At 73.2% G+C, this 56,725-nt stretch carries 48 protein-coding genes, 1 rRNA gene and 3 pseudogenes (1 of these 52 cut by a window edge); 35 read left to right on the forward strand and 17 right to left on the reverse strand.

Annotation, left to right across the window (positions count from 1 at the left end):
- Positions 1–187 precede the first annotated feature (187 nt).
- From rrf to ACFVT2_RS19210, 3 genes are all read left to right on the forward strand, one after another.
- Positions 188–304 (forward strand): 5S ribosomal RNA (gene rrf / locus ACFVT2_RS19200).
- Positions 305–604: 300 nt separating this feature from the next.
- Positions 605–1,591 (forward strand): hypothetical protein, encoded by a 987-nt coding sequence (locus ACFVT2_RS19205; RefSeq protein ID WP_390019110.1) that lies wholly within the window; start codon positions 605–607, stop codon positions 1,589–1,591.
- Positions 1,588–2,334 carry a hypothetical protein gene (locus ACFVT2_RS19210; protein ID WP_390019113.1) on the forward strand — a complete coding sequence of 249 codons (747 nt, stop codon included), beginning with the start codon at positions 1,588–1,590 and terminating at the stop codon, positions 2,332–2,334. Before ACFVT2_RS19205 ends, ACFVT2_RS19210 begins: the two co-directional genes overlap by 4 nt.
- On the opposite strand, the gene ACFVT2_RS19215 is transcribed toward ACFVT2_RS19210, so the two are convergent.
- From ACFVT2_RS19215 to ACFVT2_RS19235, 5 genes are all read right to left on the reverse strand, one after another.
- Positions 2,231–4,222 carry an IucA/IucC family protein gene (locus tag ACFVT2_RS19215; protein WP_390019115.1) on the reverse strand — a complete coding sequence of 664 codons (1,992 nt, stop codon included), beginning with the start codon at positions 4,220–4,222 and terminating at the stop codon, positions 2,231–2,233. The two genes, ACFVT2_RS19210 and ACFVT2_RS19215, sit on opposite strands and share 104 nt — an antisense overlap.
- The gene (locus ACFVT2_RS19220; RefSeq protein ID WP_390019118.1) at positions 4,222–4,788 is read right to left on the reverse strand and encodes a GNAT family N-acetyltransferase; all 567 of its coding nucleotides are present in this window, start codon (positions 4,786–4,788) and stop codon (positions 4,222–4,224) included. The genes ACFVT2_RS19215 and ACFVT2_RS19220 overlap by 1 nt, the downstream gene beginning before the upstream one ends.
- A complete protein-coding gene (locus tag ACFVT2_RS19225) occupies positions 4,785–6,110 on the reverse strand; it encodes a lysine N(6)-hydroxylase/L-ornithine N(5)-oxygenase family protein (protein ID WP_390019120.1) in 1,326 nt (441 codons plus the stop codon). Before ACFVT2_RS19225 ends, ACFVT2_RS19220 begins: the two co-directional genes overlap by 4 nt.
- A gap of 36 nt (positions 6,111–6,146) precedes the next feature.
- Positions 6,147–7,694 (reverse strand): pyridoxal phosphate-dependent decarboxylase family protein, encoded by a 1,548-nt coding sequence (locus ACFVT2_RS19230; protein WP_390019122.1) that lies wholly within the window; start codon positions 7,692–7,694, stop codon positions 6,147–6,149.
- Between the two features lie 193 nt (positions 7,695–7,887).
- On the reverse strand, positions 7,888–9,153 hold the full coding sequence (locus ACFVT2_RS19235; RefSeq protein WP_390019125.1) for a DUF1015 family protein: 1,266 nt from the start codon (positions 9,151–9,153) through the stop codon (positions 7,888–7,890).
- Positions 9,154–9,331: 178 nt separating this feature from the next.
- On the opposite strand from ACFVT2_RS19235, the gene ACFVT2_RS19240 reads away from it, so the two are divergent.
- Positions 9,332–10,477, forward strand: a complete 1,146-nt coding sequence (locus tag ACFVT2_RS19240; protein ID WP_390019127.1) for an HAD-IIA family hydrolase — start codon at positions 9,332–9,334, stop codon at positions 10,475–10,477.
- A gap of 90 nt (positions 10,478–10,567) precedes the next feature.
- Here ACFVT2_RS19240 and ACFVT2_RS19245 read toward each other — a convergent pair whose 3' ends face one another.
- The gene (locus ACFVT2_RS19245) at positions 10,568–11,491 is read right to left on the reverse strand and encodes a siderophore-interacting protein (protein ID WP_390019129.1); all 924 of its coding nucleotides are present in this window, start codon (positions 11,489–11,491) and stop codon (positions 10,568–10,570) included.
- Between the two features lie 71 nt (positions 11,492–11,562).
- Positions 11,563–11,817 (reverse strand): annotated as a pseudogene (locus tag ACFVT2_RS19250) (ABC transporter substrate-binding protein); the annotation flags it as partial.
- A 394-nt stretch (positions 11,818–12,211) separates the two neighbouring features.
- Here ACFVT2_RS19250 and ACFVT2_RS19255 point away from each other — a divergent pair.
- The 3 genes and pseudogenes from ACFVT2_RS19255 to ACFVT2_RS19265 all read left to right on the forward strand — a co-directional run.
- A pseudogene (locus ACFVT2_RS19255) lies at positions 12,212–12,259 on the forward strand (hypothetical protein); the annotation flags it as partial.
- An 87-nt stretch (positions 12,260–12,346) separates the two neighbouring features.
- Positions 12,347–12,586 (forward strand): annotated as a pseudogene (locus ACFVT2_RS19260) (iron chelate uptake ABC transporter family permease subunit); the annotation flags it as partial.
- 89 nt (positions 12,587–12,675) lie between these two features.
- Positions 12,676–13,512: an ABC transporter ATP-binding protein gene (locus ACFVT2_RS19265; RefSeq protein ID WP_390019132.1), complete on the forward strand. Its 837-nt coding sequence runs from the start codon at positions 12,676–12,678 to the stop codon at positions 13,510–13,512.
- Here the strand turns inward: ACFVT2_RS19265 and ACFVT2_RS19270 are convergent.
- Positions 13,496–13,843 carry an SCP2 sterol-binding domain-containing protein gene (locus tag ACFVT2_RS19270; RefSeq protein WP_390019134.1) on the reverse strand — a complete coding sequence of 116 codons (348 nt, stop codon included), beginning with the start codon at positions 13,841–13,843 and terminating at the stop codon, positions 13,496–13,498. The genes ACFVT2_RS19265 and ACFVT2_RS19270 overlap by 17 nt on opposite strands.
- A gap of 64 nt (positions 13,844–13,907) precedes the next feature.
- On the opposite strand from ACFVT2_RS19270, the gene ACFVT2_RS19275 reads away from it, so the two are divergent.
- Genes ACFVT2_RS19275 through ACFVT2_RS19285 form a run of 3 tightly spaced genes read left to right on the forward strand, consistent with a single transcriptional unit; the run spans position 13,908 to position 16,038 of the window.
- The gene (locus tag ACFVT2_RS19275) at positions 13,908–14,270 is read left to right on the forward strand and encodes a hypothetical protein (protein WP_390019136.1); all 363 of its coding nucleotides are present in this window, start codon (positions 13,908–13,910) and stop codon (positions 14,268–14,270) included.
- Between the two features lie 14 nt (positions 14,271–14,284).
- Entirely contained in the window at positions 14,285–15,100 is an 816-nt protein-coding gene (locus tag ACFVT2_RS19280) for a TlyA family RNA methyltransferase (RefSeq protein ID WP_390019138.1), read from the forward strand.
- A 59-nt stretch (positions 15,101–15,159) separates the two neighbouring features.
- Positions 15,160–16,038 carry an NAD kinase gene (locus tag ACFVT2_RS19285; RefSeq protein WP_100607054.1) on the forward strand — a complete coding sequence of 293 codons (879 nt, stop codon included), beginning with the start codon at positions 15,160–15,162 and terminating at the stop codon, positions 16,036–16,038.
- A 71-nt stretch (positions 16,039–16,109) separates the two neighbouring features.
- Here the strand turns inward: ACFVT2_RS19285 and ACFVT2_RS19290 are convergent, their stop codons facing one another.
- Positions 16,110–17,603, reverse strand: coding sequence for a S41 family peptidase (locus ACFVT2_RS19290; protein ID WP_390019140.1), 1,494 nt, complete (start codon positions 17,601–17,603; stop codon positions 16,110–16,112).
- A gap of 283 nt (positions 17,604–17,886) precedes the next feature.
- Between ACFVT2_RS19290 and recN the strand changes: the two genes are divergently transcribed.
- The 3 genes from recN to ACFVT2_RS19305 all read left to right on the forward strand — a co-directional run bounded on the left by recN (position 17,887) and on the right by ACFVT2_RS19305 (position 22,093).
- Positions 17,887–19,632: a DNA repair protein RecN gene (recN, locus tag ACFVT2_RS19295; protein ID WP_390019389.1), complete on the forward strand. Its 1,746-nt coding sequence runs from the start codon at positions 17,887–17,889 to the stop codon at positions 19,630–19,632.
- A 29-nt stretch (positions 19,633–19,661) separates the two neighbouring features.
- The gene (locus ACFVT2_RS19300; protein WP_390019141.1) at positions 19,662–20,495 is read left to right on the forward strand and encodes a hypothetical protein; all 834 of its coding nucleotides are present in this window, start codon (positions 19,662–19,664) and stop codon (positions 20,493–20,495) included.
- A 407-nt stretch (positions 20,496–20,902) separates the two neighbouring features.
- A complete protein-coding gene (locus ACFVT2_RS19305) occupies positions 20,903–22,093 on the forward strand; it encodes a glycosyltransferase family 4 protein (protein WP_390019144.1) in 1,191 nt (396 codons plus the stop codon).
- 36 nt (positions 22,094–22,129) lie between these two features.
- On the opposite strand, the gene ACFVT2_RS19310 is transcribed toward ACFVT2_RS19305, so the two are convergent.
- Positions 22,130–23,758, reverse strand: coding sequence for a PucR family transcriptional regulator (locus ACFVT2_RS19310; protein ID WP_390019146.1), 1,629 nt, complete (start codon positions 23,756–23,758; stop codon positions 22,130–22,132).
- 209 nt (positions 23,759–23,967) lie between these two features.
- Here ACFVT2_RS19310 and ACFVT2_RS19315 point away from each other — a divergent pair, with 209 nt between their 5' ends.
- The gene (locus tag ACFVT2_RS19315) at positions 23,968–25,149 is read left to right on the forward strand and encodes a beta-1,3-glucanase family protein (protein ID WP_390019148.1); all 1,182 of its coding nucleotides are present in this window, start codon (positions 23,968–23,970) and stop codon (positions 25,147–25,149) included.
- 75 nt (positions 25,150–25,224) lie between these two features.
- On the opposite strand, the gene ACFVT2_RS19320 is transcribed toward ACFVT2_RS19315, so the two are convergent.
- The gene (locus ACFVT2_RS19320) at positions 25,225–27,027 is read right to left on the reverse strand and encodes a glycoside hydrolase family 15 protein (RefSeq protein WP_390019391.1); all 1,803 of its coding nucleotides are present in this window, start codon (positions 27,025–27,027) and stop codon (positions 25,225–25,227) included.
- Positions 27,028–27,437: 410 nt separating this feature from the next.
- Here ACFVT2_RS19320 and ACFVT2_RS19325 point away from each other — a divergent pair, with 410 nt between their 5' ends.
- From ACFVT2_RS19325 to ACFVT2_RS19375, 11 genes are all read left to right on the forward strand, one after another.
- On the forward strand, positions 27,438–29,108 hold the full coding sequence (locus tag ACFVT2_RS19325) for a CTP synthase (RefSeq protein WP_390019151.1): 1,671 nt from the start codon (positions 27,438–27,440) through the stop codon (positions 29,106–29,108).
- Between the two features lie 98 nt (positions 29,109–29,206).
- A complete protein-coding gene (locus ACFVT2_RS19330; protein WP_390019153.1) occupies positions 29,207–29,833 on the forward strand; it encodes an NUDIX domain-containing protein in 627 nt (208 codons plus the stop codon).
- A 192-nt stretch (positions 29,834–30,025) separates the two neighbouring features.
- Complete coding sequence (locus ACFVT2_RS19335) at positions 30,026–32,137, forward strand: tetratricopeptide repeat protein (protein WP_390019156.1); 2,112 nt, start codon at positions 30,026–30,028, stop codon at positions 32,135–32,137.
- A gap of 167 nt (positions 32,138–32,304) precedes the next feature.
- A complete protein-coding gene (gene ald / locus ACFVT2_RS19340; protein WP_390019393.1) occupies positions 32,305–33,420 on the forward strand; it encodes an alanine dehydrogenase in 1,116 nt (371 codons plus the stop codon).
- Positions 33,421–33,910: 490 nt separating this feature from the next.
- Positions 33,911–34,927: a ParA family protein gene (locus ACFVT2_RS19345; RefSeq protein WP_390019158.1), complete on the forward strand. Its 1,017-nt coding sequence runs from the start codon at positions 33,911–33,913 to the stop codon at positions 34,925–34,927.
- Complete coding sequence (locus ACFVT2_RS19350; RefSeq protein ID WP_390019160.1) at positions 34,924–35,553, forward strand: hypothetical protein; 630 nt, start codon at positions 34,924–34,926, stop codon at positions 35,551–35,553. The genes ACFVT2_RS19345 and ACFVT2_RS19350 overlap by 4 nt, the downstream gene beginning before the upstream one ends.
- Before the next feature lie 125 nt (positions 35,554–35,678).
- Positions 35,679–36,812, forward strand: coding sequence for a segregation and condensation protein A (locus ACFVT2_RS19355; RefSeq protein WP_390019163.1), 1,134 nt, complete (start codon positions 35,679–35,681; stop codon positions 36,810–36,812).
- Positions 36,809–37,492 carry an SMC-Scp complex subunit ScpB gene (gene scpB / locus ACFVT2_RS19360; RefSeq protein WP_390019165.1) on the forward strand — a complete coding sequence of 228 codons (684 nt, stop codon included), beginning with the start codon at positions 36,809–36,811 and terminating at the stop codon, positions 37,490–37,492. Before ACFVT2_RS19355 ends, scpB begins: the two co-directional genes overlap by 4 nt.
- Positions 37,492–38,604, forward strand: coding sequence for a pseudouridine synthase (locus ACFVT2_RS19365; RefSeq protein ID WP_390019168.1), 1,113 nt, complete (start codon positions 37,492–37,494; stop codon positions 38,602–38,604). The genes scpB and ACFVT2_RS19365 overlap by 1 nt, the downstream gene beginning before the upstream one ends.
- Before the next feature lie 170 nt (positions 38,605–38,774).
- Complete coding sequence (locus ACFVT2_RS19370) at positions 38,775–39,785, forward strand: ADP-ribosylglycohydrolase family protein (RefSeq protein ID WP_390019170.1); 1,011 nt, start codon at positions 38,775–38,777, stop codon at positions 39,783–39,785.
- Positions 39,778–40,596: a DNA polymerase beta superfamily protein gene (locus ACFVT2_RS19375; RefSeq protein ID WP_390019172.1), complete on the forward strand. Its 819-nt coding sequence runs from the start codon at positions 39,778–39,780 to the stop codon at positions 40,594–40,596. The genes ACFVT2_RS19370 and ACFVT2_RS19375 overlap by 8 nt, the downstream gene beginning before the upstream one ends.
- 4 nt (positions 40,597–40,600) lie before the next feature.
- Here ACFVT2_RS19375 and ACFVT2_RS19380 read toward each other — a convergent pair whose 3' ends face one another.
- On the reverse strand, positions 40,601–41,308 hold the full coding sequence (locus ACFVT2_RS19380) for a DNA polymerase beta superfamily protein (protein ID WP_390019175.1): 708 nt from the start codon (positions 41,306–41,308) through the stop codon (positions 40,601–40,603).
- A gap of 138 nt (positions 41,309–41,446) precedes the next feature.
- Here ACFVT2_RS19380 and aroH point away from each other — a divergent pair, with 138 nt between their 5' ends.
- The 5 genes from aroH to der all read left to right on the forward strand — a co-directional run bounded on the left by aroH (position 41,447) and on the right by der (position 45,959).
- Positions 41,447–41,809, forward strand: coding sequence for a chorismate mutase (aroH, locus tag ACFVT2_RS19385; protein WP_390019395.1), 363 nt, complete (start codon positions 41,447–41,449; stop codon positions 41,807–41,809).
- The gene (locus tag ACFVT2_RS19390; RefSeq protein ID WP_390019177.1) at positions 41,806–42,891 is read left to right on the forward strand and encodes a prephenate dehydrogenase; all 1,086 of its coding nucleotides are present in this window, start codon (positions 41,806–41,808) and stop codon (positions 42,889–42,891) included. The genes aroH and ACFVT2_RS19390 overlap by 4 nt, the downstream gene beginning before the upstream one ends.
- A 131-nt stretch (positions 42,892–43,022) precedes the next feature.
- Positions 43,023–43,766: a (d)CMP kinase gene (gene cmk, locus ACFVT2_RS19395; RefSeq protein ID WP_390019180.1), complete on the forward strand. Its 744-nt coding sequence runs from the start codon at positions 43,023–43,025 to the stop codon at positions 43,764–43,766.
- Entirely contained in the window at positions 43,763–44,419 is a 657-nt protein-coding gene (locus ACFVT2_RS19400) for a lysophospholipid acyltransferase family protein (RefSeq protein ID WP_390019182.1), read from the forward strand. The genes cmk and ACFVT2_RS19400 overlap by 4 nt, the downstream gene beginning before the upstream one ends.
- A 70-nt stretch (positions 44,420–44,489) precedes the next feature.
- Entirely contained in the window at positions 44,490–45,959 is a 1,470-nt protein-coding gene (gene der / locus ACFVT2_RS19405; protein WP_390019185.1) for a ribosome biogenesis GTPase Der, read from the forward strand.
- A 55-nt stretch (positions 45,960–46,014) separates the two neighbouring features.
- Here the strand turns inward: der and ACFVT2_RS19410 are convergent, their stop codons facing one another.
- Together ACFVT2_RS19410 and ACFVT2_RS19415 are read right to left on the reverse strand one after the other, a co-directional pair.
- A complete protein-coding gene (locus ACFVT2_RS19410) occupies positions 46,015–46,308 on the reverse strand; it encodes a hypothetical protein (protein WP_390019187.1) in 294 nt (97 codons plus the stop codon).
- A gap of 169 nt (positions 46,309–46,477) precedes the next feature.
- Positions 46,478–47,275, reverse strand: a complete 798-nt coding sequence (locus tag ACFVT2_RS19415; protein ID WP_390019189.1) for a hypothetical protein — start codon at positions 47,273–47,275, stop codon at positions 46,478–46,480.
- A 286-nt stretch (positions 47,276–47,561) separates the two neighbouring features.
- Between ACFVT2_RS19415 and ACFVT2_RS19420 the strand changes: the two genes are divergently transcribed.
- The 3 genes from ACFVT2_RS19420 to ACFVT2_RS19430 all read left to right on the forward strand — a co-directional run bounded on the left by ACFVT2_RS19420 (position 47,562) and on the right by ACFVT2_RS19430 (position 50,591).
- On the forward strand, positions 47,562–48,146 hold the full coding sequence (locus tag ACFVT2_RS19420) for a transglycosylase family protein (protein WP_390019192.1): 585 nt from the start codon (positions 47,562–47,564) through the stop codon (positions 48,144–48,146).
- Between the two features lie 226 nt (positions 48,147–48,372).
- Positions 48,373–49,644 carry a glycosyltransferase gene (locus ACFVT2_RS19425; RefSeq protein ID WP_390019195.1) on the forward strand — a complete coding sequence of 424 codons (1,272 nt, stop codon included), beginning with the start codon at positions 48,373–48,375 and terminating at the stop codon, positions 49,642–49,644.
- Positions 49,645–49,727: 83 nt separating this feature from the next.
- Positions 49,728–50,591, forward strand: coding sequence for a hypothetical protein (locus tag ACFVT2_RS19430; protein ID WP_390019197.1), 864 nt, complete (start codon positions 49,728–49,730; stop codon positions 50,589–50,591).
- Positions 50,592–50,639: 48 nt separating this feature from the next.
- Here ACFVT2_RS19430 and ctaD read toward each other — a convergent pair whose 3' ends face one another.
- A complete protein-coding gene (gene ctaD, locus ACFVT2_RS19435; RefSeq protein ID WP_390019397.1) occupies positions 50,640–52,319 on the reverse strand; it encodes a cytochrome c oxidase subunit I in 1,680 nt (559 codons plus the stop codon).
- Positions 52,320–52,796: 477 nt separating this feature from the next.
- Between ctaD and ACFVT2_RS19440 the strand changes: the two genes are divergently transcribed.
- Positions 52,797–53,015 carry an I78 family peptidase inhibitor gene (locus tag ACFVT2_RS19440; protein WP_390019199.1) on the forward strand — a complete coding sequence of 73 codons (219 nt, stop codon included), beginning with the start codon at positions 52,797–52,799 and terminating at the stop codon, positions 53,013–53,015.
- Between the two features lie 120 nt (positions 53,016–53,135).
- Here the strand turns inward: ACFVT2_RS19440 and ACFVT2_RS19445 are convergent, their stop codons facing one another.
- Together ACFVT2_RS19445 and ACFVT2_RS19450 are read right to left on the reverse strand one after the other, a co-directional pair.
- On the reverse strand, positions 53,136–54,173 hold the full coding sequence (locus ACFVT2_RS19445; RefSeq protein ID WP_390019201.1) for a phosphatase PAP2 family protein: 1,038 nt from the start codon (positions 54,171–54,173) through the stop codon (positions 53,136–53,138).
- A gap of 265 nt (positions 54,174–54,438) precedes the next feature.
- Positions 54,439–55,632, reverse strand: coding sequence for a hypothetical protein (locus ACFVT2_RS19450; protein ID WP_390019203.1), 1,194 nt, complete (start codon positions 55,630–55,632; stop codon positions 54,439–54,441).
- Positions 55,633–55,856: 224 nt separating this feature from the next.
- Between ACFVT2_RS19450 and ACFVT2_RS19455 the strand changes: the two genes are divergently transcribed.
- Positions 55,857–56,725: the 5' portion of an MFS transporter gene (locus ACFVT2_RS19455; RefSeq protein ID WP_390019205.1), read on the forward strand. It continues 799 nt past the right edge of the window; only the first 869 of its 1,668 coding nucleotides appear in the window; its start codon is at positions 55,857–55,859; the stop codon falls past the right edge of the window.

Consider the following 56,725-nt stretch of genomic DNA (forward strand, 5'->3'; position numbering starts at 1 on the left):
GGTTGATAGGCCAGATATGGAAGCGCCGTAAGGTGTGGAGTTGACTGGTACTAATAGGCCGAGGGCTTGTCCTCAGTTGCTCGCGTCCACTGTGTGGTTCCCGGGTTGCGAACAGTCGCAGCGTCGGTTGAACCAGTTCAACTTCTTTAATTGAAGAGTGTGCTTGTTCGCTAGAACCCGAATGGGTTTCGGTGGTTATAGCGTTAGGGAAACGCCCGGTTACATTTCGAACCCGGAAGCTAAGCCTTTCAGCGCCGATGGTACTGCAGGGGGGACCCTGTGGGAGAGTAGGACGCCGCCGAACAATCTTTCAAGGACCCTTGGTCCCAGCGTTCAGCTGGGACCAAGGGTCCTTTTTGCTTTGCCGGAGCGCGCCGAACGGATCGGTGCGTGAGAATGAATGCAGTAACGAAGACAGGAGTCACGTCGATGTCCACCAACTCTTCCGACGATCGTTCGGAGCGCCGGCCGAGGCGCGACGACGGCGACCGTGGTGGTTTCCGGCGGGATGACCGGGGGCCGCGGCGGGACAGCCGCGACAGCCGCGACAGCCGCGACAGCCGCGACAGCCGCGACAGCCGGGACGGCCGGGATAGCCGTGGCGGTGAGCGCGGTGGTTTCCGGCGCGATGACCGTGGCGAGCGCGGCGGTGACCGTGGTGGTTTCCGCCGGGATGACCGCGGTGGTGAGCGTGGTGACCGTGGGGGTTTCCGGCGCGAGGAGCGGCGGGACGACCGGGGCGGTGTCCGGCGAGACGACGACCGGGGCGGCTTCCGTAAGGACGGTGACCGCGGTGGGTTCCGTAGGGACGATGACCGTGGAGGTTTCCGGCGGGATGAGCGTGGGGGCGAGCGCGGTGGGTTCCGGCGGGATGACCGGCCCGAGCGGCGGGATGACCGTGGTGGGTTCCGGCGTGACGATCGGCCCGAGCGGCGGGACGACCGGGGCGGGTTCCGGCGGGATGACAACCGGGGCGGCTTCCGTAAGGACGATGACCGCGGGGGCTTCCGGCGGGATGAGCGTGGGGGCGAGCGCGGTGGGTTCCGGCGTGACGATCGGCCCGAGCGGCGGGACGACCGCGGTGGGTTCCGGCGGGATGACAACCGGGGCGGCTTCCGTAGGGACGATGACCGCGGGGGCTTCCGGCGGGATGACCGCGGTGGAGAGCGTGGTGACCGTGGGGGGTTCCGGCCCGAGCGGCGTGATGACCGTGGTGGGTTCCGGCGTGACGACCGGCCCGAGCGGCGGGACGACCGGGGCGGGTTCCGGCGGGATGACAACCGGGGCGGCTTCCGTAGGGATGACGACCGTGGTGGGTTCCGTAGGGACGATGACCGTGGTGGGTTCCGTAGGGATGACCGGTCGCGGGCGCCGCGGCGGGACGATGAGCGCGGTGGCGGTTTCCGGCGGGACGACGACCGCGGGGGCTTCCGTAGGGATGACGAGCGTGGCGCGCGGCGGCCGTACGGCGGTGGGCGTGGCCGGGATGACCGTCGGGACGGGCCGCGGCGGGATGACCGTCGGGACGAGCGGCGGGACCGGGACCGGGACCGGGAGCCGATCAAGCGGCTGCCGATTCCGGAGGACGTGACCGGCGAGGAGATCGACAAGGCGGTGCGGCAGGAGCTGCTGAGCCTGCCGAAGACGCTGGCCGAGGACGTCGCCAAGAACCTGGTGATGGTCGCGCGGCTGCTCGACGAGGAACCGGAGACGGCGTACGAGTACTCGCGGGTGGCGCTGCGGCTGGCGTCGCGGGTCGCGGCCGTGCGGGAGGCCGCCGGCTTCGCGGCGTACGGGGCCGGGAAGTACGGCGAGGCGCTGAAGGAGTTCCGGGCCGCGCGGCGGATGACCGGCAGTGCGGAGCTGTGGCCGGTCATGGCGGACTGCGAGCGTGGGCTCGGGCGGCCGGAGAAGGCGCTGGCGATGGCCGGTGAGCCCGAGGTGCAGAAGCTGGACCGGGCCGGGCAGGTCGAGATGCGGCTGGTCGCGGCCGGGGCCCGGCGGGACATGGGCCAGACGGACGCGGCGGTGGTGACGCTGCAGAGCCCCGAGCTGGCGTCGAGTGCGGTGCACCCGTGGACGGCGCGGCTGCGGTACGCGTATGCGGATGCGCTGCTGGAGGTCGGGCGCGAGGGCGAGGCGCGGGACTGGTTCGCCAGGGCGCTGGAGGCCGATCAGGCCGGGACCACGGATGCCTCGGACCGGCTGGCCGAGCTGGACGGGGTGCAGTTCACCGACGCGCTGGACGAGGAAGCGGACGCGGAAGCGGGCGCAGACGCGGGCGAGGCCGCGGGGGACGCGGAGTCCGGTAAGGGGTCCGAGAAGGCCGAGTAGTCGTTGCGGCCGATAGCGGAGTAACAGAGAAGGGGCGGGCCCGGGGGGCCCCCCCCGGGGTGGGGGGGGGGGGGGGGGGGGGTGAGGGGGCGGACCGGGGGCAGGGGTTGTGGAGGGTGCCGATGAGTTGGAGGGCGCCGGCCGGGTCCTGGAGGTCGACCATCTGCTCGTTGTTGCGCAGCTGGAGGCGGTTGAGGCAGGACAGGGCGAACTCGGGGACGAAGATGTCGTACTCGGCGAACTTGTCGGCGAGGTGGGGGTGGGCCGCCTGGTAGTCGGCGACGGTGGCGGCGACGGTGCGCCAGAAGGTGTCCTCGTCGAGGACGTCGAGGTCGGCGAGGGTGGCGCTGAGGAAGCGGAGGAAGCAGTCGAAGACGTCGGTGAAGACGGAGAGCAGCTTCTTGTCCTCGGGGACGTCGGCGCGGATGCGTTCGACGGTGGGGGGCAGGACCGCGTCGGCGGACATCACGGCGATTTCCTCGGCGATGTCCTTGAAGATCACGCGGGCCACCGCGCCGTCCTCGACGACCAGGATGGCGTTCTCGCCGTGCGGCATGAAGACCAGGTCGTAGGCGTAGAAGGAGTGCAGGACCGGGGTGAGGTAGGCGTCGAGGTAGCGGCGCAGCCACACCTCGGGGGCCAGGCCGGACTCCGCGATGAGGGCGGCGGCGAAGGAGTCGCCGGCGCGGTCCACGTGGAGGAGGGAGGCCATGGTGGCCAGCTGCTGGCCCGGTGCGAGGGTGGGGACCGGGCTCTCCCGCCAGAGGGCGGCGAGCATCTTGCGGTACGGGGAGCCCTTGTCGGTGGCGGCCTCGTACTGGCGGTGGTGGTAGCCGATGGCGGCGCGCTCGCGGATGATCGAGAAGCGGGCGGCCCGGAAGGTGTCGTCGGCGTCGATCAGGCGGGCCAGCCAGTCGTTGATGGCCGGGGTGGCTTCCATGTAGGAGGAGGAGAGGCCGCGCATGAAGCCCATGTTGAGGACCGAGAGGGCGGTCTTGACGTAGTGCTTCTCGGGGCTGGTGGTGTTGAAGAAGGTGCGGATGGACTGCTGGGCGAGGTACTGGTCGTCGCCGGGGCCCAGGCAGACCAGGCGGCGCTGGGCGACCTCGGCGGCGAAGGTGACGGAGAGCTTGTTCCACCACTGCCAGGGGTGGGTGGGGAAGAAGTAGTAGGCGTCCGGGTCGAGGCCGAGTTCGGTGAGGGTGGTGGTGAAGCGGCTGCGGGTCTCGGCCGGCAGTTCGGCGCCGATGAGGGTGTCGTAGTCGAGGTCGGCGCCGGCGGTGAAGGTGCTGTGGTCGCGGTGGGCGGCCAGCCAGATCAGCGTCAGCGGGGCGGCGGCCTCGGGGGCGTAGGCGTGGTACTCGTGGACGCCGAAGCCGAGGCGGCCGTTGTTGGCGACGAAGCAGGGGTGGCCCTCGGTCATGCCGGTCTCGACGGCCTGGAAGCCGGCGGTGGCGAGTTCGGCGGCGGTGGGGGCCTTGCCGGCGAGCTTGTACGCGGTGCCGGAGAGGGTGGAGCTGATCTCCTCCAGGTAGACCGGGAGGACGGTCGGGGACAGGCCCAGGGACGTGTGGAATTCGGTGATGAAGTCCAGGGCGTCCAGGGGGAGTTGGGTGCCGTCGCGGTGGCGGGTGATGCTGTCCGGGGCGATCTGCCAGTGGTCGAGGGCCTGTCTGCGGGCGGTGAAGCGGTAGGTGGTGGTGGCGTCGTCGCTGCGTACGGCGTAGCGGTCCGGGTCGTCCAGCGGCTCGGGGGTCAGCAGCCGTTCGTGGGCGAACTCGGCGAGTGCCTTGCGGACCAGGGCGCGGTTGGCGCGCGCCCACAGGTCGGGGGTGAGGTGGGCGACGGCGTCCTGGGCGGGCTGGTGCGGGGCGGTGGGGGCGGACATCAGCGGTCTCCTCGGGTGGCCAGGAACTGGTCGCGGGTGCAGGTACTGAGGTAGGCGTCTTTGGAGGGGAGCGAGACGGTGCGGACCACCTCGAAGCCGACGGCCTCGTTGAGGGCGTGGACCGCGGTGTTGCGGGTGTCCGGTTCGACCACCACGCGCTGGACGGCGGGGTCGGCGAAGAGCATGTCCATGACGGTGGTGAGGACGGCGTGGGTGAAGCCGTGGACGGGGGTGTCCGTGGGGGCCGTCAGGAAGTGCATGCCGATGTCGCCGGGGCGGGCGGCGTGGATGCCGACCAGTTCGCGGTGGGCGGGGTCGTAGCGCTCCATGAGGAAGGCCGGGGTGCCGTTGCGCAGGCCGAGGAAGGCGTCGTGGTACGGGTCGGCGTCGATCCGGGTGAACTCCTTCTCGACGGCGGCCAGGTCGCAGTCCTGCATCAGCCAGAAGACGGCTTTGGGGTGGGTGACCCAGGAGTGGAGGACGGGGGCGTCGGCGAGGGGGTCGACGGGCCGCAGGGTGAACTCCCCCAGCGCGGGGTCGGTGCGGGCGAAGGCGGGGGTGTTCATGCGGATATCTCCATCGGGTGGTGCGGACCGGCCGGGGCGGCGAACTCCTGGAAGGCGATGGCCTTTTCGACCGGGTAGTACTCGCGGCCGAGCAGCTCGCGGATGATGCAGGAGTTGCGGTAGGCGGCCATGCCGAGGTCGGGGGTGACGAAGCCGTGGGTGTGCAGTTCGGCGTTCTGCACGTAGATGCCCCGGCCGGCGGTGTCGATGCTGTAGTTGCGGGCGACGTCGTAGCGGCCGGCGGCGTCCCAGGCGATGCGGTCGCGGACCGGGTCCAGGAAGTCGGGGACGCGGTAGCGGTAGCCGGTGGCGAGGATCAGGCCCTGGGTGGTGAGGGTGAAGTCCCGCCCCTGCTCCTCCTGCCGCAGGCCGAGGGTGTACGTGCTGGTGGCCTCGTCGTAACGGGCCTGCTGGAGGCCGGAGTTGGTGAGCAGGCGGGTGCGGACCGGGCCGGCCAGCCGCTTCTGGTAGAGCAGGTCGAAGATGTCGTTGATCAGCTCCGAGTCGATGCCCTTGTAGAGGTGCTTCTGGGAGGCGTTGAGGTGGTCGCGGGTGGCCGGGGGGAGGGCGTGGAAGTAGTCCACGTACTCCGGGGAGGTCATCTCCAGGGTGAGCTTGGTGTATTCGAGGGGGAAGAAGCGGGGGGAGCGGGTGGCCCAGGTCAGGTGGTAGTCGTGGGCGTCGATGTCCTGGAGGAGGTCGTAGTAGATCTCGGCGGCGCTCTGGCCGCTGCCGACGATGGTGATGCTGTCCTTGGCCTGGAGGGCGGGCTTGGCGTCCAGGTAGCCGGCGTTGTGCAGCGCGTCGCCGCCCAGGTCGCGGCAGGCGTCGGGGAGGTGCGGCGGGGTGCCGGTGCCCAGGACGAGCTTGCGGGCCCGGAAGGTGTGCTTCTCGCCCTGGTGGTCGGCGTGGACGACGTAGACCTCGGCGGTCTCGTCGTACTCGACGGTGGTGACCTTGTGGGAGAAGCGGACCGTGTCGAGTTTTCCGGTGGCCCAGCGGCAGTAGTCGTTGAACTCGGCGCGCAGCGGATAGAAGTTCTCGCGGATGTAGAAGGAGTACATCCGGCCCGATTCCTTCAGGTAGTTGAGGAAGGAGAAGGGCGAGGTGGGGTCGGCGAGGGTGACCAGGTCGGCCAGGAACGGGACCTGGAGGTGGCTGCTCTCCAGCATCATGCCGGGGTGCCAGTCGAAGCCCGGCCGGTCGTCGAGGAAGAGGCCGTTGAGCTCCTCGATGGGCGCGGTCAGGCAGGCCAGGCCGAGGTTGAAGGGGCCGAGTCCGATGGCGAGGAAGTCATAGGGGGCGTCGTGGGGGACGGTCACGGGGGTCTCTCCGGAGATGGTCGGTCGGTGGGGAGGTCAGCGGGCGCTGAGGGCCGGTGCGGGCGGGCCGGCCTGGGGCTGCTCGGCCAGGTGGCGGCCGGCGTGCTCGGCGATCAGGTCGAGGACGGTGGCGATGTCGTCGAGCGTGGTCTCCGGGTTGAGCAGGGTGAACTTGAGGTAGTGCCGGCCGTCGACCTTGGTGCCGGCGACGATCGCGGCACCGGAGGCGAAGAGGGCTTCCCGGGCGTGCAGATTGACCCGGTCGGTGAGCTCGGGGTCCTGGGTGCCGCCGGGGAGGTAGCGGAAGACCAGGGTGCTCAGCTGGGGTTCCACCACGACTTCGAAGCGCGGGTCGTCGTGCAGCAGTTTCCAGGCGTCGGCGGCCCGGTCGATGACCTCGTCGAAGAGTTCGCCGATGCCCTGGGCGCCCATGGTGCGCAGGGTCAGCCAGAGTTTGAGGGCGTCGAAGCGGCGGGTGGTCTGGAGCGATTTGTCGACCTGGTTGGGGATGCGCTGCTCGACCATCCGGCGCGGGTTGAGGTAGTCCGCGTGGTAGGTGACGTGTCGGAGCGTGCTGCGGTCGCGGACCAGGACGGCGCTGGAACTGACCGGCTGGAAGAAGGACTTGTGGTAGTCCACGGTCACCGAGTCGGCGCGCTCGATGCCGGCGAGCAGGTCGCGGCGGCGGGAGACCAGCAGGCCGCAGCCATAGGCGGCGTCCACGTGCATCCAGGCGCCGTACCGGGCGGCCAGGTCGGCGATCGCCGGGAGCGGGTCGATGGAGCCGAAGTCGGTGGTGCCGGAGGTGGCGACGATCGCCATGGGTATCAGGCCGTCGCGGCGGCAGCGCTCCAGTTCGGTGGCGAGCGCGTCGGTGCGCATCCGCTTGGTGTCGTCGGCCGGTACGGCGATGACGGCCTCCGCGCCCAGGCCGAGCAGGGTGGCGGACTTGCGGATGCTGAAGTGGCTGCAGGCGGAGGTGAGGATGCGCAGCCGGGGGAGGAGGTCGGTGAGTTGGGCGTCCTCGGGGGAGCCCTGGCGGGCCAGTTCGCGGCGGCAGGTCTCGTCCCGGGCGAGGAGCATGGCCTGGAGGTTGGACTGGCTGCCGCCGCTGGTGAAGATGCCGTCGGCGGCTGCGCCGAGGCCGATCCGGGCGGCCGTCCAGTCGATCAGGCGGCGTTCGATGAGGGTGCCGCCGGCGCTCTGGTCCCAGGTGTCGAGGGAGGAGTTGACGGCGGACAGCACCGCCTCGCCGACCAGGGCGGGGATCACCACGGGGCAGTTGAGGTGGGCGAGGTAGCGCGGGTGGTGGAAGTAGATCGCGTCGCGGAGGTAGACCTGCTCCAGTTCGTCCAGGGCGGCGGCCGGGTCGTGGAGCGGGGTGTCGAGGTCCACGGCGTCGACGGTGGGCGCCAGTTCGTCGACCGAGACGCCGGTGAAGGGGCGGTCGGTGGTGGCGATCCGGTCGCTGATCCGCGTGACGCTCTCGCTTACGGCGGCGCGGTAGCGGTCGGCGGTGTGGTTGTTGAGGAGATAGGTACGGCTGTCGGCCGGATCCTCGGCGGAGTGCGCGAGGCGACTCATGAAGTGCCCTCCCTGGAGCGGGGTCAACCGCGTCCTGTGCAGGGTGCGGACGTGTGCACAGGGGCAGGAGAGCCCGCCCGGTGACGCAGTGAGGTAAGCCTAACCTAACTGGATCACCGGTTGGGTGCGGGGCCCCCGGCCCGGGCCGGACCTGGGGGTACTTCCCGCGCCTCCCGGGCGGCAGGGGGGAGGATCAGCTCCCTTCGTCGTCCAGCGTGCGCAGCACCAGACCGGTCGCCGGCTTGGGGCCGAACGAGGTGGACTTGCGGGGCATCGTCACGCCCTGCTCGGCGAGTTGACGGACCGTTTCCTCCGAGGTGGCGCGCATCAGGACGGCCGTCCCGCCGTGCCGGGCGGCCTGCGCCACCGCCGCCTCGGCGTGGTGGAGGTAGCCGATGTCCGACGGGTGGTCGGGGATCCGCCAGACCTCGTCCAGCAGGACGGAGTGCAGCACCGTCGCGTCCAGTTGACGCCACGCCTCGGGCCGGTCGGTGCGGACCGCCCGGTCGAGCAGCCCGGGGTCGGGGCGGTCCAGGAGGTGGAAGGAGTCCGGGCCGCCGGAGAGTACGAAGGCGTTGCCCGGGGTCTCCGCCAGTGCCTCCAGCGCGGCGGACATCTCGCCCGGCAGCCGGCGGGCCCGGAACGCGCCGGCCAGGTCCGCCAGTGCCTTGGCCGGCGGCAGGTGCGGCAGCACCCGGTGGATCGCCCGGACCTGGAGCGGATAGCGGGCGGTGTCGACCAGCAGCACCAGCCCGGATGCCCAGGGGGAGTCCGGCCCGGCGTCCGGCCGCTGTTCGTGGAGCCGCTGGTAGGTCGCCCAGCGGTGGTGGCCGTCGGCGATCAGGGCCCGGCGGTGGGCCAGGTCCGCGTCCACGGCGGCCAGCTCCGCCGGGTCGGTGACCGCCCACAGGCGGTGCGCGAAGCCGTCCTCGGTGGTGGTGGCGAGCAGTGGGGTGCGCAGGACGGTGCGTTCGATGACCGCGGTGGCGCCGTTCGCGGTGTTCTGACCGCGGTACGACAGCAGCAGCGGCTCGAAGTTGGCGGCGGCGGCACCCATCAGGGCGGCCCGGTCCTCGACCACCTCCGGGATGACGTCCTCGTGCGGCAGTACCGGGCCGTCGAGTCGGAGCGCGCCGATCAGGCCGCGCTGGAGGACGTCGCCGCCGCGCTGCTCGTAGACGTACAGCGCGGGTTCCGGATCCGGGGTGAGGATGCCTTCCGCGCGCCAGCGCCGCAGGGTCTCGGCGGCCTGGCGGTGGCGGGTGGCCGGTTCCACGGCGTGCGGCAGGATCAGCCGGACGATGTTGTACGGGTCGGAGGTCTCCAACTCGCGGACCCCGTCCGGGCGGACCACGACGTCGTAGGGCGGGGAGGTGACCGCGGTGAGGCTGCTGACCCGGTCCGGGGCGTAGCGCAGGCCGCGGAACGGGAGGAGGCGGAGGCCGTCGGAACTGGTCATTGAAGAATGCTATGCCTGGAGGGGGTGCGGGATGATCGGGGGAGCGGCCGTGAATCGGCCGGAAACATCGAGAGCCGCGCGGCGGCGGACGGACCGACCCGGTGGGGCCGGGCGAAGGTCCGTCCCGGCGGGCGGGCGGACCTTCCGTACGGCACGGAGGAGCGAGGAGCGGGACGGCATGGAAGAGCAGATCGCCGGGTGGGCGGGCGGGAGCGAGCAGCGTTGGGCGGGCGGGAGCGAGCAGCGTTGGGCGGGCGGGAGCGAGCAGCGTTGGGCGGGCGGGAGCGAGCGGCGTCGGGCGGGCGGGAGCGAGCGGCGCGGGCCCGACGGGTGCCGGCGCGCGTTGAGTGAGGCGTACGACACGGCGCTGCTGGATCTGGACGGGGTGGTCTACGCCGGCGGACGGGCCATCGGGCATGCCGTGGAGTCGCTGACCACGGCGCGCGAGGGCGGCATGCACCTCGCGTACGTGACCAACAACGCGGCCCGGACTCCGCAGGCGGTCGCCGACCAGCTGTCCGGATTCGGTCTGCCGACGACCGCGGAGGATGTGATCACCTCGGCGCAGGCGGTGGCCCGGTTGATCTCCGAGCAGGTGCCGGCCGGTTCCCGGGTGCTGGCCATCGGGGGCGAGGGGCTGCGGGTGGCGTTGCGTGAGCGCGGGCTGGTGCCGGTGGGGTCGGCGGACGACGATCCGGCGGCGGTGGTCCAGGGCTACGACCCGACGCTGGACTGGGAGCGGCTGGCCGAGGCCGCGTACGCGGTGCAGCGCGGGGTGCCGTGGTTCGCGTCCAACACCGACCTGACCATCCCCAAGGAGCGGGGGATCGCGCCGGGCAACGGCGCGCTGGTGGAGGTGGTGCGGATCGCCGCCGGCGGGGCGCCGCAGGTCGCGGGGAAGCCGCAGCCGCCGATGCACCGGGAGACGGTGCTGCGGACCGGTGCGCGGCGGCCGCTGGTGGTCGGGGACCGGCTCGACACCGACATCGAGGGCGCGTGGAACGGTGGGGTGGACTCCCTGCTGGTGCTCACCGGCGTCACCACCCCGGCCGCGCTGCTGGCCGCGCCGCCCGAGCACCGGCCGACGTATGTGGACGCGGACCTGCGCGGGCTGCTGCGGCCGCAGCCGGAGGTGACCGCGGACGGCACCGGTTTCGGCTGCGGCGGCTGGCGGGCCGAGGCGGCGGGGGACGAACTGGTTCTGGACGGCGAGGGGGAGCCGCTGGACGGGCTGCGGGCGCTGTGCGCGGCGGCCTGGACCGCGGCGGGCGCCGGGAGTTGCCGGGCGGACGCGACCAAGGCGCTGCACCGGCTCGGTATGTGACGGGGCGTTAGGAGAGGGTGTCGGGGCCGTCGGGCGGTCCCTGCCGCGTGGAGCGGCAGGGCCGCGCGTCGGGGCGGTGGGCGGGGTGGCTCACTCCTGGCCGGCGGCGGCCGCCGCCGCGGTCAGCTCCGCGATCAGGTCCTCCTCGGTGGCGCCGCGCCGCCAGTAGCCGGTGAACTTCACCGCGCGGCGGTGGAAGCCGCGCTCCCCGACGAGGTGGCGGCGCACCGCCTTGACGGAGCCGGCCTCGCCGGCGATCCAGGCGTACGGGGTGCCCTCGGGCAGGTCGGCGGCGCGCAGCGCGTCCAGGACGGGTGCGCCGTGGCCGGCCGCCGCCGGGTCCCGGACGAGCCAGGTGACCTCGGCGTCGGCGAAGGTCGGCAGCGCCTGCCGGTCGCCCTCGTGCCCGACCTCGATCCACACCTTGGCCACGGTGCCGGGGGAGAGCCAGGCCAGGATCCCGGAGATGGCAGGGAGGGCGGTCTCGTCGCCGGTCAGCAGGATCCAGTCGGTGCCGGGCGGTGGCCGGAAGTCCACCCCGCCGTTGTCCTCGACGGCCGGGGCGAGGACGGTCAGCCGGTCGCCCGGCCGGGCCCGGACCGCCCAGCGGCTGGCCGGGCCGCTGCTGGACGGGGGTCCCCCCGCTCGAACGGAGTTGAGAGTGGGGGAGGCCGGGTCGTCGGCCCCGTGCAGCGCGAAGTCCACGTCGAACTCGCACGGGTCGGGGCGCTGTTCGCGGATCGTGTAGGAGCGCATCACGGGGCGCTCGGCCGGGTCCTGGGCCCGCCAGGCGGTGTACCAGCCGTCCCCCGTGTCCTCGAAGACCGGTGCGGTCTGGTGAGGCTGCGGGAGGAACAGTTTGAAGCGCTGGTCCCGGCCGCCGGACGCCAGTTCGTCCAGCCGTTCGCCGGTGAAGGTGATCCGGACCATGGACGGGCCGAGCCGCCGGGTGCGGACGACCTGGACGTCGAAGAAGCGGAACGGCGCGGTGGTGGGGGCGGCGGTCGCGGTCATGAGGGATCCTCCCGGGTCGGTACGGGCTGGTGGGCGGTCCGGGCCGGCAGCGGGGTCGGCCCGGTGGTGCGTCAGGTGACCTTCTTCGCGTGCTCGATGGCCCGGGCGAGCGATTCGATGAGCGGTGCGGCGCCGGCGTAGGAGAAGCGCGGCTCGCTGGACCAGGGGGCGATCTGGCCGGCCTTGACGGCGGGGAGTCTGTTCCAGGACGGCTTGGCGGCCAGGTCCTTGGGCTGGAGGGTGGCGGTCCGGTTGTCCAGCGGGAGCCCGTCGACCTGGTACTTGTCGGCGTTCTCCCGGCTCAGGTTCTCGAAGTAGCCGCCCTTGCCGCCGCCGCTCACGGAGCCCTCCGACTCCTTGCCGCCCCCGCAGGCGGCGAGCGGGGCGCCGATGCCGACGGCGCCGCCCGCGGTCAGGATGCCGCGTCGGGACCGGGATACGCTTCGGAGGGTCTGCATGGTGGTGGTGCTTCTCTCCGGAGGCGGCGGGCCTCCAACGGGCAGGGTGGACGCGTCGAACCGGTCGGGCCGGTAGATCGACTGCTTGTGAGGGTAGGCTAACCTAACTCGCGTGTTGGTAGACAGTCCCCCCGTTGGCAGTCCCCCCGACGCGGCGACGACCCCCACCGCACCGGGGCGGCGGCCCGCCGTCCGCGCCGCGGGGTGGGGCGCATCCGTCGTCCTCCTCGCCGGCGCCGCCCTCGGCCTCGCCGGCACCGTCATGCAGGCGCTCACCCGCAACCCGCTCGCCGACCCCGGTGTCCTCGGCATCAACGCCGGCGCCTCGGCCGCGGTGGTCTCCGCCATCGGCTTCCTCGGCGTCACCTCGCTCTCGGGCTACGTGGGGTTCGCCTTCGGCGGCGCCGCCTTCGTCGCCCTCACCGCGCCCCAACTCGCCCGCCGACTCACCGGTTCGCCCGGCCCCGACCTCCGGCCCGCCGCCCTGATGGGCGCCACCCTGCTGGTCGCCGCCGACTGGGCCGCCCAGCGGCTCTTCGCCGCCGACCAACTGCCGGTCGGCGTGCCGACCGGCGCCCTCGGCGGCGGCTACCTGCTGTGGCTGCTGGTCATCGAGCGGAAGGCGGGACGCGTATGAGCGAGCGGCCGGGCACCCCTCAACGCGACCCCCGGCGCCCCCGGCAGCCTCAGCGAACCGACCACCCCCACCACCCCAGGAGCCCTGTAGTGAGCCGTCTCGCGGCCGAGAACGTCACCCTCGCCTACGACCAGCGGACCATCGCCGAGAACCTCTCGGTCACCATCCCCGACCACTCCTTCACCGTCATCGTCGGCCCCAACGCCTGCGGCAAGTCCACGTTGCTGCGCGCGCTGTCGCGGATGCTCAAGCCGACCGCCGGCGCGGTGCTGCTCGACGGGCAGAAGATCTCCGCCCTGCCGGCCAAGCAGGTCGCCCGGACGCTGGGGCTGCTGCCGCAGTCCTCGATCGCCCCGGACGGCATCACCGTCTCCGACCTGGTGGCCCGCGGCCGCTACCCGCACCAGGGACTGCTGCGCCAGTGGTCGGCCGAGGACGAGCGGATCGTCGGGGAGTCGATGGCCGCGACGGGTGTGGCCGAACTGGCCGACCGGTACGTCGACGAGCTCTCCGGCGGACAGCGGCAGCGGGTCTGGATCGCCATGGCGCTGGCCCAGCAGACGCCGCTGTTCCTCCTCGACGAGCCGACCACCTTCCTCGACATCCAGCACCAGATCGAGGTCCTGGATCTGTGCGCCGGCCTCCACGAGGAACAGGGCCGCACCCTGGTCGCGGTGTTGCACGACCTCAACCAGGCGGCCCGCTACGCCACCCACCTGATCGCCCTCAAGGACGGCGAGGTGATCGCCGAGGGCGCGCCGTCGGACATCGTCACCGCCGACCTGGTGAGCCGGGTCTTCGGCATCGACTGCCGGATCATCGACGACCCCGAGACCGGTACCCCGCTGGTCGTCCCGGCCGCCCGCCGGCCCCGGGAGGCCGCCGCGTCGGCGTCGGCCCCGGTGTCGGCTACAGCAGGGTCCTGAGCCGCAGCAGATCGCGCAGCCCGGCCTCCAGCTTCACCCGGCCGCTGCTCCACGCCCGGGCGAAGTTCAGCCGGCCGTCCACCAGCGCGACCAGGTCGTCCCCGGTCATGGTCAGCCGGATCTCGGCCTTGTCCGGCGGCGGCCCGGCGACGCAGGTCACGTCCCGCAGACCGCCCTCGGCCAGCCGGCCGACGAAGGTGGTGTCGAGGTCGGTGATGCGGCAGCTGACGGAGCGGTCGAGCGCCGCGGCGCCGCGCACCTCGCCGTCCGCCGAGGACAGGTTGTGGGCCAGCCGGTCGAGCGCGGCGCGGCACTGGTCGAGAGTTGCCATCGCGCCCGACGATACGCCAGGCCACGGACGGCCGGGGGCGCACGGCCGGGGTAGCGTCGGGGGCATGGCAGACCCGATGAACGGCCCGGAGCCGGCGGCACCCGGCCCCCCGGGCGCAGCGGCGGCGACCGGGCCGGGCTCCCCCGATCCGGAGCCGGCGCCCCAGGAGGCCCCCGAGGCCCCGCCGCCCGCCGAACCGGCCGGTCCGCGGCCGCTCGGGGTGGCGGTGACCCCCACCGGCCGGGCCGCGGTCGACGCCGGCCTGCAACGCCTGGCCGAAGCCGACCACCTCCCGGTGAGCGGCCACCTGGACATGTACGAGGATGTCCACCGTGGGCTGCGCGACGTGCTGGCCTCCCTCGACCAGCACCCCGGGCCGCCCGCACCGTCCCCGACGCACGACCATCACGGCCGTCCCGATCAATAGGAGCTGAACCACAGGTGGCAGGAGTGGCACGACGCCGTCTCGACGCGGAGCTGGTGCGCCGCAAGCTGGCCCGCTCGCGGGAGCACGCGAGCCAGCTGATCGCCGCGGGCCGGGTGACCGTCGGCGGGGCGACCGCGACCAAGCCGGCCACCCAGGTGGAGACCAGCGCGGCCGTGGTCGTCCGGGACGACGAGAACGACCCCGACTACGTCTCGCGCGGCGGCCACAAGCTCGCCGGCGCGCTCGCCGCCTTCGTCCCGCGCGGTCTGCGCGTCGAAGGCCGGCGGGCGTTGGACGCCGGCGCCTCCACCGGCGGTTTCACCGACGTGCTGCTGCGGGCCGGCGCCGGCCACGTGGTCGCCGTCGACGTCGGCTACGGGCAGCTCGCCTGGCAGTTGCAGAGCGACGAGCGGGTCACCGTCAAGGACCGCACCAACGTCCGCGAGCTGACCCTGGATCAGATCGACGCGCACCCCGTCGACCTCGTCGTCGGCGACCTGTCCTTCATCCCGCTGGGCCTGGTCCTGCCCGCGCTGGTCCGCTGCGCGGCGCCCGACGCCGACCTGGTACTGATGGTCAAGCCGCAGTTCGAGGTCGGCAAGGAGCGGCTGGGCACCGGCGGGGTGGTACGCAGCGCCGCGCTGCGGGCCGAGGCGGTGCGCGGCGTCGCGGACCGCGCGGCCGGGCTGGGGCTGGGCGTCCTCGGCGTGACCGCGAGCCCCTTGCCCGGACCCTCGGGCAATGTCGAGTACTTTCTGTGGCTGCGCGCCGGGGCGCCTGCACTCGACCCGGCGGATGTCGACCGTGCAGTGGCGGAGGGGCCCAGTTGACCACTACCCAGGCAGTTGAAGACAGCGCAGCACCGGACACCGGCCGCGCCGAGCGGACGGTGTTCCTCCTCGCGCACACCGGCCGCCCGGCGGCCATCCGCAGTGCCGAGCTCGTGGTCCAGGGGCTGCTGCGCAGCGGGATCGGGGTGCGGGTACTGGACGAGGAGGCCGCGGACCTGCCGCTGCCGGACTCGGTCGAACGCGTGGCGACCGAACCGTGCGCGGCCGAGGGCTGCGAACTCCTGGTCGTCCTCGGCGGGGACGGCACGCTGCTGCGCGGCGCGGACTTCGCCCGGACGTCCGGGGTGCCGATGCTGGGCGTCAACCTCGGCCGGGTCGGCTTCCTCGCCGAGGCCGAGCGCGACGACCTCGACAAGGTCGTCGACCGTGTCGTCACCCGCTCCTACGAGGTCGAGGAGCGGATGACCCTCGACGTCCTGGTCCGCAACAACGGCGCCGTGGTGCACACCGACTGGGCGCTCAACGAGGCGTCCGTGGAGAAGGCCGCCCGCGAGCGGATGCTGGAAGTGGTCACCGAGGTCGACGGCCGGCCGGTCTCCCGCTTCGGCGGCGACGGGGTGGTCTGCGCGACCCCGACCGGCTCGACCGCGTACGCCTTCTCGGCCGGCGGCCCGGTCGTCTGGCCGGAGGTCGAGGCGCTGCTGATGGTTCCGATCAGCGCCCACGCCCTGTTCGCCAAGCCGCTGGTCACCTCGCCGCGGTCGGTGCTGGCCGTCGAGGTCCAGCCCAAGACCCCGCACGGCGTGCTGTGGTGCGACGGCCGGCGCACCGTCGAACTCCCCGCCGGCGCCCGCGTCGAGGTCCGCCGCGGCGCCGTCCCGGTCCGCCTGGCCCGGCTGCACCACGCCTCCTTCACCGACCGCCTGGTGGCCAAGTTCGCCCTCCCGGTGGCCGGCTGGCGGGGCGCGCCGCACTAGGACGACGGCAGCGGGCTGCCGGACCGCGCGACGCCGCACGTTCCGGCAGCCCGCCGCGACCCGCTCTCCGGCTACGCGCCGCCGCGCCCCAGCAGCTCCCGGGCCCGGGTCAGGGCCGTATCGCGCCGGGCGGACAGCTCCGCGTCGGTGAAGACCGGGGCGCGGACCGCGGGCGGGATCCCGGGTCCGTCGAAGGTACGGCCGTCGGCCGTCAGGAACTCTTCATTGGGCAGGCCGAAGCTCCAGCCGTTCGGCAGCGCCCGCTCCAGAATGTCGGAGAAGACGCCCTGGGTGTTCTCGCCGATCCTGGTCAGTGCGGGGGAGCGGCCCGTCAGGGACTGGGTGAAGGTCTCGCCCGCGCTGATCGTCAGCCGACTGGTGAGGACGGCGAGCGGGCCGGTGTAGACCGGTCCCCGGTGCGGACGGACCGACACCGGCTCGGGCGTGGTGAACTTCCGCGCGTCGGCGGGGTCGTTGCGGGCCCGCTTGCGGTACGCGAGGTAGGGCCGGTCGGTGAGCCGGGAGGCGATCCGCAGGCCGAGGGCGTCCGAGCCGCCGCCGTTGACCCGCAGGTCGAGGACGAGGCCGCGCAGCGCGGTCGGGCCCTGGGTGCGGGCCTTGGTGAAGATCGCGTCCAGGGCGCGGTCGAGTTCGGCGACCTCGCCCGCGTAGCCGCCCTGCTTGGTGTACCTGGCGAACTGGGTGACCCGGAAGTAGCCGATCCGGCCGGGCAGATCGGCGTAGGAGAGCTTGCCCTGGGCCCAGTGCCGCTGGACGGTGTGCGGGCCGAGGTTCGCGGCGATCGCCGCGTCGACGCGGGTGGTGAACTCGGGCGTGGGCAGCACGGTGCCGGGGCGCTTACCGGCGAACCACCGGTCGGGCCCGGCGATGACCCGGGTGTGCGCGTCGTTCAGCGGCTCGATCATCGCGTGCAGCACCGCCAGGAGTTCGGCGTCGGTGGTCTTCGCGGTGATCCGGGGACGGTAGCGGTCCCGGACCGCGTTCCAGTCGATTCCCCTGGCCCGGAAGAAGGGGTAGTTCTCCGCGTACGTCTGCCAGAAGACGTCGAAGACCGCCCGTGGGTCGCCGGCCGGCCGGGCACCGCAGCGCCCCGGCAGCGCCCCGGCGCGGTGCAGGGTGTGGTGGCCGGCCTTGTCGGCGAAGGCCATCCGGGCGCCGTCGGCGCCCACCGGGGCCACGGTGAGCGGCGCCGAGTCCGGCACCGTGAAGCGGAGCGAGCCGTCCGCGCCGGGGGCGCCGGCCCGGACGCCGGTGACCTGGCCCGACAGGCAGCTGACGGCGGTGGTCTCGTACGTCTTCAGGGCGCTGCCCTTGATGGTGACGAGGGTGCCGTAGCCGTCCGTCCGCCAGACGCCGTCCAGGGAGGGCGCCGCCGCCCGCGCCCCGGCCGCGTGGGCGGGGGCCGCCGGGGCGGCGCAGGCCGGCAGTGCGATCACCGCGGTCAGGGCGGCGGCCAGCAGGGCCGTGGTGCGCGGGCGGCGGGGTGCCCGGGGCCCGGCCTGGTGGCGGCCGGTCGCCGGTCGGAGCGTTGCCGGATCACTCATGGGAGTACCTCGTGGGGTCGGGGCGGGAGCGGATACGACGGCCGGGACGACGGCCGAGCCGGGTTCGGGACGGCGCCGAGGCGGTGCGCTGTCAGCGTGCCGGCCGGGCCCGGCCGGGCACCATGCGGCGGCCACCCGCTTCCTTGGTGGGGTTTTCCGCAGGTCCCGGGCGTGCGACCGGGCAGGTCCGGGCGGTCCGGGGGCCCGGTCCGGGGGCCGGTGTGGGGGAGGCCGTCGCGGGGTGGCCCCCGGACCTCGTAAGGTCGTACCCGTGTTGGAGGAGATGCGGATCCGGTCCCTGGGTGTCATCGACGACGCGGTCGTCGAGTTGTCCCCGGGCTTCACGGCGGTGACCGGCGAGACCGGCGCGGGCAAGACCATGGTCGTCACCAGCCTCGGCCTGCTGCTCGGCGGGCGCGCCGACCCTGCCCTGGTGCGGATCGGTGCCAGGGCGGCGGTGGTCGAGGGCAGGATCGCCCTCAAGTCCTCGTCGCCCGCTGCCGTACGGGCCGAGGAGGCCGGTGCGGAGCTGGACGACGGCGCGCTGTTGATCAGCCGCACGGTCTCCGCCGAGGGCCGCTCGCGGGCCCATGTGGGCGGCCGGTCGGTACCGGTCGGGGTGTTGGGCGACCTCGCCGACGACCTGGTCGCGGTGCACGGCCAGACCGACCAGCAGGGCCTGCTGCGGCCGGCCCGCCAGCGCCAGGCACTGGACCGCTACGCCGGGGACGCGGTCGCCGTCCCGCTCGCCAAGTACACCGCCGCGCACCGCCGGCTGCGCACCGTCGCCACCGAACTGGACGAGCTGACCACCCGGGCCCGGGAACGCGCGCAGGAAGCCGATCTGCTCCGCTTCGGCCTGGACGAGATCGCCGCCACCGAACCGCTGCCCGGCGAGGACGTCGAACTCGCGGCGGAGGCCGAACGGCTCGGCCACGCCGAGGCGCTGGCCTCCGCCGCGACCGTCGCGCACGCCGCACTGGCCGGCAACCCCGAGGACCCGGAAGCCATCGACGCCACCACCCTGGTCGCCGGCGCCCACCGCGCCCTGGAGACGGTCCGCGGCCACGACCGGGATCTGGCCGCCCTGGCCGACCGGCTCGGCGAACTCGGCATCCTGATGGCCGACGTCGCCACCGAACTGGCCGGCTACGCCGACGGCCTGGACTCCGATCCGCGGCGGCTGGCCGCCGTGGAGGAGCGCCGCGCCGCCCTGAACCACCTCACCCGCAAGTACGGCGAGGACATCACGGCGGTGCTGGCGTGGTCCGAGCAGAGCGCCGCCCGGCTCGCCGAACTCGACGGCGACGACGACCGGATCGCCGAGCTGGCCGCCGAGTGCGATGCGCTCCGCGCCGAACTCGGCGAACTGGCCCAGCAGTTGACCGACGCCCGGACCGCGTCCGCGGAGCACTTCGCGGCCGCGGTCACCGCCGAACTCGGCGAACTCGCCATGCCGCACGCCCGGGTGAGCGTCGCCATCCACCAGACCGAGCTCCCCGAGGACACCGCGGACGCCGGGAACGCCGCCGGCATCGAGGTCAACGGCCGCACCGTGGCGTACGGCCCGGCCGGCGCCGACGAGGTCGAGATCCTGCTGGCCCCGCACCCGGGCGCCCCGCCCCGGCCGATCGCCAAGGGGGCCTCCGGCGGTGAACTGTCCCGGGTGATGCTCGCCGTGGAGGTGGTCTTCGCCGGCTCGGACCCCGTACCGACCTACCTCTTCGACGAGGTGGACGCGGGCGTCGGCGGAAAGGCGGCCGTCGAGGTCGGCCGGCGACTGGCCCGGCTCGCCAAGTCGGCGCAGGTCGTGGTGGTCACCCACCTCCCGCAGGTCGCCGCGTTCGCCGATCGGCAGCTGCTGGTGGAGAAGACCAACGACGGCTCGGTGACCCGCAGCGGCGTCACCGTCCTGGAGGGCGAGGACCGGATCCGCGAGCTGTCCCGGATGCTGGCCGGCCAGGAGGACTCCGAAACGGCCCGCGCGCACGCCGAGGAATTGTTGGAGACCGCCCGCACGGGCGGGTAGCGGTAACTGGTCCGGCGAGGGGGAGCGATATGACGGTGGGGCGCGACATAGCGGTGGGGATCGGCGGCAGGAGCGCGGCACTGCTCGCGGCGGCGGGCGCGACCCGGGCGGCCTACGGGGCGCTGCGGCGCTGGCCGCCGGGCGGCGCGGCCCGTTGGGAGCGGAAGAACTACGCGGGCCGGACGGTCACCCTGCACGCCGGTCCGGCGGCCGCGCTCGGCACCGCGCTGGTCGCGGCCGGCGCGCCGGGGCTGTCCGCCCGGGCCCGCGGTGCGGCGGCGCTGGCCGTACTGGCCGCCGGCGGCTGCGGGGGCTACGACGACCTCGCCGGTGCCGGGGACCCGCGGCGCGGTTTCCGGGCCCACCTGTCCGCGCTGCGGCACGGCGAGGTCACCAGCGGGGCGGTCAAGCTCTTCGGGATCGGCGCCGCCGGGCTCGCCGCCGGCGCCCTGCTCAAGGACCGTCCGGCCGACAAGCTGCTGGCGGGAGTGGTGATCGCAGGCTCGGCCCACCTGGTCAACCTCCTGGACGTCCGGCCGGGCCGGGCGGCCGGCGCCGTCGTGGCCCTGGCCGCACCGGGGCTGTTGCGCCGCGGGCCGGCCGGGCCGCTGTTCGCCGTCCCGCTGGGCGCCGCGGCCGCGGTCGCCGGGGACGATCTCGGGGAGCGCACGATGCTCGGGGACGCCGGGGCGCACGCCCTCGGCGCCGCCCTCGGGCTGGCCGCCGTCGTCGGATGGGGGTCCCCCCGTTCGAGCGGAGCCGAGAGTGGGGGAGGCCGGGCGGGGCTGGCCGTGCACGCCGCCGCACTGGTCGCCGCGGCGGCCGCCGGGGACCGGGTCAGCCGCCTGGCCGGGGCGCTCTGACGGGGCCCGCCGCTCGCGCCGGCACCCCGCGCGACCGGGGCGGTGAGGAGATCCGGAGCGACCCGATCCGGACAGTGAAGGACGGGTTCCGGACAGCGGTGGCGACGGACCGGACGGGTGGGTTCACCCCGTTCGGGCGGTCATCCCCGCACGCGCCAAGTCGCCCATGTGGGTGAATCCGTGGATCCGGGGGTGAGACTTCCCACCGGAACGGCGTCCGCACGGTGCCGAATTGACGCCGCCGGACTGGCATCCTGGGCGCGGTGCGCAGTGCCAGGGCGTGCCCGCCCCGTCCTGCCCGCAGGCCGGGCGCGTTTCCGCGCCCCGACACATCGCAGCACCTCGCAGTGCCAAACCGCCCCGCCGGTACGGTCCGTACCGCCCCCCCGACCCAGGAGCCCGACCTCGTGACCAGCCCCCCGACCCCGCCGCACGGGCAGTTGCCGCTGCGCACGGTCCAGGTGCTGGGCCGCGGCGGCGCCGGCAGCGCAGCGCACGTCCGTTCGCTGGCCGAAGGACTGGTCGCCCGCGGGGTCCGGGTGACCGTGTGCGCCCCGCCGGAGGCCGAGAAGGCGTACGGCTTCACCGCGGCCGGCGCCCGGTTCGTACCGGTCGCACCGCGGATGGATCCGGCGGGCATGACCGTCCTGCGCGGCGCCTGCTGGGACGCCGACCTGGTCCATGCGCACGGCCTGCGGGCCGGTCTCCGCGCGTCGATGGCGCTGCGCGGACTGTGCGGCCCGCGCGCCGGGGGTTCCCCCGGTGGTAGCTGGGGGCCGGTCCCCCTCGTCATCACCTGGCACACCAAGGCGCACACCGAGGGCGCCCGCGCCGGGATGGTGCACCTGATGGAGCGGCGGGTGGCCCGGGCCGCGGCGGTCGTCCTGGGCGTCTGCTCCGACCTCGTGGACCGGGCGCGTGAGCGCGGCGCCCGGGACGCCCGCCTCGCGCCGGTCGCGGTCCCGCGTGCCCGGCCCGGTCGCGCGGGACACCCCGCCGACGCCGACCGCAGCCGCGACAAGGAGCGCGCCGAACTGGGCGCGGTGGACCGGCCGTTGCTGCTCGCGGTCGGCCGGCTCGACCCGTCCCAGGGCCATGACCTGCTGCTGGACGCCGCGCACGCCTGGTGCGGGCTCGACCCCCAGCCGCTGCTCGCCATCGCGGGCGAGGGCGGACAGCGGGCCGCGCTCCAGCGCCGGATCGACAGCGAGCGGCTGCCCGTCCAACTGCTCGGCCGCCGCGACGACGTACCCGAACTCCTCGCCGCCGCCGACCTGGTGGTGCTGCCCAGCAGGTGGGAGGCGCGTTCCCTGATCGCCCAGGAGGCACTGCGCGCCGGCGTCCCCCTGGTGGCCACCGACACCGGCGGCACCCGTGAACTGGTCGGCCGGGCCGCCGCACTGGTCCGCTACGGCGACGCCACCGCGCTGGCCCACACGGTCCTCGACCTGCTCGCCGACCCGGCGCGCCGCGATGCGCTCGCCGCGGCCGGCCGCGCCCAGGCCGCCGGCTGGCCCAGCGAGAACGACACGGTCGCCCAGGTACTCAGCGTCTACGACGAACTGACCCAGCCGCCGCAGCCGGGCCTGCCGGTCTGATCCACCGGGCAGGCCCTGGACCCGGTCGATGTGCAGCTAGCCCCGGAAGGTGTGCCGCCGGGCCCGCAGCGCCAGCCGCAGTCCCAGTACCGTCTGCGGGTCGTCCAGGTCCGTCCCCAGCAGCTGGGCGATCCGCGCCAGCCGGTCGTAGAGCGTCTGCCGGTTGACGTTCAGGTCGCGGGCGGTCTCGGCCTTGCGGCCGGCGCTGGCCAGATACGCCTCCAGGGTCGGCAGCAGCGGCTGGCGGGCGCCCCGGTCGTGGGCCAGCAGCGGGCCGATGGCACGCTCGACGAAATCGCTGAGCACCCCCTGCTCGCCGTGCTCCCGCATCCGCCACAGCAGCAGCTCGATGTCCAGGCGCCGGGCGTCGTACCAGGGCGCCTCCGGCAGTCCCTGGGCCGCGGCCGCCGCCTCCGCCGCGTGCCGCAGCCCCGGGCCGGCCGCCGCCCAGTCGCCCGCCGTGCCGACCACCACCACCGGGCGGTGCGCCGACGGCCGGTCCAGGCCGGCCCGGACGACCCCGGCGCGCAGCGCCTCGGCGACCCGGTCGGCCAGCGCCGCCCGGTCCTGGCCCGCCCGTAGCGCCACCAGCAGCGGCACCCGGCCCTCCACGGGCCGCACGCCGAGCAGCACGGGCACCCCGAGGGCGGCCAGTTCCTCGCGCAGCGCCTGGGCGAGCAGTGCCCAACTGCCGGGGGAGGGCAGCGCGGCCGGCAGCCGCATCACCACCGGCAGCACCGGGTCGGTGCCCGGCCGGAAGCCCAGCAGCCGGGCCTGCGCCGGCGCCTCGGACGCGGAGATCCGCCCCTCCGCCAACTCGGCCAGGAAGTCGCCGCGACCGCGGGCGGCCAGCACCTCCTCCTGACGGGACTGGAGCATGACCACGGCCAGCAGATCGGCGGCGCGCTCGGCGGCGATCCGGTGCACCGGCGCCAGCGGCCCGTTCACCGGGAGCAGCACCAGCCGGGCGCGCACCGCGTCCGGCCCGGGCCCCCCGCCGGGCAGCTCGATGCGTACGCCGGAGTCCCGCAGCCCCTCCCAGGCCAGCAGCGGATCGGCGTCCGCCGCGCTGTCGTCGCCCTCCGGCCCGGCCGCGTACAGCGGGCTGCCGTCGGGGGCCTCCAGGCACAGCGGATTGCCGGTGAAGACGGCGAGCAGCCGCAGCACCTCCGGGGCGCCGCCGCCCCGCAGCAGTACGCCGGTGCAGCGCCGCAGCAGTTCGTCGGCGCGCCGCAGCAGGGTGTAGTGGCTGTTGATGATCTCGGTGTGGATCTCCTCGGTGACCGTGACGTACGGGACCTCGCGGTGCAGCTGGATCAGCGGCAGCCCGCAGTCCCGCGCGGCGTCGACCAGCGCCGCGGGCAGGGCGTCGAACCGCGAGCCCAGCTCCACGACCAGCGCGGCGACGTCCCGGTCCGCGAGCTTGCGGATGAAGGCGCGCTGTTCGGACGGCCGGGTGCCCACCCCGAGCCCCGTGGTCAGCAGCAGCTCGCCGCCCTTGAGCAGCGAGGCGATGTGGGGGACCTCGCCGGCGTGCACCCAGCGCACCGACCGGCCCATCCGGTCCTCGCCGGCCAGCACTTCCGGCAGGCCGCGCCGCAGCGCCGGCAGCTCCAACGCCCTGCGTACCGTGATGTCGGCTTCGATCTTCCCGTGCGGCCCCATGGCGCGAACGCTACCGCGCGTACGGCTATCCGGAGGAACATGATCCGGATCGCCTCCGCCGGTCGCCCGGGGCGGCTCACGCACACCATCCGACCTGCCGCTCAACTCCTTTAACTGGACGCACACTTGACGTTGGCCAGGGAGCCTGGGCAGGGTGCTTGGACCGTACCAACGAGAGCGCTCACCCACCCCCCACAAGGAGCCGCCTCATGATCACCCGTCGCACCCTCCTCGGCGGACTCGCCGCCGGTGCCGCCACCGCCGCCCTCGCCGGCCGGGCCGTCGGCACCCCCGCCCGCCGCGCGGCGGCCACCCTCCCGCTGCACCTCGTGAACAACTCCGGCGCCTACGCCAACGGCTCGGTCTGGATCTACATCCTCGGCAACGACGGCACCCAGCAGGTCCGGGTCACCCCGGACGGCCGGCTCGCCCCCGTCTCCCTCGCCGACAACGGCCCGGACGGCTTCACCGACTACGCGATACCGCTCGCCGCCACCGGTACCACCACCGTCCAACTGCCCCCGATGTCCGGCCGGATCTACACCAGCCTGGGCGCCAAACTCAAGATCAAGGCGGTCGCCGACGGCAACGGCAAGCCCGCGCTGGCCTACCCGGCGGGCTGGGTCGCCACCGACCCCAACTACGACGTGCTGCACGACTGCGCCGAGTTCACCCACAACTCCGGCGGGATGTTCTGCAACACCACCATGGTCGACATGTTCAGCGTCCCGCTCGCGCTGCGGCTCACCGGCTCCGGCGACCAGACCACCGGCACCCTCAAGGACGGCGCCCGGGCCCGGATCTTCGCCGACGTCAAGGCCGCCGCGGGCTTCGACCGCCTGGTCATCGGCGACCGGCGGGTGATCGCCCCCGGCCACGGCCTGGACAGCGGCCTGTTCGCCGCCGACTACTTCGCCTCGGCCATCGACGCCGCCTGGTCCGCGTACGCCGCCAAGGACCTGACCGTCACCACCAACGCCGGCACCTTCACCGGCCGGGTCGGCGGCGACCAGCTCACCTTCACCGGCCCCGGCACGGGGGTCACTCCCGCGGCAGCCGGGGGAGTGGCCTTCACCCGCCCCAGCACCCGCGACGTCCTCTTCTGCGACGGCACCCTGGCCGCCCCCAACGACGGCACCCGGGGCCCGGTGGCCGCCGTCCTCGGCGCCGCCCTCAACCGCTCCACCCTGGCGACCCACGCCGCCCAGCCGGTCACCGACCCGGCCGCCTTCTACCAGCAGCCGCTCACCAACCACTACGCCCGCGCCATGCACACCGCGACCCAGGACGGCAAGGCGTACGGCTTCGCCTTCGACGACGTCGCCGGCTTCGCCTCCTACATAGAGGACCATGCCCCCAAGGAGCTCACCCTCACCCTGACGCCGTTCTAACCGGCGGAACCCGGCGGAAAGCCGGACCCCGACCGAAGCGAAGACCACCGGGTGGTTGACGCCCCGAAGGGGGCGTCAACCTCCGTATGCCCCACTGGCGGTCAGCCGCAGCGCCGTGTCGATCAGCGGAACGTGGCTGAACGCCTGCGGGAAGTTCCCCACCTGCCGCTGGAGCTTGGAGTCCCACTCCTCGGCGAGCAGCCCCAGGTCGTTGCGGAGCGAGAGCAGCTTCTCGAAGAGCTTGCGGGCCTCCTCCACCCGGCCGATCATCGCCAGGTCGTCGGCCAGCCAGAACGAACAGGCCAGGAACGCCCCCTCGTCGCCTTCGAGGCCGTCCACCCCGAGCCCCTCACCGGACGTCGGGTACCGCAGCACGAACCCGTCCTCGGTGGACAGCTCCCGCTGGATCGCCTCGATGGTGCCGATGACCCGCTTGTCGTCCGGCGGCAGGAACCCGACCTGCGGGATCAGCAGCAGCGACGCGTCCAGCTCCTGCGAGCCGTAGGACTGGGTGAAGGTGTTCCGCTCCTTGTCGTAACCCTTCTCGCAGACGTCCCGGTGGATGGTCTCCCGCAGGTCCTTCCACCGCTCCAGCGGGCCGTCCACGTCCCCGGACTCGATCAGCTTCACCGTGCGGTCCACCGCGACCCAGGTCATGACCTTGGAGTGCACGAAGTGCCGGCGCGGCCCGCGCACCTCCCAGATGCCCTCGTCCGGCTCGTCCCAGTGCTTCTCCACCCACGCGATCAGCTTGATCTGGAGCAGCGAGGCGTAGTCGTTGCGGGCCAGCCCGGTCATGTGCGCCAGGTGCAGTGCCTCGGTGACCTCGCCGTAGACGTCCAGCTGGAGCTGGCCGGCGGCGCCGTTGCCGACCCGTACCGGGCGCGAATCCTCGTACCCGGGCAGCCACTTGAGCTCGGTCTCGCCGAGCTCCCGCTCACCGGCGATGCCGTACATGATCTGGAGGTTCTCCGGGTCGCCGGCCACCGCCCGCAGCAGCCACTCGCGCCACGCCCGGGCCTCCTCGCGGTAGCCGGTGCGGAGCAGCGACGACAGGGTGATCGCCGCGTCCCTCAGCCAGGTGAAGCGGTAGTCCCAGTTGCGGATCCCGCCGATGCACTCCGGCAACGACGTCGTCGGCGCCGCCACGATCCCGCCGGTCGGCGCGTACGTCAGCGCCTTGAGCGTGATCAGCGAGCGCACCACCGCGTCCCGGTAGGGCCCGTGGTACGTGCAGTGCTCGACCCACTCCCGCCAGAACTCCTCGGTCGCCTCCAGCGACCCCTGCGGGTCCGCCAGGGCCGGCGGCCCGTGGTGCGAGGGCTGCCAGCTGATCGTGAACGCGATCCGCTCGCCCGGCGACACCGTGAAGTCGGAGTACGTCGTCAGGTCCTTGCCGTAGGTCTCGGCGGCGGTGTCCAGCCACACCGAGTCGGGCCCGGCGACCGCGACGGTCCGGCCGTCCACCTTGTGGACCCAGGGCACCACCCAGCCGTACGCGAACCGCATCCGCAGCTCCGACCGCATCGGCACCCGGCCGCTGACGCCCTCCACGATCCGGATGACCTGGGGCGCGCCGTCCCGCGGCGGCATGAAGTCGATCACCCGGACGGTACCGCGCGGAGTGTCCCACTCGGACTCCAGGACGAGTGAGTCCCCTCGGTAGCGCCGCCGGTCCGCGGCCCGCGGGCCGTCCGCGACGGCCGGCCCCAGCTGCCAGAAGCCGTGCTCCTCGGTGCCCAGCAGCCCCGCGAAGACCGCCGGCGAGTCGAATCGGGGCAGGCACAGCCAGTCGACCGTGCCGTCCCGGCACACGAGAGCGGCGGTCTGCATATCACCGATAAGTGCGTAGTCCTCGATGCGCCCGGCCACGTGCATCTCCCGTCGAACTGGAGTCACGCCCCCCATGGGACGTTGTGTGCTGTCCGTCCTGCCCATGAAACGTCGCCGAGCAGCGGGACCGGAAATCGGGCTGGGGGCACCTCCGAGGTGGTGCCTTCCCGGACGGCTCGTAGCGAGTGTCCGAGCAGGATACGACGCAGGGGGGTGCTCCGCGCGATGCTCACGTCGAGTGGGGGTGGTCCGATTGGGTGGCCTGGTCGAGGACCCCTTTCGGTGCGTGGCCGGACGCGACCATGCCCGGTCGCTGATAGCCTGGTACCCCGTGGACCGGTGGGACCCAGCAGAAATGCGGCACCCCCGAACCGCAGCGACGGCACCCCTGAATCTCAGGACCGAAGTCCCGTCGCACCTCTCCACCTCGCGACCACGGGAGCCCCCTCTTGGCCATGCCGCCCAAATCTTCGACGACCAAGCACCTCTTCGTCACGGGGGGCGTCGCCTCCTCGCTCGGCAAGGGGCTCACCGCCTCCAGCCTGGGTGCGCTCCTGAAGGCGCGCGGCCTGCGGGTCACGATGCAGAAGCTCGACCCGTACCTCAACGTCGACCCCGGCACGATGAACCCGTTCCAGCACGGTGAGGTCTTCGTCACCAACGACGGTGCCGAGACCGACCTGGACATCGGCCACTACGAGCGCTTCCTCGACGTCGACCTCGACGGCTCGGCGAACGTCACCACCGGCCAGGTCTACAACACCGTGATCGCCAAGGAGCGGCGCGGTGAGTACCTCGGCGACACCGTGCAGGTCATCCCGCACATCACCAACGAGATCAAGCACCGCATCCGACGGCTGGCCACCGACGACGTCGACGTGGTCATCACCGAGGTCGGCGGCACGGTCGGCGACATCGAGTCGCTGCCGTTCCTGGAGACCGTCCGCCAGGTCCGCCACGAGGTCGGCCGGGACAACGTCTTCGTCGTGCACATCTCGCTGCTCCCGTACATCGGCCCGTCCGGTGAGCTGAAGACCAAGCCGACCCAGCACTCGGTCGCCGCGCTGCGCAACATCGGCATCCAGCCCGACGCGATCGTGCTGCGCGCCGACCGCGAGGTGCCGACCGCCATCAAGCGCAAGATCTCGCTGATGTGCGACGTCGACGAGGCCGCGGTCATCGCCTGCCCGGACGCCCCGTCGATCTACGACATCCCCAAGGTCGTGCACGCCGAGGGCCTGGACGCCTACGTCGTACGCAAGCTGGACCTGCCGTTCCGCGACGTGGACTGGACCCAGTGGGCGGACCTGCTCGACCGGGTCCACAACCCCGCGCACGAGGTCAAGGTCGCGCTGGTCGGCAAGTACATCGACCTGCCCGACGCCTACCTCTCGGTCACCGAGGCCCTGCGCGCCGGCGGCTTCGCCAACAAGGCCCGCGTCAAGATCAAGTGGGTCACCTCCGACGACTGCAAGACCCCGGCCGGCGCCCGTGCGCAGCTCGCCGACTGCGACGCGATCTGCGTCCCCGGCGGCTTCGGCGACCGCGGCGTGGACGGCAAGGTCGGCGCGATCACCTACGCCCGGGAGAACAAGCTCCCGCTGCTCGGCCTCTGCCTGGGCCTGCAGTGCGTGGTGATCGAGGCGGCCCGCAACCTCGCCGGCATCGAGGGCGCCAACTCCACCGAGTTCGACCCGGCCGCCACCCACCCGGTGATCTCCACGATGGCCGAGCAGATGGACATCGTCGCCGGCGAGGGCGACATGGGCGGCACCATGCGACTGGGCATGTACCCGGCCAAGCTCGCCGAGGGCTCCATCGTCCGCGAGGTCTACGGCGGCGAGCCCTACGTCGAGGAGCGCCACCGCCACCGCTACGAGGTCAACAACGCCTACCGCGGTGAGCTGGAGAAGAAGGCCGGCCTGCTGTTCTCCGGCACCTCCCCGGACAACAAGCTGGTCGAGTACGTCGAGTACCCGCGCGAGGTCCACCCCTACCTGGTCGCCACCCAGGCGCACCCGGAGCTGCGGTCCCGCCCGACCCGTCCGCACCCGCTCTTCGCCGGCCTGGTGAAGGCGGCCGTCGAACGGCAGGAAGCAGCACGGAAGTCGGGCGCCAAGAAGTAAGCGGCGCCCAGCCGGTTACGGTTGCCGGGGTACGGCCTCCTCCCGGGAGGCGGTACCCCGGTTTCCGCGTTGGCACAGGTACACACAGGAGGACGCGTATGGCGATCAAGGACACCGCGGAGGAGTGGACGGTCACCGGGACCACCACGCCGTTCACCGGGGCCAAGACCAGCGTGCGCACCGACCGGGTCGTCATGCCGGACGGTGCCACCGTCAGCCGCGACTACCAGGTCCACCCGGGCTCGGTTGCGGTCCTCGCCCTCGACGACGCCGGCCGGGTGCTGGTCCTGCACCAGTACCGCCACCCCGTGCGGCGGAAGCTGTGGGAGATCCCCGCCGGGCTGCTCGACGTCCCCGGGGAGAACCCGCTGCACGCCGCACAGCGCGAGCTGTACGAGGAGGCCCACGTCAAGGCCGAGGACTGGCGGGTGCTGACCGACGTCTACACCACCCCGGGCGGCAGTGACGAGGCGGTGCGGGTCTTCCTGGCCCGCGGGCTGGCCGAGGCCGAAGGGGAGCGCTTCGAGGTCTCCGAGGAGGAGGCCGAGATGGAGCTGGCGCGGGTCCCGGTGGGCGAACTGGTCCGCGGGGTGCTCGCCGGCGAGTTGCAGAACAACTGCCTGGTCGTCGGGGTGCTGGCGCTCACCGCCGCGCAGGCCGGCGACGGCCTGGACGCCCTCCGGCCGGCCGACGCGCCCTGGCCGGCCCGCCCCTTCGAAGCCTGACCCCGGGGCCGGGTGCCGCCACCCCGGCCCGCAGCTCCGCCCGCCGCCCGGTCGGATGATCGGCTGATCCGATCGAGTGATCCAACGGCCCTGCTCCACACGGGACGTGACGGGTCGTGAACTACGCTCGGCAGGGTTCCCGTACGCGTCCGCGAGCGGGACGGCGGGCGCAGGCGGACGGGAGCGTGACCGGTGACGGATCAGGTGGTGGGCGGGGGGTACCGTGCGCCGGAGGCGGCGCGCGGGCCCGGCCCGGCGGCCCGGGAACGGCGGGCGACGCTGCCCCGCCAGGACGGTGCCGCCCTCCGCTCCGACCTCCCCGGATTCGCCGGCCGCCGCCATGAACTCAAGGCGCTGCGCGCCGACATCCGGCAGGCCGGCCTGGACACCCTCACCGGCCGCCGCGGCGCCCGCAGCCGGGTGCTGCTGATCGCCGGCCGTCCCGGCTCCGGCCGCACCACCCTGGCCGAGGCGCTGCTGCGGGAGATCGCGGACGAGTACCCCGACGGGGTATTGCGCGCCGTCCTGACCGGCCGCGACGGCGCCCCGGCCGGCCTCTCCCGAACCGCCCGCGACCTGCTCGCCGTGCTGGGCACCGACGCCCCGCCGGGCGCCGGCGAGGACGAGCTCGCGGAGGCGGTGCGCGCGGCCCTGGCCGGGCGGCGGACGGTGCTCCTGCTGGACGACGCGCCGGGTGCCGAGGAGGTCGAACCGCTGATTCCGGACGCCCCGGACTGCCTGGTCGTGGTGGTCTCGCAGGGCCCGCTGACCGGCATCTCGGACGTCCGGCCGTGTGCGCTGGGCGGGCTGGACACCGCGGCCGCGGTCGAAGTGCTGTGCCACTACGCGGGACCGACCCGGGTCACCGTCGATCCGCGGACCGCGGAGGCCGTCGCGCAGGAGTGCGGCGGCCAGCCCGCGGCCCTGATACTGGCGGGCGCCTGGCTCGCCGCCCGCCCCAAGCTCTCCGTCGCCGACCTGCGCCAGGCGCTGCTGGCCGTCCCGCTGCCGCCGGACCTGCCGGCCGGCGCCCACCCCCTCCACCGCGCCTTCCGCCTCACCTACGACGCGCTGCCGCAGACCGCCGCCCGGATACTGCGGCTGGCCACCCTCGCCCCGGACGGCCTGGTGGACCCGCACACGGCCGCCGCGCTGGGTGGCTGCACGGTCCCGGCCGCCGCCGCGGTCCTGCACGACTTCGTCGCGCTCGGCCTGCTGCGGCCGCTGCCCGAGGAGGAGGGGCCGGGCGCCCCGCCCGCCGATGTGGCGATCGGTCCCCGGTACCGGCTCCCCGGCTGCCTGGTCCCGCTCTCCCGGGAGCTGCTCCGGGAGCAAGAGCGGCCGGCCGACGTCCAGTTGGCCAGGGCCCGGATGTTGGAGCGGACCGTACGGCTGGTCCAGTCCTGCCGGGCGGCCGCCGAGCCGGAGGGTTCTCCCGCCCGCCGCAAGGCCGGTGAGCTGCCCCGCCCGCTGCGCTTCGCCACCCGGGCCGCCGCCGCGCACTGGCTGTACACCCGTCGGGGCGCCCTGTTGGACGCCGCCCGGATCGCCGTCGAGGACGGTCAACTCGACACGCTGGACCGGCGGTTGATCGCCGCGCTCACCCGGGCGCTGCTCGCGCACCACGGCCCCGAGGCGGCCGCGCCCGACCTCTACGCCCTGCACGAGTTGGTCCTGCGGGTCGCCGCGCGGCGCCCGTTGCCGCGCGAGCAGGCCGCCGCCCTGCTCAACCTCGGCGACCTGGACGCCGGTGCCGACCGGATGGAGCAGGCGCTCACCCGGTACCGGGGTGCGCTGGAGGCGGCCCGGTCGGTGAAGGACCCGATGGCCACCGGGCGGGCGCTGGAGTCGCTGGGCGACACCTACAGCGAGTTGGGCGACTGGGTCCGGGCCGCCGACTGGTACGGGCGGGCGCTGGAGCTGCGGCTGGCCCGGGGCGAGCGGGCCGACGCGGCCCGGCTGCACGCCCGGATCGGCGTCGCACACGGCCGCGCGGGCCGTTACGAGCAGGCCCTCAAGGACTGCCGAGCGGCCGCCCGTACCTCCCGCAGGCTCGGTGATTCCGCAGGTCAGGCGCGTGCGGCGGAGGCGGCGGCGGGGGTCCACGAGCACGCCGGGCAGCTGGACGAGGCGCTGCGGAGCCACCTGGAGGCCCTCGATTTCGCCCGTGCGGCGGCCGACGGGGCGCTGGAGACGCGCCTCCAGCTACGGATTGCGGAGATCCTTGAGCGGCTCGGTGACCCAGCAGCGGCACGGCTCCACCGGGCGGCGGGGGAGCGATTGCGTCAGGAGCACCCCGAGTGACCTACGAAATCGGTAGTGGTCTTTCGAAAAATTGGCCCTTTGCAAGGCTAGACAACGCGAGGTCCTTCAATAGACTGGTCGGGCCGCGTCCGGCGCGGTCAGTTCCGTCATGCATCGCATGAGGGATAATTCCTTCTGCAAGCTCTCATTCAAGGACCGTGATCGACGTGAAGGTCGGCATCCCCCGCGAGGTCAAGAACAACGAGTTCCGGGTGGCTATCACGCCCGCCGGAGTCCACGAGCTGGTCCGCAACGGCCACCAGGTCTTCATCGAGACGGACGCCGGCCTCGGCTCGTCCATCCCGAACGAGGAGTACACCTCCGCCGGTGCCACGATCCTCGGCACCGCCGACGAGGTGTGGGCCACCGCTGACCTGCTGCTGAAGGTCAAGGAGCCGATCGCGGAGGAGTACCACCGCCTCCGCAAGGACCAGACCCTCTTCACCTACCTGCACCTGGCCGCGTCCAAGGAGTGCACGGACGCCCTGCTGGCGTCCGGCACCACCGCGATCGCCTACGAGACCGTCGAGACCGCCAGCCGCGCGCTGCCGCTGCTGGCCCCGATGTCCGAGGTCGCGGGCCGGATCGCCCCGCAGGTCGGCGCCTACCACCTGATGCGCCAGGTCGGCGGCCGCGGCGTGCTGCCCGGTGGCGTCCCCGGCGTCCAGGCCGGCAAGGCCGTCGTCATCGGCGGTGGCGTCTCCGGCTGGAACGCGGTGCAGATCGCGGTGGGCCTCGGCTTCCACGTCACCCTGCTCGACAGGGACATCAACAAGCTCCGCGAGGCCGACAAGATCTTCGGCACCAAGGTGCAGACGATCGTCTCCAACGCCTACGAGCTGGAGAAGGCCGTCGTCGAGGCCGACCTCGTCGTCGGTGCGGTCCTGATTCCGGGTGCCAAGGCCCCGAAGCTGGTCACCAACGAGCTCGTCGCCAAGATGAAGCCCGGTAGTGTCCTTGTCGACATCGCCATCGACCAGGGCGGCTGCTTCGAGGACTCCAAGCCGACCACGCACGCCGAGCCGACCTTCCCGGTCCACAACTCGGTCTTCTACTGCGTCGCCAACATGCCCGGCGCGGTGCCCAACACCTCCACCTACGCCCTCACCAACGCCACGCTGCCCTACATCGTGGAGCTGGCGAACCGCGGTTGGGTCGAGGCGCTGCGCCGTGACCCCGCGCTGGCCAAGGGCCTGAACACCCACGACGGCAAGGTCGTCTACCCCGAGGTCGCCCAGGCCCACGGCCTGGAGTACGTGGAACTGCGCACCCTCCTCGGCTAAAGGCGTCAACCGCACGCGTCAAACGCCGCACGACCGGCCGGGCCCCCTCGACAGGGCCCGGCCGGTCGCATGTGCGACACGCCCCGCGGGCGGCTCCGGGCGGTCGGCTCTCAACTCGCCGCGAACGTAACCCTTTAACCGATTCGCGTACCCCCGAAACATCCGTCTTGTGCGCTGTGCACTCTTGACATCGGGGGGTTCTGTTACCGACACATCGGGCCGGGTCCGGCGGATTGTGTTGCTGCGGACGCCCGACACGCCATAGAGTCGCCAACCGTCGGCATGGTGCCACGCTGACCTATCGATAAGTTTCCTGGTCCCGTCCAAGGAGGTAAGACGACTTGTGAATGAGTCGACATTTACTCCCGGAGGTGGTCGGCCAGGAGCGGTTGCACGGGGCCACGGTCCCTCGGGGCGCGAGGCTGTCGGCTCCGTAGCGGTCCACACCTTCGCAGCCCATCACAGCACTTCCACGACAGCCCACCAGAGCATGGACGGCCAACACGTGAACGCCATGGCCGGCGACCGGGGCAGTGGAGAACCCGCCCGTCTCGCCGACTACGACGACCTGCCCGCGGGGCACTTCTACGACCCGGATGCCGAGTACGAGCCGGACCCCGAATACGCGGCCACGCTCGCACCGGACGCCGCGCGCCAGCGCCGCGAACGGGTCGGCCCGACCGGGCGCCCCCTTCCCTATTTCCCCATCCCGGGGCCGCTGTCGGACCACGGTCCGGCGAAGATCATCGCGATGTGCAACCAGAAGGGCGGGGTCGGCAAGACCACCTCGACCATCAACCTGGGCGCCGCACTCGCCGAATACGGCCGCCGGGTGCTGCTCGTCGACTTCGACCCGCAGGGTGCGCTGTCGGTCGGGCTCGGCGTCAACCCGATGGAACTGGATCTGACGGTCTACAACCTGCTCATGGAGCGGGGCATGTCGGCCGACGAGGTCCTGCTCAAGACCGCGGTCCCCAACATGGACCTGCTGCCCAGCAATATCGATTTGTCAGCGGCAGAGGTGCAGTTGGTCAGCGAGGTCGCCCGTGAGTCGACGCTCCAGCGGGCCCTGAAGCCGCTGCTGCCCGACTACGACTACATCGTCATCGACTGCCAGCCCTCGCTCGGCCTGCTGACCGTCAACGCCCTGACGGCCGCTCACAAGGTCATCGTGCCGCTGGAGTGCGAGTTCTTCGCGCTGCGCGGTGTCGCGCTGCTCACCGAGACGATCGAGAAGGTCCAGGAGCGGCTCAACCCCGAACTCCAGCTGGACGGCATCCTGGCGACGATGTACGACTCCCGGACCGTGCACAGCCGCGAGGTCCTGGCGCGCGTCGTCGAGGCGTTCGACGACCACGTCTACCACACCGTCATCGGCCGTACGGTCCGCTTCCCGGAGACCACCGTCGCCGGTGAGCCGATCACCACCTACGCCTCCAACTCCGTGGGGGCCGCGGCCTATCGCCAGCTCGCCAGGGAGGTGCTCGCCCGGTGTCACGCCGAGTGAGTCTGCCGGGAGCCGACGAACTGTTCCGCACGACCGGGGGAGTGGGTCTGCAGTCGTCCACTCCCCGCCGTCCGGCCGGCAGCGCGGCCACCGGGGGCGAGGACGCCCGGGTGCCCGCGCCGGCCGGTGAGTCGGACCCCGCGCCGGACACGGCCGGGGAGGCCCCCGCTGCGCGTCGGCGGCGGGCCGGTGGCGGGCCGGACGGTGAGGCGGCGGCCGGTGACGGCGCCTCCGGTGCAACGCGTACGGCGCCCGCCGCGGCGCCGGTAGAGCACGGCGGCCGCGAGCCGGAGCCCGAGGCTCCCGCGGGGCAGCGGACGTCGGCCGACCGGGCGGTCCGCGCCGAGCGGGAGGCCGCGGCGCCGGCCGGTGCCTCGGGCCGCCGTCGGTCGCGCGGTGCCAACCGCCGCCCCAGCGGCCGGGAACGGCACGACGAGAAGATCACCGTCTATGTCTCCGCCGAGGAGCTCATGGACCTCGAACACGCCCGCCTGGTCCTGCGCGGCGAGCACGGCCTCGCGGTCGACCGCGGCCGGATCGTCCGCGAGGCGGTGGCCGTGGTCCTCGCCGACCTGGAGTCGCGCGGGGACGCCAGCATCCTGGTGCGGCGGCTCCGGGGCCGCTGAGGCCCGTCCGACACGCCCTGTGGGCCGGTGCCCGGCGCACGGCGGGATAGCCTGCCACTTCGGCGGGGTGTCCCGCCGTGACCAGCCCCCCGCCCCGGCGCGGGACCGCAGCACCCTGGACCGCCATGCCGACGCCCGACGCCGCCGCCGACGACACTTCCCCCGCCCCGCACCACACCCGCCGTGCCCTTGGAAGGGGGCCGGGCGCCGTTCTGGCGGCGGAGCCCGAGGCGCCCGCCGAGGCGCCCGCCGAGGCGGCCCCGGAGGGGGTCGTGGAGGGCGTGGCGGGCGTCGTGGCGGCCCCGGCGGTGCAGGGTACGGGGATGGCTCCACAGGAGGCCGCGGGGACGGCCGTGGAGGCTTCCGTGGACGGGCCGGAGAGGGCCGCGGAGACGCCCCCGGCAGGCGGGGACGGCCGGTTCACGCTCCGGCTGGACAACTTCGAGGGGCCCTTCGACCTCCTGCTCCAGCTGATCTCCCGGCACAAGCTGGACGTCACCGAGGTCGCGCTCTCCAGGGTGACCGACGAGTTCATGGCCCACATCCGGGCCATGGGGCCGGACTGGGACCTCGACCAGACCACCGAATTCCTGGTCGTCGCGGCCACCCTGCTCGACCTCAAGGCGGCCCGGCTGCTGCCCGTCGCCGAAGTGGAGGACGAGGCCGACCTCGCCCTCCTGGAAGCCCGGGACCTGCTCTTCGCGCGGCTGCTCCAGTACCGCGCGTACAAGCAGATCGCGGAGATCTTCAGCGGCCGGCTGGCCGAGGAGGCGCGGTGCTTCCCCCGTACCGTCGGGTTGGAGCCGCACCACGCGGAGCTGCTGCCCGAGGTCGTGATCAGCATCGGGGCGGAGGGGTTCGCCAAGCTCGCGGTGAAGGCGATGCAGCCCCGGGCGGAACCGCAGGTCTACGTCGACCACATCCACGCGCCGCTGGTCAGCGTCCGGGAGCAGGCCGAGGTGGTGATGGCGCAGCTGCGCGCGGCCGGCGTGGCCGGCTTCCAGGAGCTGATCGCCGACGCCCCGGACACCCTCACCGTCGTCGCGCGCTTCCTGGCGCTGCTGGAGCTCTACCGGGAGCGGGTGGTCGCCCTGGACCAAGAGGAGGCGCTGGGCGCGCTCATGGTCCGTTGGACGGGCGTGGCGGGGGCCGCCCCCCAGGTCACCGACGAGTTCGACCGGGAACCAGGCGGGCCGGCAGACCAGGACGCGGACGACACGGCGGACCGCGCGGAGACGGAAGAGGAGGAGCCGGCGTGAGCAGCGTGGGATACGAGAGCACCGAGCAGGGGCCCGGGGAGCGCGGTGCTCCCGAGGAGACGCCGGCCGGCGCGCTGGGCGTGGCCGCGCTGGAGCTGAAGCCCGCGCTGGAGGCCGTCCTCATGGTCGTCGACGAGCCGGCGACCGAGGAGCATCTGTCCCGGGTGCTCCAGCGGCCCCGCCGGGCGGTGGCGCTGGCGCTGCGCGAGCTGTCCGACGACTACACCCGGCAGGGCCGCGGCTTCGACCTGCGGCTGGTGGCCGGCGGGTGGCGGTTCTCCTCCCGGGCCGCGTACGCGGACGCGGTGGAGAGCTTCGTCCTGGACGGCCAGCAGGCCCGGCTCACCCAGGCCGCATTGGAGACTCTGGCCGTGGTCGCGTACCGTCAGCCGGTCAGCCGTTCCCGCGTCTCGGCCGTCCGCGGAGTCAACTGCGACGGCGTGATGCGCACGCTCCTCCAGCGCGGCCTGGTGGAGGAGGCGGGGACGGAACCTGAAACAGGTGCGATCCTGTACAGGACGACGAATTACTTTCTGGAGCGGATGGGCCTGCGCGGCCTGGACGAGCTCCCTGAGTTGGCACCGTTCCTCCCGGAGGCGGACGCGGTCGAGGGCGACTCCCCGGAAGGTATCCCGTCGTTCGACGTAGACGACAGCGGCGACTCTCAGACGGATCATTGATGCGAAGCAGCGGCAGGAACAGCAGCAGCGGCGGCGGTAAGGGCAACCACCGCGGCGCAGGCAACAAGCGGGACGACAAGCAGCAGCGCGCGGGCCGCCCCCGTCCCGAGGAGCGCCGCTACGACGTGGGCGGATCCGCCGGCGGCGACGAGCGCGGCGGCCGTGGCACGAGCGGCGCCCGGGGCGCGGCGGCCCGCGGCGGTGCCAAGGGCGGTCCGCGTACCGGCGCGTCCCAGGGCGGCCGGCCGGGCGGTAAGGGCAGCGGTCAGCAGCGCGGCCGCGGCCAGGCCCCCGCACGGCCCCGCGAGTACGACGCCAAGATCGAGGAGCGCAACCGCGCCCGCTACGACAACAAGCCGCAGGTCAAGACCCCCAAGACCTTCGGCGAGCAGGAGGGCGAGCGGCTCCAGAAGGTGCTGGCCAGGGCCGGTATGGGCTCCCGGCGTGCCTGCGAGGAGCTGATCGACCAGGCGCGGGTCGAGGTCAACGGCAAGGTCGTCATGGAGCAGGGTCTCCGGGTCGACCCGGAGAAGGACGAGATCAAGGTCGACGGCCTGACGGTCGCCACCCAGTCGTACCTCTTCTTCGCGCTGAACAAGCCCGCCGGTGTGGTCTCCACGATGGAGGACCCGGACGGTCGCCAGTGCCTGGGCGACTACGTCACCAACCGGGAGACCCGGCTGTTCCACGTCGGCCGGCTGGACACCGAGACCGAGGGCATCATCCTGCTCACCAACCACGGTGAGCTGGCCCACCGCCTCACGCACCCGCGCTACGGCGTCACCAAGACCTACCTGGCGGCCGTCCAGGGCCCGCTCCCGCGCGACCTGGGCAAGCGGCTCAAGGACGGCATCCCGCTGGAGGACGGCTACGCCCGGGCCGACCACTTCCGGGTCGTGGAGAACACCGGCAAGAACTACCTCGTCGAGGTCACCCTGCACGAGGGCCGCAAGCACATCGTGCGCCGGATGCTCTCCGAGGCCGGTTTCCCGGTGGACAAGCTGGTCCGTACGCACTTCGGCCCGATCGCGCTGGGCGACCAGAAGTCGGGTTGGCTGCGCCGGATGACCAACACCGAGGTCGGGATGCTGATGCGGGAGGTCGATCTCTAAGGATCGGCGCCCGTCGAGGTCCGTCGGGACCGGCCGCCGCTTGCGGGGGCCGCTCACCACCCCTTAATGTCATCATGACGATTAAGGGGTGGTTTTTCATGGGGGAACCGATGCGGGCACCGAGGGGTGCACTGACGGCTGCATCGACGGGTGCATCGACGGGCGTACCGGTGGGTGCACCGACCGCGGCGACCGGCTCGCTCATCGGGCTTGCGCTCGGTGACGCGCTCGGCTTCCCGACGGAGTTCAACGACGTACCGGCGATCCTCGCCAAGTGCGGGCCCTGGCGGGAGATGGGCCTGCCCGAGCCCGCCTTCGTCACCGACGACACCCAGATGACCCTGGCACTGGGGCGCGGACTGCGCACGGCCCTGGACGGCGGCGAGCTGACCGCAGCGACGCTCGCGCCACCGGTCCGGCGGGAGTACGTGGCCTGGTGGCGCTCGCCCGACAACAACCGGGCACCGGGCGGCACCTGCCTCCGGGCCTGCGCACTGCTCGCGGGCGCGGACCGGACCTGGGCGGAGGCCAGCCAGATCGGGTCCAAGGGGTGCGGCGCCAACATGCGGGTGGCGCCCCTCGGGCTGGTGCCCGGACTCACCTCCGGGCAGCGCGCCGGCGCCGCCCAGTTGCAGTCCGCGCTCACCCACGGGCACCCCACCGCGCTCGCCGCCAGCGACCTCACGGCGTACGCCGTGCGCGCCCTCGCCGACGGCGCGCGCCCCGCCGAGCTGCCCGGCCTGCTGCGCGCCCACGCCCACGCCCAGCGCACCACCTACCGCGAGGACTGGCTCGGCGACCTCTGGCGGCGCTCCCAGGACCCGTCCCCGACGGCGTTCATCGCCCGCGGCTGGGACGACTGCCTGGGTGTCCTGGACCGGCTGGACGCGGCGCTCGCCGCACCGGACCGGGAGGCCGACCCGTGCCTGGCCACCGGCGCCGGCTGGATCGCGGAGGAGGCGCTGGCCACCGGCCTGCTGTGCTTCCTGCTCTTCCCCGACGAGCCGGTCACCGCCCTGCGCCGGGCCGCCTGCACCTCCGGCGACTCCGACTCGATCGCCTGCCTCGCCGGTGCCTTCGCCGGCGCCCGGCTCGGCGCCGACGCCTGGCCCCGGGAGTGGACCGCCCGCATCGAGTACCGCACGGAACTCCTGGCCCTCGGGGCGGCCTGGGATGCCTGAGACCTCCGTGGCCGCGGACCGGGACGCGGTCCTACGGGCGGCCGGCCTGCCCACCGTCGATCTGGCCGCCCTCCTCGCGCAACAGCGTGATCCGCTGCTCTTCGCCACGGTCTCCGGCGCCCACCTGTACGGCTTCCCCTCCCGCGACTCCGACGTGGACCTGCGTGGCGTCCACCTGCTGCCGGCGGCCGACCTCGTGGGGCTGCGCGAGCCGGAGGAGACCCGGACCCTCATGGGGGAGTACGACGGTGTGGAGATGGACCTCGTCACGCACGACCTGCGGAAGTTCGCCCGACTGCTGCTGCGGCCCAACGGCTACGTCCTGGAGCAGCTGCTCTCCCCCCTGGTCGTGCACACCACGCCGGTCCACCGGGAGCTGACCGCGCTCGCGCCCGGTCTCCTCACCACCCACCACGCCCATCACTACCGGGGGTTCGCGGGCACCCAGTGGCGGCTCTTCGAGAAGACCGGCGAGCTGAAGCCGCTGCTGTACACCCTGCGGGTGCTGCTGACCGGCATCCACCTCATGGCCGCCGGCCGGCTGGAACCCCACCTGCCCACCCTGGCCGGTGAGCCGGACGCACCCGCCTACGTACCGGAACTCATCGCCGCCAAGAAGGCGGCCGAACACGGACCGGCGGGCGACGTGGTGCCCCCGGACCGGCTGCGCGCCGACGTCGCGGCGCTGCACGCCCGGCTGGACGACGCCCAGGCCGCCACCGTGCTGCCGGCGGCGGCGCCGGTCGGCCGGGACGCGCTGCACGACCTGGTCGTCCGGGTCCGGCTGGGCGGCGCCGCGGCCGGCACCTGAGCGGTCAGCCCCGCAGGGCCGAGGCGCGGCGGGTGCGGTGCAGGAAGTCCGCGACCCGGGCCCGGTCCGGCCCGACGGGCAGCGGCGAGCCGGGCAGCGCCGCCTCCGCCTCCGCGGACAGCACCGCGAGCCGGCGCTCCACCTCCTCCCACGGCACCTCGCCGCGGCGGACCGCCAGCAGCTCCTCGCGGGCCGCGCCGACCTCCAGCCCCAGCACGCCCGTACGGAGCAGGTCGCGGGCGCCGGCCATCGTGCGCAGCAGGTGCATCGCCTGCTTCCAGCGGGGGGCGCCGTGCCGTGCGGCATCGGCCCGCAGCTGCTTGAGTCGCCCGACGCCGTAGTGGACGAAGACCTCGTACACCTCGCGGGAGAGGAACGCGCCGCGCAGGGCGAGCAGCTCCCGGCCGGTGGCGTCGGCGTGTTCCACGAGCGGGGAGTGCAGGCATTCCAGGACGGTGGGGTTGGCGCGCAGTGCCAACTCGCAGAATCGTTCCAGCTCCCAGGAGAACTCCTCCGGGCGCGGCCCCTCCACATGGGTCGGCGGCTTCTCGAACCGCCAGAAGAGCGCGGTGGGCGCGAGATAGACCCCGCGCCGGTCGGTGTCACTGGCCTCGGTGGCCAGCCCGAAGGCGCGCGAGCCCATCACGCACGCGTAGACGGTGTGCCCGGTGACGAGTTCATGACCGGAGGGGGTTGCGGGAGCGGTCGCCATGCCGGGATTGTCCCCGGGCCGGGACGCTGCCGGCCACCGGATTCCCGGGAGCGCGGGACACGGCTGTCAGTGGCGCTGGTTACGCTGATCAGTGCGTACGCGGACGTGTACGCGGCACACGACGCAGGGGAGCAGCACGTGGCGGTACGGGCCGTGCGCGGAGCCGTCCAGCTGGAGCGGGACGACGCGGAGCACATGCGGGAGCAGGTCGGCGAGCTGCTCACCGGGATATTGGAGCGCAACGGCCTGGTGCCGGACGATCTGATCAGCGTGTGGTTCACCGCCACCCCCGATCTGCACAGCGACTTCCCGGCCGCCGCCGCCCGCGCCCTGGGGATCACCGACGTCCCGCTGATCTGCGCCCAGGAGCTGGACGTGGCCGGCGCCATGCCACGGGTGGTGCGGGTGCTCGCCCACGTCGAGACCGGGCTGGCCAAGGCCGGCATCGCCCACGTCTACCTCGGCGCGGCCGCGACGCTGCGGAAGGACATCGCCCAGTGAGAACCGCACTCGTCATCGGAACGGGCCTGATCGGCACCTCGGCCGCCCTCGCGCTCAGCGCCCGCGGCGTCCAGGTGTACCTGGAGGACCACGACCACGCCCAGGCACTGACGGCCGCCGCGCTCGGCGCCGGTACCGCCGAGCCGACCCCGGACGCGGTCGACCTGGCCATCGTGGCCGTGCCCCCGGCGCACGTCGCGGCGGCGCTGGCCGGCGTGATCCGGCGCGGCGCGGCCCGGGCGTACATCGACGTCGCCAGCGTCAAGGGCGGCCCGCGCCGCGAGCTGGAGGCGCTCGGCTGCGACCTGAGCGGCTACCTCGGCACCCACCCGATGGCAGGCAAGGAGCGCTCCGGGCCGCTGGCCGCGACGGCCGACCTCTTCGAGGGGCGCCCCTGGGTGCTCACCCCGTCCCCCGGCGGCGACACCGAGGTGCTCAACCTCGCCCTGGAGCTGGTCGCGCTGTGCCGGGCCGTCCCGGTGGTGATGGACGCGGACGCCCACGACCGGGCCGTCGCCCTGGTCTCGCACACCCCGCAGCTGGTCTCCAGCCTGGTCGCGGCCCGCCTCAAGGGCGCCGACGAGACCGCCGTCCGACTCTGCGGCCAGGGCATCCGCGATGTGACCCGGATCGCCGCCTCCGACCCCGCGATGTGGATCGACATCCTCTCCGCCAACCCCGGCCCGGTCGCCGACGTCCTGGCCGACGTCGCCGCCGACCTCGACGCCACGGTCCGGTCGCTGCGCTCCCTGGAGTCCGCCGACGAGGAGAAGCGCGGCAGCGGCGTGCACGGCATCGAGGACGTGCTCCGCCGCGGCAACGCCGGCCGCGAGCGGGTCCCCGGCAAGCACGGCGCCGCCCCGGCCACCTACGAGATCGTCGCGGTCTACATCGGCGACCAGCCCGGTGAGCTGGCCCGGATCTTCGCCGACGCCGGCCGCGCCGGGGTCAACATCGAGGACGTCCGCATCGAGCACGCCACCGGTCAGCAGGCCGGCTTCATCCAGCTCATGGTCGAGCCGCAGGCGGTGCCGGTGCTGACCGCGGAGCTGCGGGAGCGGGGGTGGTCGATCCGGCAGTGACACCGTGGACGGCGCGCTGCGGGCGAGCCAGTAACCTTGTCCGAGGCCCTGGTCCCCTTCGTCGTACTCCCGATTGCCGGTCGACGACCGGAGCCAGCGCCCTGGACCGCGCCCCGTGTGTATCAAGAAAGGTGTTCGTCACCGTGGAAACCGCCGACCGGACCGCCCCGGCTGCAGTGATTGTCGCCATCGACGGCCCCGCAGGCACGGGCAAGTCCAGCACGTCCAAGGCCGTCGCCGGCAAGCTGGGCCTGGGCTACCTCGACACCGGTGCGCAGTACCGCGCGATCACCTGGTGGATGCTGTCCAACGGCATCGACGTCAACGACCCGGTCGCGGTGGCCGACGCCTGCGTCAAGCCCGTGATCGTCTCCGGCACCGACCCGTCGGCGCCGACCATCACCGTCGACGGGGTGGACGCCGCCGGCCCGATCCGCAGCCCGGAGGTCACCGCCGCGGTCAGCGCGGTCAGCGCCGTCCCCGAGCTGCGCGCCGTGATCACCGACCTGCAGCGCACCATCGCCGCGGAGGCGCCGCTCGGCATCGTCGTCGAGGGCCGGGACATCGGCATAACCGTCCTGCCGGACGCCGACCTCAAGATCTTCCTCACCGCTTCTCCCGAAGCGCGGGCGGCCCGGCGCAACGGCGAGCTCAAGGGCAAGAACCCCCAGCTGGCGGTCGACCTGGCAGCTACCCGCGAGGCGCTGATCAAGCGGGACACCGCCGACTCCTCCCGCAAGACCTCGCCGCTGGCCAAGGCGGACGACGCCGTCGAGGTCGACACCACCGACCTGACACTGGATCAGGTCATCGAGTGCGTGGTCACCCTCATCGAGGGTGTCAGCGCCGAGAAGGCGGGGCGGGACATCCGGTGACCGACGGCGGCAAGGCGCCGAGCCCCCGCGGCGCCGTGATCGGCCGGCGGATCGGCATCGGGCTGATGTACGGCCTGTGGAAGCCGCGGGTGTTGGGCGCCTGGCGGGTGCCGGCCTCCGGTCCGGTGATCCTCGCCGTCAACCACTCCCACGGCATCGACGGCCCGATGCTGATGGGCACCGCACCCCGACCGGTGCACTTCCTGATCAAGAAGGAAGCCTTCGTCGGTCCGCTGGACCCGTTCCTACGGGGCATCGGACAACTGAAGGTGGACCGCCAGTCCGCCGACCGCAAGGCGATCACTGACGCGCTCGACGTACTGGCGGCCGGCGGCGTGCTGGGAATCTTCCCGGAAGGCACCCGCGGCGAGGGCGACTTCGCCTCCCTGCGGGCCGGCCTCGCGTACTTCGCGGTGCGCTCCGGCGCGCAGGTCGTCCCGGTGGCGGTGCTCGGTAGCACCGAACGCCCCAGCCGGCTCACCCCGGCCCTGCCGCGACTGCGCGGCCGCATCGACGTCGTCTTCGGCGACGCCTTCGAAGCGGGCGACGGCAGCGGGCGGCGCACCCGTAAGGCGCTGGACGAGGCGACCGTACGGATCCAGGAGCGGCTGACCGCCCACCTGGCACAGGCCCGGCGCCTTACCGGGCGCTGACCGACACTTGAGCAGTGGGCCCTCCCTTCAGCGGCCCACCGACCACATGGATGAACGAGGAACGGACTTCATGAACGAGCAGATCCCCACCGGCGACGAGCACGGTGCGCTTGGCGACGCCGAGTACGCGGAGTTCATGGAGCTCGCCGCGGAAGAGGGCTTCGACCTGGAGGATGTCGGGGGCGACATCGCCGCGGCCGGCCACGGCCCGCTCCCGGTGCTCGCCGTCATCGGCCGCCCCAATGTCGGCAAGTCGACCTTGGTGAACCGCATCATCGGCCGCCGCGAGGCAGTCGTCGAGGACCGGCCGGGCGTCACCCGCGACCGGGTCACCTACGAGGCCGACTGGAACGGCCGCCGCTTCAAGGTCGTCGACACCGGCGGCTGGGAGCAGGACGTCCTCGGCATCGACGCGTCCGTCGCGATGCAGGCCGAGTTCGCCATCGAGGCCGCCGACGCGGTGGTCTTCGTGGTGGACGCCAAGGTCGGCGCCACCGACACCGACGAGGCCGTGGTCAAGCTGCTGCGCCGCGCCGGCAAGCCGGTCGTCCTGGTCGCCAACAAGGTCGACGGCCAGTCCGGCGAGGCCGACGCCGCCATGCTGTGGTCGCTGGGCCTCGGTGAGCCGCACCCGATCTCCGCGCTGCACGGCCGGGGCACCGGCGACATGCTCGACGCGGCGCTGGAAGCACTCCCCGAGGCGCCCGCGCAGACCTTCGGCGCGGCCCTCGGCGGTCCCCGCCGGATCGCCCTGATCGGCCGCCCGAACGTCGGCAAGTCGTCGCTGCTGAACAAGCTCGCCCGCGAGGAGCGGGTGGTCGTCAACGAAATCGCCGGCACCACCCGCGACCCGGTCGACGAGCTGATCGAACTGGGCGGCAAGATCTGGAAGTTCGTGGACACCGCCGGTATCCGCCGCCGGGTGCACCTCCAGGAGGGCGCCGACTACTACGCCTCGCTGCGCACCGCGGCGGCCGTGGAGAAGGCCGAGGTCGCGGTCGTCCTGATCGACGCGGGGGAGTCCATCAGCGTCCAGGACCAGCGGATCATCACGATGGCCGTGGAGGCCGGGCGGGCCCTGGTCATCGCCTACAACAAGTGGGACAACCTCGACGAGGAGCGCCGCTTCTACCTGGAGCGCGAGATCGAGCGGGACCTCGTCCAGATCCCCTGGGCGATGCGGGTCAACGTCTCCGCGCGCACCGGCCGCCACATGGACAAGCTCGTGCCGGCCATCGAGACCGCGCTGGCCGGCTGGGAGACCCGGATCCCCACCGGGCGGCTGAACGCCTTCCTCGGCGAGATCGTGTCCTCCCACCCGCACCCCATCCGCGGCGGCAAGCAGCCCCGGATCCTCTTCGGCACCCAGGCCGGCACCAAGCCGCCGCGCTTCGTGCTCTTCGCCTCGGGCTTCCTGGAGGCGGGCTACCGCCGCTTCGTCGAGCGCCGGCTGCGCGAGGAGTTCGGCTTCGAGGGGACGCCGATCCACATCTCGGTGCGGGTCCGCGAGAAGCGCGGCACCAAGAACAAGAAGAAGTAACCGCGGCCCGGTCCGCGGGCGGCTCCCCGCCCCGCCCGCGGCGGCCCGGCCCCGGTCAGCGGCCGCCGTGGGGCCGCGAGCCGTCCCGCTGCCCCGGTGGCAGGGCGGCCGGAAGCTGGCCCCGCGGCCGGAACGGCTGCCGGCCCACCACCTCCCACTGCCCCGGCGACGTCGTGCCGCGGCCCCAATTGCCGCCGCGCAGCGCTTCCGGCACCTCCGGCTCGTCCGTACGGTCACCGGGCAGCGCCCGGAAGGCGCGGCGGTACTCGGCGTACAGCGCGTCGTAGATCGGCGTGGCCGAACCGCGGTCGGCGCCGCGCGGCGTCCCGTGGTCACGGGCGGGTCGCATGCCGGGGATGGGGTGGGGGAAGGGGGCGCGGGGGGAGGGGTCGTATGCGTGCACGTAGGTGCCAACGACCCCGATGCCGGCGGGATGCGGCTTTCGGGGGGAAATGGCTGATCGCGGGTGCAATCACGCCCCGTTGGGCGTCATGCTCCCGCGATCGGGGGACGGACGGTCAGGTTCCGGCCAGCGGCATCGCCGCGGCGACCAGCAGGCCCTTGGCGGCGGCCTGCTCCAGTGCCTGGCGCATCAGGTCCTCGCGCGGCTGGTGGCCGATGGTGCCCGAGGGGGCCGCGTACATCAGCACGGTCTTCTCCTTGTTGGCCGCGGTGCGCCAGCCGTCCGAGACGGCCAGCGGCTGGTGGGCCTGCCACCAGGCGGACTGGTTGCCGGTGGTGCCGGGCTGGAGCACGGCGTGCAGCTTGCCCATGGCCAGCAGCGCGGACCAGCCCTCGATCGGGGCCGGGCGCTGGTTCATGTCCGTCACCGGAGTGAAGCCGTGCTCCAGGAGGAGCGGCAGGAAGTCGTCGTCCAGGGTGGTCGAACCGGGGCGGGCGATCGGGCCGTTGGGCTCGACCACGAGGGCCGGGTGCAGCTCCTCCCTGATCAGCACCAGGCCGCAGGTGATGCCGAGGGTGGCCTGGCGGTCACTGGTCGGGATCGGGGCGGCCGGGGCGCTCGGGGTGCGGGCGGCGTCCTCGCCGGTGATGGAGCGCACGGCCCCGCGGAGCTGTTCCTCGGAGACCGGCACGACCTGCGAGGGGATGCAGGTGGCATGGGCGAACGCGAGCACCGCGGTCTCCTCGCCGACGAACAGGACGGTGCTGGTGCGCTCCTGCTCGCTGTTGCCGGGCGTCCGGCAGGACGTGCAGTCGTAGCTGCCGGGGGCGTCCTCTCCGGCCAGCAGCCGGTCGGCTTCTTCGTCGCCGATCTCGGCGCGAACGTCGTCGCTGACGTCGAGCATGCGCGGCACGGGTGGCTCCTCGATCTTCATGAGCGGCTGCCGGGTGGTCTCCCGGCTCGTACAAGGACAACGGGCGACCCCCGGCAGAGTCACGCGCGGACGCGAACAGAATCGAACCACGCGGCGCACGGCGAAGAACCGGTGGAAAGCCGTCCTCCGGATGGTCACGCACTGCCAATTCCTGCGCAGAACCTGGCGCAGGTGGCCGCGTTTTGTACACCGGACGGGGTGGGGTCGTCCCCTGGAAGGCGCGGCGTGCCGGCGCCCGGCGACCCGCTGCCTACCGTCACCGGCTATGTCGGACATCTCTTCGGCGCCGCGACGCCGCGTGGAATCCGTCGGGCTGCTCATCGCGGCGGCCGCCGCCCTGGTCCTGTGCCTGTCCGGCGGCGCCGCCGCCGACGGGTCACCGGGCGGGGACGGCGGTGGGGAGGACGGCGGTCGGCCGTCGTCGTACGCCTGCGCCGACGACCAGTGGCCCTGGGGCTGCCTCGCCGACTGCGAGAGCAGCGGCGACTGGCACATCAACACCGGCAACAGCTACTACGGGGGCCTGCAGTTCTGGCAGCCCACGTGGGAGGCGTACGGCGGCCTCAAGTACGCCAAGCGGGCCGACCTCGCCACCCGGGACGAGCAGATCGAGGTGGCGAAGCGGGTCCAGGCCGTCCAGGGGTGGGGCGCCTGGCCCGAGTGCGCCCGGCGCTACGGTCTGCTCGAAAGCAGCCGCACCCACGTCGTCCGGCGCGACGACACCCTCGTCGGGATCGCACGCCGACACCGCGTCAAGGGCGGCTGGCGGGCGCTGTACGAGGCCAACCGGGAGGCCGTCGGGGAGTACCCGGACGAGCTGCGGGTCGGTATCCGGCTGAAGCTGCGCTGACCGGCGGCCCGCGACCTGGGCGCGGTGTGCCCACCCCGGAAGAGTTCCCGCCGCGCCATACCGATGCCCTAACTTTTTCGGCACGACTTGGCCAATACCCCCAACCCTGAAGGCCGTTTCGCGGTCTTACCTTTTAACAGCCGGAAACCGGGCGCCGCCAGGAGGGCGGCATCCGGACCGCGGGGGGACCAGGACGAGCGCGAGGGACCAGGGGACACGGGGACGGATGCACATCTCATTCCTGATTCACCATGCCTACGGCATCGGGGAGACGGTCCGGGCGACCTTCAGCCTGGCGGACGCCCTGGCCGAACGGCATGACGTCGAGATCGTCTCCGTACTGCGGCACCGCGACGCCCCGGCGCTCGACCTCGGTCCCCGGGTCGCGCTGCGGCCCCTGGTGGACCTCCGGGAGCACGGCCCGGCCGGCGACCGTACGGACCCGGCGCACACCCGGCCCGCCCGGGTCTTCCCGGCCGCCGAGCCGCGCTTCGGCCAGTACAGCGAGCTCACCGACCGCCGGATCGCCGCCCACCTGCGCAGGACCGAGGCCGACGTGGTGGTCGGCACCCGGCCCGGCCTCACCGTGCACATCGCCCGGCAGACCCGCCGCGGGCCGCTCCGGGTCGGGCAGGAACCGCACTGCCTGGCCGCGCACAGCCGGGAGTTGCGACTGGCGCTGCGCGGCGCCTACCCGCGGCTGGACGCGCTGGTCACCGCCACCGAGGCGGACGCCCGCGCCCATCTGCGCCGGCTGCGCCTGCCCGGCGTCCGGGTCGCGGCGGTGCCCCGCGCGCTCCCCGCACCGAGGCTGGCGCCCGCCGACGGCACCGGCCGGTGGGTGGTGGCGGCCGGTCGGCTCACCCGGGCCAAGCGCTACGACGTCCTCGTCCGGGCCTTCGCGGCGGTGGTCGCCGCACGCCCCGACTGGCGGCTGCGGATCTACGGTGGCGGGCCCGAGAAGCCCGCGCTGCGCGCCCTGATCGACGAACTCGGCCTGTACAACCACGTCTTCCTGATGGGCCCGGCCGGGCCCCTGGAGTCCGAGTGGGCCAAGGGCGCCCTCGCGGTGGACCCCGCCGGCCGGGAGCCCGCCGGCGCGGCCCTCGCCGAGGCGATGCGCTGCGGACTGCCCGTCGTCGCCACCGACTGCCCCTACGGGCCGGGCGAACTCGTCGAGGACGGGGTCACCGGCCGGCTGGTGCCCGCCGGGCACCCCGCGGCGCTGGCCACGGCGCTGCTGGAGCTGATCGACGACGCTGACGCCCGGACGCGGCTGGGTGCCGCCGCGCTCGCCGCGTCCGCCCGCTTCGACCCGGCCGCGGTTGCCGGACGGCACGCCGCGCTCTTCGGGGAGCTGCTCGCCCGGCGGCGCGGCAGTGGGCTGCGCGGCTCCCTGCACCGCACGCGGGGAGCCCTGATCGGCGGGGCGTACGCCACCAAGTACGCGGCCGAGCACACCGCCCGCGCCGCGGTGAGAGGGGTGCGGACGGTATGAACGCGTCGACGCAGTCACCCGCGACCGGGCCCGGAGCGGCCGAGCGCCCGCGGCGGACCGCCGCGACGGGAGGAGGGGCGCCGGTGCCCGTGGACCTGAAGGCCGACTGCATCGCGGACTCCGCGGGCGGCCTCACCTTCGACCTGAACGTCCCTCAGGGCACCGGCACCACCTGGAGCGCGGCGCTGGTGCTGCGGCTGCGGGCCGGCGCCGATGCCCCCGGCACCACCGACGGCCCTGACGACGGCACCGACGACGACGAGGTGCGGCTGCCGCTCGGGCCCAACGGCCCCGGCCGGCTGCGCGCGGTGCTGCCCAGCACCGTCGCACTGGCCGAGGGCCGTTGGCACGCCTACGCCGATCTCGGCGACGGCGCCGACCCGCGCCGGCTGCTGCCCGGCGTCAACGACCTGCGGTCACTGGTGGACCGCCGGCCGCTGGCGGGCATCGGCCGGCTCGGGGTGCGCATCCCCTACGCCACCAAGCTGGGCAACCTCGCGCTGCGCAGCTGGTTGCGCGGGCCGCATGCCGAGGCCGGCGACATCCTCGTCGTCCCCGAGGGCATCACCGTCACCGGCCGCCTCTACGGGGCGAGTCCGGCGGTCGGCGCCCACGCGGAGGCCCGCGCCCGCCGCGCCGGCCTGCACCCGGTCGCCGTCCCCCTGACCGTCGACGGCCCGGACTTCCGTTTCACCCTCCCCCACGGGGAGTTGGCCGCCCACTGGCGGCACGGCAGCGAGCCCTGGGACCTGTGGCTGTGCCCCGCCGCGGGCGTACCGCCGGTCCGGATCGCCCGGCTGCTGGACGACGTGCCGGAGAAGAAGCAGGTGTTCAGCTATCCGGCGCTGCCGGTTCCGGCGGCGGACCGGGAACTCCGGATCGGCCCGTATTACACGCTCGACAACGACCTGGCCGTACGGGTCACCGGTCCGGCCGGCCAGGAGTAGGGGCGGTGGGCGGAACCCGGGTCCGGTGAGGCTCCGTCGGGGACGGGCTCAGGCCCTGGGCTTCCCGGATGTCGGGATGCCGGTGGGGCGTTCGGTCATCTCCGGATGGTGCAGGTCGAAGGCCGGGGATTCGGAGCGGATCCGGGGCAGGGCGGCGAAGTTGTGGCGCGGCGGCGGGCAGGAGGTGGCCCACTCCAGGGAGCGGCCGAAGCCCCAGGGGTCGTCCGCGGTGACCCGGGTTCCGTACTGCCGGGTCCGCCAGACGTTGTAGAGGAACGGCAGGGTGGAGGCGCCGAGCAGGAAGGCGCCGATGGTGGAGAGGGTGTTCAGCGCGGTGAAGCCGTCGGCGGCGAGGTAGTCGGCGTAGCGGCGCGGCATGCCCGCCACGCCCAGCCAGTGCTGGACGAGGAAGGTGGTGTGGAAGCCCACGAAGAGCAGCCAGAAATGGACCTTCCCCAGTCGCTCGTCGAGCATTTTGCCGGTGAACTTCGGCCACCAGAAGTAGAAGCCGGCGAAGGTCGCGAAGGTCACCGTGCCGAAGACCACGTAGTGGAAGTGGCCGACGACGAAATAGCTGTCGGTGACGTGGAAGTCCAGCGGTGGCGAGGCCAGGATGACGCCGGTGAGTCCGCCGAACAGGAAGCTCACCAGGAACCCCACCGACCACAGCATCGGGGTTTCGAACGACACCGAGCCGTGCCACATCGTCCCGATCCAGTTGAAGAACTTCACCCCGGTCGGCACCGCGATCAGGAACGACAGCAGCGAGAAGAACGGCAGCAGCACCGCCCCGGTCGCGAACATGTGGTGGGCCCAGACCATTGCCGACAGCGCCGTGATGGCCATCGTCGCGCCGATCAGCGTCACGTATCCGAAGATCGGTTTGCGGGAGAAGACCGGGATGATCTCGGTGATGATGCCGAAGAACGGCAGCGCGATGATGTAGACCTCGGGGTGGCCGAAGAACCAGAACAGGTGCTGCCACAGCAGTGCCCCGCCCCAGCGGGCGTCGAAGACCACCGCGCCGAACTTCCGGTCCGCCTCCAGCACCAGCAGGGCCGCGGCCAGCACCGGGAACGCCATCAGCACCAGCACCGAGGTGAACAGGACGTTCCAGGTGAACACCGACATCCGGAACATCGTCATGCCCGGCGCCCGCATGGCGATGATCGTGGCGATGAAATTGACCGCGCCGAGGATGGTGCCGAAACCGGAGAGCGCCAACCCCATGATCCACAGGTCGGCGCCGATGCCGGGCATCCGCACCATGGAGTTGAGCGGGGCGTACGCGGTCCACCCGTAGGAGGGGGCACCCTCGGGGGTGAGGAGGCTGCTCAGCACCATCAGGCCGCCGAAGAGGTAGAACCAGTACGCGAGCATGTTCAGCCGCGGGAAGGCGACGTCGGGGGCGCCGATCTGGAGCGGCATGATCTCGTTGGCGAAGCCGGCGAAGGCCGGGGTGGCGAAGAGCAGCAGCATGATCGTGCCGTGCAGGGTCACCGCCTGGTTGAAGCGGTCGGCACTGATGAACTGGAGTCCGGGGCGGGCCAACTCGGCGCGCATCAGCAGCGCCAGCATCCCGGCCACGAGGAAGAAACCGAACGAGGTGATCAGGTAGAGGTGCCCGATCTTCTTGTGGTCGGTGGTCGACAGCCAGTCCGCCAGGACCGCCCCGCGACGTCGTGCCCGGCGCGGCCGGGCGCGCTCCCGGGAGATCTCGCTGACCATCGGCTCCACCTCGCTGGCGGGGGTGTATCGGTGCCCGGTCATGATGCTCGGGCGCGGGACACAGAGCGAGGGGGCGCTCCGGTCCGTTCCGGTGGGATCCGCCCGGCGCGGTCGGGCGCCCCGGGGCGATGTGCGGGAAATGTGTGTGGAATGTGTCTCGTTGGCCAATTCCGCGACGGCCGGAAAAGGGTGTCCGGTAAGGGGAATCCGGGGCGGTTGGACGATTAATTCCGGCATGCTGTCCGGCCTTGTCCGAAGCGGCGGCACGCCCTTCCGCGTGTGATCAAGGGGGAATTCCGGCCGCTTTGTTTTCCACCCGGATGCGGGGACGTGCGGCGCGTAAGGGTGAGGGTGGTTCCGGCAATCGCAGGAGCGTTCGTCGTAACAGAAGTGTGACCAATGGGGGACCGGCGGGTCACGGGGATGTGCGAGGGGCGGCCCTTCCGCGCGCCGCCGCGGGCGCCTACGGTGGCTGCCATGGCACCGAACCTTCCCGGCGACACACCGGACATCCAGGACGACCCCGAGGCGTACGTGGGCCTCCCCCAGGAGGCCGCGGAGGAGCGGGCCCGGGACCGGGGCTGGGCCACCGTCAGGGCGCTCCCGCCGGGCGCGATGATCACCATGGACTACCTCGTCGGCCGGATCAATTTCGAGGTCAAGGACGGCGCGGTGGCGCTCAGCTGGGTGGGCTGACGGGCCGCGGGCCCGGCCCCTCCGACCGGTACGACGAAGGCCCCGGCCGCTCCAAGTGGAGCGGCCGGGGCCTTCGTACGGGGCGGAGAGGGTGCGTACCGGGCCCGCCGCCGTGGTCCGTCAGCCGGTGCCGTTGCGGGGGCGGCCGGAGGTCGGGCCGAACGGTGCGGTACCGCGCGGGACGCGGTCCGCGTGCGGCGGCCGGCGGCTGCCCGTCGGGGTGACCGGGGTGCGCTCGGCGCGGGAGGTGTGCGGGCGCGGCGGGTGGTGCGGCCAGCCCTCCGGGGCGTGGGCGGTGCGACCGCCGGTGGCGGCGCCGACCGCCTCGCGGACCAGGACCTCCCCGTCGGGGGCGATCCGCTGCCGGGAGACCTCGGAGGCCAGTGCGCCGGCCGGCAGCGGGCCGCGCAGCGAATTGGGCCGCAGACGCAGCCAGAGCCGCAGCAGGATGCCCATGAGCCGGTCCTCGACCCAGATGATGCCGGGCTCCAGCCACGGCATCGCCAGCAGCACCAGCAGGCCCGCGGCCCAGCCCAGGAGGACGTCGCTGACCCAGTGCGTACCGAGGTAGACGGTGGTCATTCCGACGCCCAGCGCGCCCAGCGCGGCGATCACCGACAGGGTGCGGCGGCGCAGCGGGGTGGTCGCCAGGTAGGCCAGCACGCCCCAGGTGACGACGGCGTTGGCGGTGTGGCCGGAGGGGAATATGTCGCCGCCGAGCCACATCTCGTTGGAGCCGACCACCGTCGCGTAGTGCGGGCCGAGGCGGCCCATCCCGAGCTTGGCGGCGCCGACGGTGATGTTCAGCAGCAGCAGCGAGGCGCCGAGCACCAGCAGCGGGTGGAGGTTGCGCTGCCGCCAGCAGCGCCAGCCCAGCCAGGCCGCCACCGCCACCGCGGTCGGGCCGCGCTGCCCCAGCACGACGAAGTAGTCGAGGAAGGCATGGATCTCCGGCCACTGCTTGTACGGCCGGAAGAGCATCAGCTGCCAGTCGAGGGTGACCAGGGAGGTGTCGGCCAGCACCCCGGCGACGATCGCCGCGTACACCGCCAGCGTGCCCCAGAACAGCCACAGGCGGGTCCGGGTCATGCGCGGCGGTCTGACGCGATCGGTCGGGAGGTGCTCCTCCATCTGGTCGAGCTTGTCATCGGTACGCACTCAAACGACGTTACCGCGTGTGATGTATGCACTTGGTCAAACCGTGCGCTTTGTAATGACGATGTGATGTGGAATGGGTCTCAATCCGGGCCGGGTTCCCAGGATTTCGAAGAGAATTTCCCGGGTACTGGATTCTGTTCCAGCCATCCGCGTGTCGCCGGCATAGGTGCTTATCTGTTTTTCGCTGGCGGAGTTTATCTGTCATTCGCACGGGTGTCGTGGCGTGTTTTCCTCGGGACGGCGATTACGGACCGGGATCTTCCGGTCACGGCGGACCCGAGCCGTTCAGCCAGAACGCACCGTAGGCCGCAGAGCCGACCGCCACGACTCCGACGACCAGCCACGACCGCAGCGGGCGCCATCTGGCCAGCCCCGCCGCGAGCGGCAGCAGCAGCGGGAAGGCGGGCATCATCAACCGGGGCTTCGACCCGAAGTAGCCCTTGGCGGTGAGCGCGATCAGCAGCACCGTCCCGCCGTAGACCGCCAAGGGCAGCGGCTGGCCCTTGCGGACGCCGTGCACGTACAGCCAGATGACCAGTGCGACGCCGATCAACAGGCCGAGGCCGGCGGCGAACGCGGGCCCGGTGAGCTGGTGCCAGACAAAGGTGCCGAAGGCGATCCCGCCGTCGAAGCCGTTGTGCCAACCGGCCTGGACGTCCAGGTAACCGGTGAGCGACCCCTGCCGGGCGCTGACCCACAGGACGTATCCGCACCAGCCGAGCGGGGCCAGCAGGACGCCGAGCAGCATCCGCCGGTGCCGGCCGTGGAGGAAGGCGCGCGGCCGGACCCCGCCGGCGCGCTCGTTCGCCACCGTCACCGCCGCGGTGATCCACACCGCGGCGACCACCGCGGCGCCCACCGGTCGGGTCAGTCCGGCCAGCGACGCCAGGACGCCGGCCCACACCCAGCGTCCGGTGAGCACGCAGTAGACGCCCCACGCCGCGAGGGCGGTGAACAGCGACTCCGAGTACGCCATCGACTGGACGATGCCGACCGGCAGCGCGGCCCACAGTGCGGCCAGCAGCACCCCGGCCCGCGGCCCGTGCAGTCGCTCCCCGGTGGCGTACAGCGCCCAGGCCGCGGCGAGCGACGTCAGCCAGGCGACCGCCATCCCGGCGTCCGCGGCGGAGAGCGGGGTGAGTGCCGACAGGCCCCGCTCCAGCCAGGGCAGCAGCGGGAAGAACGCCAGGTTGGAGTGGACGTCGCCGTTGGCCAGGTGGACGGTGTAGCCGTAGCCCTGCTCGGCGACCCGGGTGTACCAGAGGGAGTCCCAGCGGGCGGTCAGCAGGGTGTGCCAGTCCTTGCCGTTGGCGGCCGACCAGACCATGAGGACGACCAGCCCCCACAGGCGGATCGCCGCGTACGCCGCCAGGCCGGGGACGGCGCGGCGCAGCGCGGCACGGACGGCGGGCGGACACAGGGTCCGGCCGGGTGCAGCGGTCGAGGCAAGATCGTTCACCCAGTCGATTATCCAGGTGGCGGGGGCGCGCCCGTCCCGGACGGCCGCGGGAACGTCAGGGCTGCGACGAGCGTCTCACCGTGAGGTGGGCCACGCGGGCCTCGGTGGGACTCGCGTAGTCTGACGACTCAACTCGCCCGTGCCGCCGGTTCCGCCGGTGCGTCGTCGCGCCCTGGACCGCGGCCGCGAGCGCAGCACGGCGAGCGCATGACAGGAGGTACTGGATGTCAGGGACGACCGCGTCCGGCAGGGGGCGGACGGGTGGTATTCCCCGGCACACAGGCGGTGGCGTGAACCGCTGGACCGTGCTGACCGTGCTCTGCGTCAGCCTGCTCTTCGTCGCGCTGGACACCACCATCCTCTACGTGGCGGTGCCCTCCATCACCGAGGATCTGCGGCCCGGGCCGGTCGAGTTGCTGTGGATCGTCGACATCTACCCGCTGATCGCGGCCTCGCTGTTGATCCTCTTCGGCACGCTCGGCGACCGCGTCGGCCGCCGCCGCGTCCTGCTGCTCGGCTACGGGCTCTTCGCCCTGGCCTCGGCCGCCGCCGCGCTCGCGCCCAATCCGCAGACCCTGATGGCGGCCCGGGCGCTGCTCGGCATCGGCGGCGCCATGATCATGCCCGCCACGTTGTCGATCCTGCGCCAGGTCTTCCCCGACCGGCGGGAGCGCGCGGTCGCCATCGGCGTGTGGAGCGCGGTGGCCGCGGTCGGCGCCGCGGTCGGCCCGGTGCTCGGCGGCTTCCTGGTCGAGAACTTCTGGTGGGGCTCGGTCTTCCTGATCAACATCCCGATGATGGCGGCGATGTTCCTGATAGGGCGCTGGCTGCTGCCGGAGTCGCGGGGCGAGCGCAATGGGCCCTGGGACCTGGTGGGCGCGGTGATCGCGGCGCTGGGCGTGCTGGGCATCGTCTTCGGGGTCAAGCGGCTGGGCAGCGGCGCCCCGGTGGTCGGGGTGACCACGCTGCTGCCGATCGTCGTCGGCGTCGCGCTGCTGATCGTCTTCGTCCGTCGGCAGGGCCGCCGCGCGCATCCGCTGATCGACATGCGGCTGTTCGCCCGGCCGGCGTTCGGCACCTCCATCGGCTGCAT

Origin of the sequence: Streptomyces sp. NPDC058000 (genome assembly GCF_042886435.1) — a bacterium.
Taxonomy (GTDB): domain Bacteria; phylum Actinomycetota; class Actinomycetes; order Streptomycetales; family Streptomycetaceae; genus Streptomyces.

Excerpts from the sequence above, each read along its gene's own strand:
- ACFVT2_RS19215 (WP_390019115.1), bottom strand. The coding sequence starts at position 4,222 with ATGTCCGCCCCCACCGCCCCGCACCAGCCCGCCCAGGACGCCGTCGCC.
- ACFVT2_RS19220 (WP_390019118.1), bottom strand. The coding sequence starts at position 4,788 with ATGAACACCCCCGCCTTCGCCCGCACCGACCCCGCGCTGGGGGAGTTC.
- ACFVT2_RS19230 (WP_390019122.1), bottom strand. The coding sequence starts at position 7,694 with ATGAGTCGCCTCGCGCACTCCGCCGAGGATCCGGCCGACAGCCGTACC.
- ACFVT2_RS19235 (WP_390019125.1), bottom strand. The coding sequence starts at position 9,153 with ATGACCAGTTCCGACGGCCTCCGCCTCCTCCCGTTCCGCGGCCTGCGC.
- ACFVT2_RS19240 (WP_390019127.1), top strand. The coding sequence starts at position 9,332 with ATGGAAGAGCAGATCGCCGGGTGGGCGGGCGGGAGCGAGCAGCGTTGG.
- ACFVT2_RS19245 (WP_390019129.1), bottom strand. The coding sequence starts at position 11,491 with ATGACCGCGACCGCCGCCCCCACCACCGCGCCGTTCCGCTTCTTCGAC.
- ACFVT2_RS19270 (WP_390019134.1), bottom strand. The coding sequence starts at position 13,843 with ATGGCAACTCTCGACCAGTGCCGCGCCGCGCTCGACCGGCTGGCCCAC.
- ACFVT2_RS19275 (WP_390019136.1), top strand. The coding sequence starts at position 13,908 with ATGGCAGACCCGATGAACGGCCCGGAGCCGGCGGCACCCGGCCCCCCG.
- ACFVT2_RS19290 (WP_390019140.1), bottom strand. The coding sequence starts at position 17,603 with ATGAGTGATCCGGCAACGCTCCGACCGGCGACCGGCCGCCACCAGGCC.
- recN (WP_390019389.1), top strand. The coding sequence starts at position 17,887 with ATGCGGATCCGGTCCCTGGGTGTCATCGACGACGCGGTCGTCGAGTTG.
- ACFVT2_RS19300 (WP_390019141.1), top strand. The coding sequence starts at position 19,662 with ATGACGGTGGGGCGCGACATAGCGGTGGGGATCGGCGGCAGGAGCGCG.
- ACFVT2_RS19310 (WP_390019146.1), bottom strand. The coding sequence starts at position 23,758 with ATGGGGCCGCACGGGAAGATCGAAGCCGACATCACGGTACGCAGGGCG.
- ACFVT2_RS19315 (WP_390019148.1), top strand. The coding sequence starts at position 23,968 with ATGATCACCCGTCGCACCCTCCTCGGCGGACTCGCCGCCGGTGCCGCC.
- ACFVT2_RS19320 (WP_390019391.1), bottom strand. The coding sequence starts at position 27,027 with ATGCACGTGGCCGGGCGCATCGAGGACTACGCACTTATCGGTGATATG.
- ACFVT2_RS19325 (WP_390019151.1), top strand. The coding sequence starts at position 27,438 with ATGCCGCCCAAATCTTCGACGACCAAGCACCTCTTCGTCACGGGGGGC.
- ACFVT2_RS19330 (WP_390019153.1), top strand. The coding sequence starts at position 29,207 with ATGGCGATCAAGGACACCGCGGAGGAGTGGACGGTCACCGGGACCACC.
- ACFVT2_RS19345 (WP_390019158.1), top strand. The coding sequence starts at position 33,911 with ATGGACGGCCAACACGTGAACGCCATGGCCGGCGACCGGGGCAGTGGA.
- ACFVT2_RS19355 (WP_390019163.1), top strand. The coding sequence starts at position 35,679 with ATGCCGACGCCCGACGCCGCCGCCGACGACACTTCCCCCGCCCCGCAC.
- ACFVT2_RS19365 (WP_390019168.1), top strand. The coding sequence starts at position 37,492 with ATGCGAAGCAGCGGCAGGAACAGCAGCAGCGGCGGCGGTAAGGGCAAC.
- ACFVT2_RS19375 (WP_390019172.1), top strand. The coding sequence starts at position 39,778 with ATGCCTGAGACCTCCGTGGCCGCGGACCGGGACGCGGTCCTACGGGCG.
- ACFVT2_RS19380 (WP_390019175.1), bottom strand. The coding sequence starts at position 41,308 with ATGGCGACCGCTCCCGCAACCCCCTCCGGTCATGAACTCGTCACCGGG.
- der (WP_390019185.1), top strand. The coding sequence starts at position 44,490 with ATGAACGAGCAGATCCCCACCGGCGACGAGCACGGTGCGCTTGGCGAC.
- ACFVT2_RS19410 (WP_390019187.1), bottom strand. The coding sequence starts at position 46,308 with ATGCGACCCGCCCGTGACCACGGGACGCCGCGCGGCGCCGACCGCGGT.
- ACFVT2_RS19420 (WP_390019192.1), top strand. The coding sequence starts at position 47,562 with ATGTCGGACATCTCTTCGGCGCCGCGACGCCGCGTGGAATCCGTCGGG.
- ACFVT2_RS19425 (WP_390019195.1), top strand. The coding sequence starts at position 48,373 with ATGCACATCTCATTCCTGATTCACCATGCCTACGGCATCGGGGAGACG.
- ctaD (WP_390019397.1), bottom strand. The coding sequence starts at position 52,319 with ATGGTCAGCGAGATCTCCCGGGAGCGCGCCCGGCCGCGCCGGGCACGA.
- ACFVT2_RS19440 (WP_390019199.1), top strand. The coding sequence starts at position 52,797 with ATGGCACCGAACCTTCCCGGCGACACACCGGACATCCAGGACGACCCC.